This window comes from Paenibacillus puerhi (genome assembly GCF_009846885.1).
In the GTDB taxonomy this organism is placed as follows: Bacteria; Bacillota; Bacilli; order Paenibacillales; family NBRC-103111; genus Paenibacillus_G; species Paenibacillus_G puerhi.
This window is the reverse complement of sequence record NZ_WUWM01000001.1, coordinates 346,029-403,699: the sequence shown is the minus strand read 5'-3', so window position 1 is coordinate 403,699 and position 57,671 is coordinate 346,029. Positions and strand designations below refer to the sequence as shown.

Genomic DNA, 57,671 nt, shown 5'->3' with positions numbered 1-57,671 from the left:
TCTGGTACAGCAGCTTCTCAACCTCCAAATCCGCTCTTCGTTTCTCTTTCATTTCCACTTCGTTAATAAGTTCATAGATTTGGTTTTTCATATTTTGCAATTGTTTAATCAAAAAATCGAATTCTGGAATCTTCGTAGGAAGAGTTTCCGGCAGCGGCGTATTTTTCTGCGTCATGGATTTAATCTCCAGATTGAAATGATGCAGCGGAACATATACCATTTTCCACAATAGCCATGAAACAAACAGAGTAACCGCAAGGAATAATATGGATAAATAAATCATTAGGGTAACCCAACGATTTTTTTCTTTGTTGTATTCGTCTTTGGGAATAAGCGAAACGATACTCCAACCTTGATTGCTCGTGCTCTTGAACCAATAATATCCGTTTTGCATACCTGAACCATCCGTACCGCGTGAATCGTCAAAGTATTGATTGATAGGAAAATCCGAAGCTGCATCACTATAGGCGATCCTCTTGTCATTGTCCAGGATGAGATAAGAGGAATAATTCCCAAGCTTATTTTCGAATAGGTTCTGAGACGTATGGAAGCCGGACTCGACATACACATATAGGTCTTCATGATCCCCCTGGAAACCCATCTTTCTAAGCGCCGAAATAACATATTCATCGTTGTAACGCTCGTTGCTAATATGGGGCCCGAAATAGGAGATTCTAAAATATTCGGCGAGCAGCGGCAAATCGTTGACCTCATAATCTTCTTTGACGATGTTATTATTAAACATAAAAGAGCCGTCATCATGAGAATAATACATGACGAGCCCTATCGTAGGGTTAGTGAAGGAAATCAGATTGAGCTCTGTATGAATCTCTTCCATCAGAACCCTTCTTTCAAATTGATCTTCGGAGGATAGAAGCAAATCCACTTTCTTGCCGATGCTGCCCTGAAAGGCAAGCTGCTGGGTTACATGGTTTAAATTATGGATTGCGCCTTCAAATGATAATTCCACTTGTTTCAAATTACTGCGGACGCTGTTCTCCAAGTTGCTGGATAGAATGTTCGACATCGTATGATAGGACAACAACACGACGCAAAGAAATGGGACCAATGTAGCCGTTGCGAATATAAACATGATTCTCTTCTTAATCGTGGCCTGCTGAAGATAATTCACAAATAGCCTAATGATACCCATCATGTTGTACTCCTTTTGTTTTATTCTTCCAATTGTAAAGTTCTTCCTACCATTCGACATATTTACGCACGATACCTTCATGTGCGGTTAAGGCAAGTATTAGCCGGAAATAAAAAAGGACGAAGCGGGCACTAGGCATGCCGACATGAAAAAGCCCCCGACGATCACCTGTCGGGGGCGTTGAAGAAGCGGATGTCCTACTGCTCCATGAATCGGTACTGCTGTTCCCAGCCTAGAAGCTCCTTGACCTTCGCATTAGAGAGCAGCGAGTCTCTTCCTTCCAGCGGGCCTCGGATATCCGAAACGCCCGGGAGATACCGCTCGACCAGCTCCCGGGTGGGGCGATCCGAGGAGGTGTCATCGGCGGCCAGTATGAGGTGCCGGGCGCCCAAGCCTTCCTTTTCCAGGGCAAGCCGGCATGCCGACGCAACATCGCGTGCATCGATATACGACCATAAGATGCGCTGCCGGGCCTCGGTCCGGGCGAAGTCGGCTTTGATGGCGGCATAGCTCTCCGGTACCAGAATATTGCCCAGCCTGAAGCTGATGACCTGCATCCCGGTGCGACGATGGAACGCTTCCGCCGTCACTTCATTGACCACCTTGGACAAGCCGTAGCTATCCTCGGGAAGCTGAGGATGCTCTTCATCCACGGGGACATACTGAGGCTCAAAAAACTGATTGGCAAAGCATATGCCGTAGGAAGATTCGCTAGAGGCCAGCACAACCTTGCGGATGTCGAAATTGGCTGCGGCCTCGAGAATATTGTAGGTGCTCATCACATTGTTCCGGAAGCATACCTCATTCGTATGCGTATACGCCTGGGGGATCGCGGCAAAGTGAACGATGCCTATCGCTTCTTTCCGGTCTCTTCCCGCATAAGGAGACAGCGCGATGTGAACCTGCCCCGCATCGTTCAGATCCGCGATGAGGGTGGGACAGATCTCCTCGTTCGGGGGACGAACATCCAGATTCAGCACATCATAGCCCTGCTCGACGAAATGCTTTAAGATCCAAACTCCCGCTTTCCCGCTTCCGCCGGTTACGATCACACGTTGTTTACTCATCACTTACCTCCAAGGTGGAATGATTGACTAGCCTGAACCCTATCTTAACGCTGCCCGGCTGAAGGGGAAAGTACGCACAAATAGGTTAGGTACTCCTAACCGGGTAACTTAGTTACCTCAAGGTAAGGAAGGCTAGGAGAGAAAAGAGTCCCTGGAGCGGCCGACCGTTCCGTGCTTACCTCAAGGTAAGTAAGTGAAGAACTTTTCAGCTCTTTCCCCTTCTGCTTTCTTCGGTTATGATGAACAGGAAAATACGTTCGCATGCTCGCGTACCAGACAGGTACCCAGCATCGAATGAGGAGGAATCGCTATGAAACAACAGCCACTTGCGCACTGGGGAATTGACACAAGCCGTCTTGTACTCGGATGTATGAGTCTAGGCGGGGAATGGAACCACGATCCGTATACCCCGGCCGATGTGAAGAAAGCCGAGGAAGCGATCGATGCGGCTCTCTCCGTAGGCATTACGATGTTCGATCATGCGGATATTTACCGGATGGGGAAGGCGGAAGCCGTCTTCGGCGAGGTGCTGAAGCACAACCCCGGCTTGCGCGACCTCATGGTTATTCAGTCCAAATGCGGGATTCGGTTTGCCGAAGGCAAGATGCCGCACCGCTTTGATTTCTCCAAGGAGCACATCCTCGCATCCGTGGACGGCACCCTGCAGCGGCTCGGGATCGAGACGCTCGACATCCTGCTCCTGCACCGTCCCGACCCCTTGATGGAGCCGGAGGAAGTGGCCGAAGCGATCCGGGTGCTGAGAGCTTCGGGCAAGGTGCGCAGGTTCGGGGTATCCAATATGAACGTCTCGCAAATTCGATTTCTGCAGCAGGCCAGCCCCGAGCCATTCGTCGTCAACCAATTGGAGATGAGCCTGTCCAGACTGGATTGGCTGGACCAGACCATCCACGTGAATCAGAAGGCTGGAGCTGCCGTTCACTTCGGCGAAGGTCTGCTGGAATACTGCCAGACGGAGCATATCCAGCTTCAGGCATGGGGACCGCTCTCCAAGGGCATCTTCTCCGGCAAGCCGGCTGCGGAAGCCGAGGAGCACGTACGGGCGACGGCCGAACTTGTCCGACAGCTGGCGCTGGAGAAGGACACAACGCCGGAAGCCATCGTGCTGGGCTGGCTCATGAGGCATCCCGCGCGGATCCAGCCGGTCATCGGCACGGCCAATGCCGGGCGAATCCGCGCATGCGCCGATGCCGGGCGGCAAGCCGAGCTGATGACGCGCGAAGAATGGTACACGCTGTACATAAGCGCGCGCGGGAAAGCAATGCCCTAGATTCCATCTGGGAAGACCGGCCACTGTCCGTTGACAAGGCCGGTTTTTCGCCATGCATGCACAGCCTTCCGGCCGATCTCTTCCGCCCCTGAACGCCAAAACCCCCGCCTGTTTCCAGGCGGGGATAAGATAGAAGCCAGATTAACCTTGACGCTTTTCAATCTCCAGGCAGGCCAGCACGAATGGAGCAAAGCCTTTCGGATCGTCGCGCCGGGTCGGCTCGCTGATATAATATTCGTAGGAGCCGTCGCGGTAAGGCGTATTGCCAAGGCCGGCCACGCTGCAGATGCCGTTCAGATGCAGGGAGCCATCCTCGTCCTTCTCCACGTAGCGGGCAACCAAGCCTTCATGCCCGCGAAGCGCTGCATCGAGCGCCCAACCCTCGAGATAGCCTTGATTCGCGCCTTTGGCCAGTGCATACGTGAACATGGCCGAGCCGGAGGCCTCCAGATAATTGCCTTCGCGGCTGCCTTGGTCCATCACCTGGTACCACAGACCGCTCTCCTCGTCCTGGACCCGCACGATCGCTTTGGACAGACGATGGAAAATACCGATGATCTGGCCGCGCTGCGAATGATCCTCCGGCAAGAAGTCCAGCACATCCACGATAGCCATCATATACCAGCCGACAGCCCGTCCCCAGAAGTGCGGCGAGCAGCCCGTGACGGGATCGGACCAGCGCTCCTCCCGGCTTTCGTCCCAGCCATGGTACAGCAAGCCCGTATGCGGGCTGCGCGATACGCGCTCCATCAGTAGAATTTCATTGGCGATATCGTCGAACCATTCCGGCTCATCGTACGCCTGCGCATACTGGGCGAGGAACGGCGAGGTCATGTAGACGCCGTCCAGCCACATCTGGAACGGATAAATTTTCTTATGCCACAACCCTCCCTCTCGGGTCCGAGGATGGCCTTTCAGTTGGGTGACCAGCCGTTCCGCCGCCTTCCGGTATTTATCCTGGCCGGTCTGCTCGTACAGCAGGAACAAGGACTTGCCCTGATTAATCATGTCCACGTTGTATTCATTCAAGGAATAGGTGTCGATACTGCCATCCTCGCGCACGAATAAATCCATGTTTTCCTGAATATAGCGGAGATACCGATCGTCCCCCGTTGTCCGCCACATATGCTCGAAGGCCGTCAGAATGCACCCGTTCTCATAATTCCAGCATCTTCGTTTCTGAAACGGCATATCGGAGACAAGCGGATATTGCTGCATAAAGGATTCAGACATTGCGACAGACCAGACTGTGCTCAAGATGTTACCTCCTTCGACGTTTGAGGGATTCCAGCTATCCGGACCTCTCAGGATCGAAGCCGCCGTATAGCTATCGGCCTCTTCCTTTGTCAGCCGCCGGGACCAACCGACACGTCCGTCCGGTTCAGCTCCCGGGCCGGAGCAGCCGCTTTCTGCATAAAAAGCCGTTTGCTCGCTTTCCGGCTTGCTCCAGTTGTCCCAGCCCTCGGCCTTGATATGCCCGCCCATCCAGCAATCCACAAAGACAGTCCTCGCGTGTGCTCTCCACGGCCTGCCCAAGTAAACGCTTCGGGCCGGAGCATCTCCCGTTAACCGGCAGTTCAGGAAAACATAGCCGTACCGGGCACCCTGCGGGGTGGAGGCTGCCGTGATCCAGCCGTGAGTATCTGCACCAGGCTTCCCTTGTCTCGAAAAGATCTCGCACTGCCGGAAAACAGCCGTGGCCGAGCCAAAAATAAAATCGACATTGCCTTCAATATAGCAATGCTCGTAATATTGGCGTCCGTACACGCGCGGGGCCCCCTCCCTCGGTCCGCCGAACGTCGGGCGGTCGAACGGAACCTCGGGGAGCGGACCTGTGAATAGCGTATCCTGCTGGCCGATAAACCGACAGTGTCGGAAGCTGGCCCGGTCTCCGTCTACATACGCGGCAACGGCCTGTCCGACCGACTCGCCGGGGCCGGCGCTGTTCTCGAAGGTCAGATGCTCGGCGGTAAAATCATTCGCTCCAATGAAGGCCGTATACGAATTAAAGGTATGGTACGGCTCCCCGTTGCTGAACGTTTTTCGGGCGTAATCGTCATAGGTCAGGATCGTGCTGGAAGCGCTCTCTCCCCTAAGACTAATATAGGACGCCTCGATATTCAACTTTTCTTTGTAAACCCCCGGCTTGATGTGGATAATGACCCGCTCCCGGTTGTCTGCCGGAACTTGGTCGATCGCATCCTGGATCCGGGTAAAATCCCCGCTGCCGTCCGCTGCCACAATCATGAAGCTTCTTCCTCCAAGTCAAAATATAGTTCACACCGATGGTTCCCGCGCCGCAGCCTTCCTCCGCACGGCATGCCATCGGATCGACTTCTACGATAGCTTGCGCTTGAGCCAGTCGAACGACTTTCTCCCGGATATTTCATGTCCCCCCCGGAACACATCGAAGTCAAACTGAGTCTCCGCCCCGCAGCTGGCGTATTTCGTCTTCAGGCGATAGATCGCCTCTCGCGCAGGCTGTACTGGAAATACGGTATCCTGTTCGCCGGCTTCGATGAACAAGGGCCGTGGGGCCAACAGGCCGATAATCTCCGGCTGCTCCGCCAGATGAAGCATCCCCGGCACATAATTGTCCACGCAGTGCGGCTGTTGTAAAATGCTACCCTTATACGTGCTCGCATAGCCGCATAATACCGCCGCGCGGATGCGCTCATCCACCGCAGCCGTTAATGAAGCAATCAGGCCTCCGCCGGAGAAGCCCAGCGTCCCGATCCGCTCACGGTCGACTTCCTCCCGTTCTTCCAAGTAATCAAGAGCGCGCACGGCCTCGTACACCCGGAAGCCAGCGATCGTCATGCCACACATCAGCAACTGTAGCGCAATCGGCAGACAGCTGTAGGAAGAGGCCTGCGGGTCTGTTTCGACGTGCTCCCGCAACCTGCGGTCGCCGAATCCGATGATCTCCGGAACGAGCACGAACATCCCTCTTCGCGCCAGCTCCACCGCGAACCGGTTATGTATGCCGGGATCAGCAGCGAGCGTACCGTCGGGATTCAAGCCCAGAGCCGCCCGCTGCCCGATACCGTGCCCATGATTGGCCAGCACCGCCGGAAGCTTGCCGGTCCGTTCCCTCGGGTACAGGGCATACGCCGGAACCCTCATGCCTTCGTACGTGGAATAAGCCAGCTTCTCCAGAACAAGCTCTCCGTAGTCGCTGCGCTCCAGCAGCTCCGGCTGCAGAGGCTCCCGCTTGGTGGGGAAGGAGCCCATAGCCGCCATGAGCCCCTCTTTCAGCTTCTGCTGCCTGGTGGAGAAGGGATCTGCTTTATTCGTCTGACTCAGGCTGCCTGCCAGCGTTGCCGTATACAGCTTGTCCAAATAATCGTCAGGACTCCACATCCTTATTCACACTCCCCGGTATGCTTGCGCGGGCGGCAGGTGCATAGGAAGGGCCGGCTAGCCCTTCACGGCTCCGGCCGCGACTCCGCTGATGATATATTTCTGCAAAGCTATATAGAGCAGTACAATGGGAAGAGAGGATAGAATCAAGCTCGCTGTGATGATATCCCAGTCGCTTCCGAATTTGCCGAAGAGCTTATAGACATTGATCGTAATCGTGGCAGACTCTTTGTCCGTGAGCACGAGGAAGGGCAGAAGAAAATCGTTCCAGGTCCAGAGCGCATACAGAATCGCAACGCTGCTGATAGCCGGCTTGAGCAAGGGGAAGATAATTTTGAAAAACAAGCCTGCTTCGGAGCAGCCGTCCATGTAAGCCGATTCGTCAATTTCACGAGGGATGCTTTTGACAAAGGCATGAAAGAGGAATACCGCGAAGCTGCCTGTCGACATATAGATCAGAGAGAGCCCTAACGGATTGTTCGTGATGTGCAAGGTTTTGGACAACTGTACGAGCGGAATCATATACGTATAGAACGGAATCAGGAACGGAAAGGTAAACAGCAAGTAAAAAAACCAGCTTATCCTGCTTTTGTCCCTGGAAAGCTTATAGCCCGCCAAAGCGGCCACCAGAATGACGCCGGCCACCGATGCAGCCGTGATGATCAAGTTATTTTTAAAAGCCGTCGCAAAGTTGGCTGATGCCCACGCCTTAACGTAATTGTCGAAGTAAAGGGCTTTCGGAAAAGCCAAAAAGGATTCAAAAATATCCCGGAACGGCTTGAAGGAATTCAATGCGATCAAATACACCGGGAACAGGTATAGCACCAGCAGCAGGAGCAGTAAAATCCCCAGTACGGGGCTCAGCGTCGACTTTCGCACTAAGCTTCCACCTCCCTGGACTTGAAAAATCTCAGTTGAAAATACGAAATGATCAGCACGATGACGCCCAGCACCACAGACTTGGCCATGCCATAGCCAAACCGGTTCGCCGTACCGAAGGCTTCATAATAAATATTGAGCGCTATCGACTCCGTTGAGTAGCCAGGACCCCCGCCGGTCAAGACGAAGATCGCATCGAAAATTTTCAGCGAGCTGGTAATGCTGGTAAAAACACAGATCGAAATGGAAGGCATGAGCAAGGGTACGGTAATCGCCGTAAACCTTCTCCAGCCCGTAGCCCCGTCGATCGAAGCCGCTTCCATCACACTGCTGTCGATCGTCTGCATACCCGCCAGATAGATGATCAGATAGTAGCCGATCCCGAACCAGATATTCATGATAATGACCGAATATAGCGCCAGATGCGGATTACCGATATAATCGAGATTTAAAAACTTCAGCAGACTGCTAAGTTTAGCAATATCGGGAATGATCTCGATATACATGATTTTCCATGTGAATCCCACCACCACGAGACTGAACACATAAGGCAGAAAAAATAAGGTGCGCAGTGTGTTTTTGAACCTGGCTCCGCTTTCGATCATAACCGCGAGGAGCAGGGAAACGAAGTTGGATGCCACGACGGTGCAGGCCGTGAAGATAAAGGTGATCCAGAGCGAGTGAAGAAACCGATTATCATCCGTGAATAGTTCTACGTAATTTTGCAGACCGTTAAAAACAGCGGTTCGTTCGATACCGTTCCAATCGGTGAAGGACAGCACCACTCCCCTTGCGAGCGGGTACAGGAAGAACATCGTGAACACTAGCAAAAAAGGTGCGATGAACAGCAATAAGGATCTGAATTGTTTTCCATTCCGGCTCAAGCTGCTTTCCATAGGCTTTTCTCCTCAACTATGCGACCCTGGAGGTCCGATGAATTTGGTCGCCATAGGCTCCACCGGACCTTCAGAGAAAGCTTCGTCCTCTATAATTATTTAGAAAGCTTCTTCCATGACGCATCCAGGTTCTCGAACAGTTGATCTCTCGTTTTTCCTTTGACGATATAATCCTGAATTTCTTTGCCAATAATATCCGCAAGACCGCTTGGCCAGAAGTTGATCACGAAGCCTCGGGTCTTCTTGCCTTCGGCAATGTGCTTGGCCACATCGGCGCTGAGTGCGTTCAGCTCGGTCTTCGGATTGGACGCCGAAGTGGATTGCTGCTTTAGAATATTGCCTACGGTAGCCTCGGCGCCTTCCTTGGATACCATCCACCTCAGGAAATTTTTAGCTTCTTCCGGGTGCTTGGTGTCCTTTGAAATGAAGATAAATCCGTCGCCGTCGGCCAGCATCGTCGCATCCTGCGGATCCTCAGAGACCGGGATCGGGGCAAGTCCCAGCTCCACATTCTGATCCAGTTTGGTCGCTTCGTCGTAGGACCATACGCCCTGGATCGCCATCGCAGCCTTTTTCGTCCCGACCAGGTGGCTCATGTTGGCAAAGTCGCTGGACAGCGGGTTCTCGCCGTCATTCGCGTTATAAATATCGAGCAATTCGAAGGCCTTCACCAGTCTGTCCGTCTTCATGGACGCCTTGCCCGCATTCATATCCTCATAAAACTGCGGGAAGTTGTCCAAGGTTGCCCCCTGCATCGCCCAGAACATGTGATAGCTTAGCCAAACATCCTTAAATCCGGAGGCAAACGGGGTAATCCCGACCTTCTTCAGCTTCTCGACATCCTCCTTCAGCTCGGACAGAGTGAGCGGAGGCGCGCTGATCCCGGCTTCTTTGAAAGCCTGCTTGTTATAGATCAGTCCATACCCGAGCACCTGCGTGGATACCGCATAGGTTTTGCCGTTGTATTTGCCGCCTTCGCGGAAACCCGGCAAGATATTCTCCTCGATCTTGTCGTTCGTTAGGTCCAGCAGCTGATCCGCATCAACGAACGGTTTCATCGCCAGATAGCCTGCATAGTTGAACAGATCCGGCGCATCCTTTACGGCGATCTTCGTCTTTAAGACCGAGTCGTAGTTGTCAAACACATGATCGAATTCCACCGTGATATTCGGATACGTCTTGTGCAGCGCCTCGTTAATCTGATCTTGGTACTTCGGGTAATCGACCACCTGGGTCAGAAATTTCAGCTTGACCGGCTTGGCTGCCTGGGCCTCGCCACCGCTATTCTCCTTGGCTTTTTGGGTGGTGGTGCAAGCTGATAGCATGAGACATGCGGCCGAGGCCAGCACGAGCATTTTGAAACTCTTTTTCATCGTAAAACCCCTCTCTGAAGATCGATTGTGATGCAGGACATCCTTAAGTGATAGTGTAGAAGGAATCCGAGTAAATAAACATGTACGCCATTGGCCTCGACTTGTACAGAATTGAACAAATACATACAGCAATAGCCCAATCCAGGTCATGGATCGGGCCTTTCATACATCCCTTTACTCGTTATTCAGCTGATTCGCCCCCCATTGATCCCGATATGCGCGAGGCGAGTGCCCGGTATACTTTTTGAACGCCTTGCTAAAGTGACTTTCATCGTTAAACCCGAGCGCATCCACGATTTCCCGGAGCTTCCGATCGTCCGAGCTTAGCATCTGCTTAGCCTTCTCCATCTTCAGCATGGCGATAAACTCAAACAAATTCATACCGAATTCTTCCTTGAACATCTTGGAAATATATTCTTTGCTAAGAAAGAACATATCGGACAGTTCCTTGAGGGAATGCTTCTTTGCATAGTTATGAACCAGGAAGTCGCGGATGTCGTAGATTACTTTACGTTCCTTTCTCTGCTTCAGCGCATACTTGGTGAGGGATTCGATAAACTGCAGCACGCAGTCCAGGACGAAGTGCAAATTCAACTCGTGCAAGATCTTATGCCGCAGAGAGGTAAGCTCGCTGATGAAGGCGGGCTTGTCCTCCACGGTATCCACCAGCCTTTCCAACTGATACAGCATATCGGCATTGAGCTTGCGGATGTTGGTAATACTCATGTAATCCGATTGCGCCAGCTCCATGTACACCTGCGTAACGGTTTGCTTGATAAATCCGATATTGGCGGTATCAATCGCAGCGCCGAGCTGCCTTTCGCTGCTGCCGATTTGAATCTGCGGGGAGCGGACGTGCAGCTTCATTTTATCGTAGAAGGAGATACGGAACTGCCCTTCCTTCGCATTCAACTGCGATAGAGCTGCTCTGGCTTCATTCATCGAATGCTTGACGTCCGTGGGACTCGTGTAAGAGCCGCCTACCCCGCTCAGTATGGATACATCCAGAAATTCCTTAAGTTTTCCGCTTATGTTGACTAACAGCAGGGCGAACTCGTCTTGGGTTAGTGGCTTGAAGAAGTTCATCAGGAGCTCATTGTCCTGATGCCGGCTTCGGAAGGACTTTCCCTGGCCGGCGATCAGTTCATCGACCATGTTGACCATCGCGAACAACAGCAGGTCCGGGTTGGATTTATATCGACGGTCAGCCACCTCTTGGAAATTTTCGATCATCAGCACAACCGCTGTGAAGCGGAGCTCCTGAGCGGATAAGCCGGGGATGTCCAGGCAGCGGATAAATTCCTCTTCGCTATCTTTCGAGCCGGTTAAAAATTGATAGAAAATACTCTCGTTCAACAAAGGCTGACTTTCGTTCAATCTCCGTTGCACGTCTAGACTCGCTTCCTGCGTATCCTTTCTGGCGTCGATTTCCTTCACCGCGTTTTTCAGAGCTTCGTTCAGAGCTTCCTTATGGACGGGCTTTAAGATATAATCGACCACCCGAGATGATATGGCCTGCTTCATATATGCAAAATCGTCATAGCCGCTGACCACGATAATCCTCACAGGAGCGTGCGCCTCACTCAGTTTTTTGATCAGCTCGGCCCCGCTAAGACCCGGCATACGCATATCAGTCAGAATGAGATCGGGCCGCTCGGCCAGCATGGCCTCCCACAGCTCGTCTCCGTCCTGAACCTCTCTCACGATCTCAATGCCTAAAGCCTCCCAGTCACCCAGCTTACGGATCGCGCTGCGGGTCCTTCTCTCATCATCTGCCAGTATCGCTCTATGCATAGCCGACATACCCTCGCTTCGCTAGTTTATTCCCACTGGTATTGCGATTTCGATCCTCGTCCCCTCCTGCGGCCGGCTATGAATCCTCATGCAACACTCGCCGCCAAACATCAGCTGCAGCCTCTGCCTGACATTGACGATACCGATGCTGTCCCGTTTGTCGAGTGTGAGCACATCGGGAGCATCCATACTTGCCTGAAGCTCCGCCAGCTTGCCGGGCATGATGCCTATTCCATTATCGCTGATGCTTATCCGCAGATATCCCTGATCAAGCGAACATTCCAGCACGATCTTCCCCCTGTGCTTCGCAGGCTCGAGACCATGGATGATGGCGTTCTCCACCAGCGGCTGGAGCAGCAGCTTAGGTACCTGCAAGTGACGGACCGCTGCAGGTGCCTCGATCCGGTACTCAAGCTTTTCCTCAAACCTGCAGGCTTGAATAAACAGATAATCCGTCACATTTCCGATTTCGTCCTGAAGGGTCGCTCTCTCCCCCGGTTTAATGCTGTAGCGCAGCATGTCGGAGAGCGCCTGCGTCATCCTGACCAGCTCGTCGATGCCTTCATCCAGGGCCACGCTGCAGATCGTCTGCAGGGTATTGTACATAAAGTGGGGATTAATCTGGGCCTGCAGGGCCTTCCATTGCGATTCCTGATTCGCCAGCTTCATCTTGTATTTTTCCGTGATAAGCGTATCAATCTGCTGAATCATCCGATTGTACGCATGCGAGATCTGTCCGATCTCATCCGTCTGGGTAACGGCAATCGGCGCCTGAAAGTCCCCTTCTCCCGCCTTGACCATAAGGCGCTTCAGTTGAAGCAGAGACCTCGTCAGTCTGAACGAAATATACATCGTGGTCACAATCAGGATGAGGATAATCGTCAGGGCAAGTAACACATTGATTGTTCTCGTCTTTTCCGCTTGGGCGAGGATGATAGGCAGCGGAATTAGCTTGAGCAGCAGATTGCCGTTATGTCCGGACTTGGAGTAGAGCATAAGCTTGGCTTCTTGGCTATCAGGCTCCATGTAATGAAAGGAGCCGTCCATCTCCGGGCCGCTCTGAATCCGGGCTAACAGCGCATCGTCAAGTTTGCTGAATAGAGGGTTGGAGCTGTAGATCATCACCCCCTGATTATCCAGCAAGGTTATTTCTTCTTCCGGACTTAGAATACCCGTGCCGCTTATTCGTTGCAGCTGATCCATTCCATAATTGATCGTAAGCACGCCGATTTCGGAGGAGTATCCTCTGATCATCCGGCTGAGCGAAAATACCTGCGACGACTCCTGAATCCGGTATTCGGGCGGATAGCCCTGTAATAGATGAGAGGGCTTTAGCACCAGCGTGTTGGGAGAGGAGACAGCAGCCCTGTACCAGCCCTTACTTTCCACAGCCGACGCCTTCGGAAAGGAGGTATTCAAGGCCTTATTAATCACGTAGAGCTCTTGTTTTAAGGGGGTATAGAACAAGACGGAATTGGTTTCCTTGTTCGCCAGATACAGGCTCATCAGCTTTTTCAGCTTCAGATTATGCTGGCTGAAATCATGATCCGCCATCTGGTACTCCTGGGAGAACAGCAGGTCCGAATAATAGGTCAGCCCTGTATTCTCCAGTTGGATAAAGTAATCATCGAACCGGTTGTTCAACTGCTTTAATATGACGGTATTGTTGACAATATAGCTCTGTTCAAGCTCGTGTGCGAAGTTCCGGTAAGAAATATAAATGGACAGCAGGAGAGGCAGCAGGATAACGCTAATAAAGCTGATGATCAACTTGGTCCGTATGCTTCGCATGATCCATTTCATTATGATCTCCTCCCTCCCTTGGACGCAGCAGGCGTGAACCGCTTGCATAGTTGCTCCAAGTATACGAGCGGAAGCCAGAATTGACAAGACCGGACGGATATCCTAGCTGCGCGAGGATTCTCCCGAGACTGAACTTTCACCGGTTAGAAGAGCCGCGTGCTTGGGGGCACTGCGCATAAAAAAAAGCGCCCCCAATACCAAAGGGGCGCTACTCTTATCTCCTTGGCGTAGACATACGCCTAGCTACTCACTAACAGCCGCCGTCGAGCCGCGGATGATCAGTTCAGGTTCAAGAACGGACCGGGCCGGACCGGCTGATGTCGAGTTGAGTTTACCGACCAGCACCTCCACAGCCAGCTTGCCCATCGCTTCGATAGGCTGAGCGACTGTCGTGAGCGGCGGGTCGGTAACCGAGGCCAGGATCGTATTGTCGAACCCGACGATCGACACATCCTCCGGCACTCGCAGCCCCAGCTCCTTGGCCGCCTGCAGCGCCCCGATGGCAAGCAGATCGTTGCAGCAGAACAGCGCCGTCGGACGTTCCGGCTGCGACTGCGGCTGCAGCAGCTCCAGCGCCTTGCGCTTGCCGTCGCGGAGCAGATCGCTCCCGCTTGCCTTCACCCGAGCATCGGGCAGCTCCAGGCCGCTTCCGGCTAAAGCCTCCCGGAAGCCGCCGATCCGCTCCCGGCTGCTGCTGACCTTCAGCTGCTCGGCAATGATGCCTATCCGGGTGTGACCAAGCGCGAGCAGATGCCGTCCGGCCAGTTGCCCCCCCAACCGGTCGCCCACAAGCACCGTCTGCACATGCGGGCTCGTCGTCTCCCGCGCGATCGATACGATCGGGATCGACTTCTCCAATAAGGGATCCAGCAGCTCCGCATGATCCATCCCGGTCCCGATGATGATCCCGTCCACGCTCTTCTGCTGAAGCAGCGTCAAGTATCGCTCCAGCCGGTCATCCTCATTGTGCGTACTGCAGATGACTACGCTATATCCCAAGCTATCCGCCTGATCTTCCACCGCATGAGCAATCTCCGCAAAAAACGGATTGGAGATATCCGGTACAAGCAGACCTAGCGTGTACGTTTTTTTGCCGGTTAGGGCAGCCGCGATCAGACTGGGCTTGTAGTTCAATCGTTCCATGACTAGGAAAATCTCCTGACGCCGTTCCTCGCTGATCTTCCCTTTTCCATTGATCACCTGCGACACCGCCGCGATCGATACGCCCGCTTCGCGCGCCACATCATAGATGGTTGCTTTCATCGTTGCCCCCCGCCGATCTTCCTTCCTTGCCTGAGAAGGGTATCCCTTCTATTATGCGGAGAAGACGTTCCGGTTGCAACCCGCCTGCCGTGAGGCTACTTATCAGACGGCTTCGTCATCAGCCAGGCATGCTCGGGGTCGTTATGGAACTTCCACGTCCGGGTCGGGCCCGCCATCACATTCAGATAGTACACCTCGTAGCCGGGAGGCGCACAGACCGGGTGATAGCCCTTCGGCACCAAGACCGTCTGGCCGTCTCCAACAACGAGCGTCTCATCCAACGACCGGTCGTCCGTATATACCCTCTGGAGCGCAAAGCCATGCGCGGGCTGAACGTGATAGTAATACGTTTCCTCCAGGAAGGATTCCTCGGGAAGCGCGTCCCGGTCATGCTTGTGGGGCGGATAGCTGGACCAGTGGCCGTTCGGGGTGAAGACCTCAACCACCAGCAGGCTGTCAGCCGCTTCCTGCTCCGGCAGGATGTTATGAATGCGTCGCTCGATGTTCCCGTAGCCCCGCATCTCCACGCCGACCCGATCCGGCGCAATGAGTCTCGCCGGGTAAGTGCCGCGTCCCGGAGCGGCGCAGACCGCAAGCTCGACCTCGGTTAGCGCCTTGACCTTCCAGCGGTCGTCGGACGGTACATAGACCGAATACGGCGGAATTTTCTCGAACACGCTCATCCGCCCGCCGATTCCCTCCCAAGCCTCATGCTTGGTCGCGACGTCCGCTCTGCCGCTCAACAGAACGAGACAATTCTCTTGATCGCCGGTGTCGCGGATCAGCTCCTGGCCTTCCTCCAGCCTTATCACTTGAAAGCCGACATAGGTCCAGCCTGCGGATTCGGGGGTGACGCTTAGAACGACGCCTTCCCGATCCGGAGTCGCCTCCGGTTTGACGATTAGCTTCGACATGGATGAGCCTCCTAAAGTTATGCTTGGAAGATAAAGTGAAGTGCGGGTAGTCCAGCTTTCTGACATTCTCGCTCTGTAGTCGCTTGTAACGGCTACAGCAGCTCCGGCAGCTCGCTCAGCTTCACCGGACGCCGCAGGCGGCTGGACAGCTTCGCCGCCAAGGCGATGCGCTCCGCCTGCAGAGCATCGTTGCCCTCTACGGGAAGGGGCTTGCCTTGCGCCAGGCAATCGATGAACAGCTGTGTTTCCTCCACATAAGCCGCCTGGTAGCGCTCCAAGAAGAAATGCAGCGGCTTATCCTTCCGGATTCCCTCGGACGTGCTGATCTCAGCCGTATTCGGATGATCGTTGGTTACCGCGACACTGCCTTTGGAGCCGAAGACTTCGACGCGCTGATCGTAGCCGTATACCGCTTGCCGGCTGTTATCGATCACGCCGAGCGCACCATTCGCGAAGCGCAGCGTAACAATCGCCGTATCCACATCGCCATGCTCGGCAAATACGGGATCGACCAGCACATTCCCCTGCGCGTAAACCTCCTCGACTTCGCTGCCGGATACGAACCGGGCCATATCGAAGTCATGGATCATCATGTCCATGAAGATTCCGCCCGACACCTTGATATAGTCGGCAGGCGGCGGCCCCGGGTCGCGGGAGGTGATCTTCACGATATGCGTTTCGCCGATAGCGCCCTCCCCGACAATCTCCCGCACTCTTTTGAAATTATGGTCGAACCGCCGGTTGAATCCGATCTGCAGCTTCACGCCCGCTTCGCGAACCGCCTCCAGCGCTTCCTCGGTCTGCGCGATGGACATGCTGACCGGCTTCTCGCAGAAAATATGCTTGCCCGCCTTCGCCGCCTGCTTGATCAACGGCACATGCGTGTCGGTCGACGAGCAGATGAAGACGGCGTCAATATCAGGTCTTGCGATCAGCTCGGCGCTGTCCGTCAGCACCGTCCCGATCCCCCGCTCCGCCGCCCAAGCCTCCAGCTCTGGTCCGGCGAACAGATCGCTGACCGCGACGACCTTGGCCTGCGGCAGCCGCAGCAGATTGTCCGCATGGATCTTGCCGATGCGTCCTGCTCCGATAATTCCGATTTTTATTTGATTCATAGTGCGCTTCCTCCCGCTTTGCCCGAGCTGCCGAACAAACGAATTTTGGCCTGCACGGAAGCTTTGATCGCTTCACGTGCCGGTACTAAGTAATGCCGCGGATCGTAGGTCTGCGGATGCTCATTCAGATAGCTGCGGATCGCTGCGGTGCAGGCCGCCTGATTGTCCGTATTGACGTTGATCTTGCAGGTTCCTAGCTGGATCGCCTGCTGGATCTCCTCATCCGGAAGACCGCTGCCCCCGTGAAGCACCAGCGGCAGGCCGGTCAGCCGCTGAATCTCGCCCATCCGTTCGAAGCCCAGCTTCGGCTGGCCCCGGTAGGGGCCATGAACCGAGCCCAGCGCCGGAGCCAGGCAGTCGATACCGGTTTCGCGCACTAGGCGGACGCACTCCTCCGGTACGGCGTACATCCCTTCCGCTTCATCGACGACCAGATCATCCTCGCGTCCGGTGATCCGTCCGAGCTCCGCCTCCACCGTGGCGCCCAGCACATGCGCGATCTGCGTTACTCGCTGTGTGATGTCGATATTCCGCTCCAGCGTATGATGCGAAGCGTCGATCATGACGGAGGTGAACCCGGCATGCAGCGCCTGCACGCAAACCTCGAACGTAGACCCATGATCGAGATGCAGCGCGACGGGCACCGTAATGCCGTAGTGCTCGATCAGCGCCTTGACCATCCCGGCGATGCAGGGAAGCCCGCCCATATAAGGAATATAGGCTTCGCTGACGCCCAAAATGACGGGCGCCTGCTCCTCCTGCGCCGCTTGGAGAATTGCCTGCGTGAACTCCAGATTATTCAGATTAAGTTGCCCGACGGCGTACCGCTCCTCCAGCGCCTTCGTGAGCATGCTTTTCATGGAAACGAGCGTCATGTTCTCTACTCCTTCATTCTGCCATCCCTGTTGACAGCTTGACCTCTGGCCTGATCTCTTGCCTGATCTCTTAGCGGCCTGACCGCTGCCTGCCGTTACCAGCGGGCCGTTACCATTTTCTTGCGCGTATAGAACTCTACGCCGTCTGTGCCGTTCGCATGGAGATCGCCGTAGAACGACTTTTTCCATCCGGAGAAAGGAAAGAATGCCATCGGCGCGGGTACGCCCAGGTTGACGCCAAGCATACCGGCATCGATCGTCTCGCGGAATTGCCGGACGTGGCTTCCGCTGTCCGTGAAGATGCAGGCCCCGTTGGCAAAGTCCGAACGGTTCGCCAGCGCCACCGCTTCCTCCAGCGTCTCCACCCTGACGATCGAGAGCACCGGAGCGAAGATTTCATCCTGCCAAATTTTCATGCTGTCCTTCACCTGATCGAAGATGGTGGGACCGACAAAGTAGCCCGCTCCGCTGGCGGCCGCATCGTTACGACCGTCGCGCAGCAACAGCGCACCCTCCTTCTCGCCGCTCTCAATGTACGTCAGCGTCCGCTCCTTATGCCCGCCGCGGATGACCGGGCCGAGGAAGACGCCGTCGTCCTTGCCGTTGCCGATGGTCAGCTTGTCGGCGGCCTCGACCAGCTTCTCCACCAGCGCATCGCCGATGCCGCCGACGGCCACGACGACGGAGCATGCCATGCACCGCTCGCCGGCAGAGCCGAAGGACGCGTTGATCAGTTCCTTGACCGTCAGCTCCAGGTCCGCATCCGGCATGACGATCGAGTGATTTTTGGCGCCAGCCAGCGCCTGCACCCGTTTTCCATGGGCTGATGCGGTGGTGTACACATATTCGGCGACCGGCTGAGAGCCGACGAAGGAAACAGCCTTGATGCCCGGATGCTCGAGGATGCCGTTCACCACGTCATGGGCGCCATGTACGACATTCAATACGCCGTCCGGCAGACCCGCTTCGCTGAACAGTTCGGCCAGCCGGTTTGCCAGCAGCGGCGTGCGCTCCGACGGCTTCAAGACGAACGTATTGCCGCAGGCGATCGCCAGCGGGAACATCCAGCAAGGCACCATCATCGGGAAGTTGAACGGCGTAATGCCGCCAACTACGCCTACCGGGTAGCGGTACATCCCGGATTCCAGGCCAGTCGCGATATCCGGAAGCTGCTTGCCCATCATGAGCGTCGGAGCGCCCGCCGCGAACTCGACACACTCGATGCCGCGAAGCACTTCGCCGTACGCTTCCGTATAGCTCTTGCCATTCTCAAGAGTAACGAGGCGGGCCAGCTCCTCCCAATGCTCGACCAGCAGCTGCTGGTATCTGAACAGGATGCGCGCGCGGCGCGGAACCGGCGTGCGGCTCCAGGTCTGGAAGCTTTGAGCGGCGGCCTGAACGGCGCGGTCCACATCCTCCTTCGTGGATATCGGCACATAAGCGATGATTTCTTCCGTAGCCGGATTAACGACCGCTTCGGTTTGCGTGGAGGCCGAGTCGATCCAGGCGCCTCCGACCCAATTTTTCAATACTTGCGTCATGGTAATTGTCCCCTCTCAATCGGTTCATAGCTCTGCAGATTCGCGTCAGGCGAATCGTCTAGGATGCTGTAATCTCTCCGCGGTTGCAGCGGTCGATGTAATCATGGACCTGAGCGGCTGTAGGCATCGCGTCGGAGCAGCTGTGGCTGGAGATGACGATGCAGGCGGCCGCGCTGCCGAATTCCATGCTTTTCTCAAGAGTCCAGCCCTGCATCACTCCATAGAGGAAGCCCGCCGCATAGGAATCTCCCGCTCCGAACGTCTTCACGACCTTGGCCGGGAAGCTCTTCGCCCGGTGTCCCTCGCCGTCCCGGGTATACGCGATAGAGCCGTCCTTGCCATGCTTGATAATGACGATCTTGGCCGCGTAGTCGAACCATTTGGCCGCCGTAATCTGATCGCTGTGCTCCGGATTATGCTCGAAGCATTCCATCATATCGAATTCCTCGCGCGTGCCAAGGAGGATGTCGCATTTCTCGGCGGCCAGGTTGTAATAGACCGCCGTCTCTTCCGGAGACGTCCAGGTGTAGGGACGGTAATCCAGATCGAAGACGATGACGGCTCCATGCTTCTTGGCGTAGTTCAGCGCCTGGAACACCGCTTCCCGGGAAGGGCTTTTCGCCAGCGCCGTGCCGGAGATCAGCAGCACCTTCGCGCGTGCGATCAGCTCCTCGGAAACCTCGCCGGGCGTCAGCAGCAGATCGGCCGCATTGTCGCGGTACATGAGAATACTGCAATCGGTCGGACTTTTAATCTCCGTAAAGGCCAGCCCCGTTACCGCGCCGGTCGTATCGGTCACGACATTGGTCGTGCCGATGCGGTTGCGCTGCAAGTAATCGGCGATGAACCGCCCCATCTGATCGTCTGCGATCTTGCCGATGAAGGCCGTCTCCAGCCCGAGACGCGACATTCCGATCGTAATATTGGCAGGCGAGCCGCCGACATACTTGGTGAAGGTCATCGTTTCTTCCATCGGCCGGTGAATTTCATTGGCGTTCAAGTCGATGCACAACCGGCCGATCGCGACGAAATCAAGCGGCTTGCCTTGCGGAAAGGATACATAGGTCATAGTTTCTCTACCTGCTTTCTTGAGGAATTAGGGAATCTAGATAAGCCAGCGCGTTCTTGGCATAGACGTAGGCCGGATGCTCGGCCGGGTCCTGCTCGCCTTCAAGCATGGCCCATCCGTCATAGCCCCGGGCGATCAGCTCGCCGAAGATCGGAGCAAAGTCGAGGCAGCCGTCGCCGGGCACCGTGAAGACGCCACGGCGGATGCAGGTAACAAAGTCCGCACCGTCCGCTCTCGCCTGATCCAGTACCTCCTGCCGGATGTCCTTCAGGTGAATGTACGCGATCCGGTCGTAATGCCGACGCAGCAGGTCAAGCGGATCATCGCCGCCGTAGTAGGCGTGGCCCGTATCGAACAGCAGAGACACGAGCGCCGGATCGGTAAGCTCCATCAGCCGGTCAATCTCCTCCGGACGCTCCACAGCCGTTCCTCCGTGATGATGGTAGGTCAGCTTAAGCCCGTATTCCCGGGCAATCGCCCCAGCCGCATTCAGTCCCTCCGCCAGCGCCTGCCACTGCGCTTCATCGAAGCGCAGCACCTCCTTCTCGTTCGGCGAACGGCGCGGGTCGAAATGCAGCGAGCCGCCCACCTCGCATGTGCTGATCACCTTGCTCCCCATCTCGCTTAAGAACTGTGCATGCAGGCGATAGGCCGCCAGCTCCTCTCTGTGATAAGCCGGATCGGAGAACAGCACCGACTTCCACTGCGACACAAGGGCGATGCCGCGTTTGCCCAGCTCCGCCTTGAGGATCGCGGGCTCGGTCGGGTATTTACAGCCCATCTCCGTTCCCGTCAGACCCAGAGCTTGAATCTCATCGACGATCTGCTCGAAGCCCGTATCCGCTCCGTGCTCCTTCACGTCTTCTCCGACCCAGTTAATGGGATGAATCCCTAGCTTAAATGGCAGCTTTCTCATCGTCCGTCTTCCCTCCGCTTATATGAGCTTAATGGCCTGCGTACGCGCCTTCATCTGCCGGTGCGCCTCCACAACCTTGCCGCTTGCCGATACCTCCGGCACGCCTACGTTCCACCATGACTCGTAGCCGTCCGTGTTCGTTCCCGGCACGACGGGAATCTCGATAAGCGTCGTCACCGTCTCCCGCTTCGCCTGCAGCAGAGCTTCCCTCAGCTCCTCGGCCGTACCGGCTTTGTAAGCCTTGGCGCCGAGGCTGCGGGCATGCGCCGCAAAGTCGATCGGCATATAGCTGCCGGTCAAGCGCCCCGTGTCCCCCGAGCGATATCGGAACTCATTGCCGAAGCCGTCGCTGCCCTGGCTTCTTTGCAGATTGTGAATGCATTGAAACCCGTGATTGTCGAAGAGCAGTACGGTGATCTTGCGTCCTTCCTGCAGGCTCGTGACCAGCTCGGCATGCATCATGAGGTAGCTGCCGTCCCCGACCAGCGCATACACCTCGCGCTGCGGCTCGGCCAGAGCCGCGCCGAACGCGCCCGCGACCTCATAGCCCATGCAGGAGAAGCCGTATTCCATGTGATACGTCTTGGGCGCCGCCGACCTCCACAGCCGGTGCAGGTCTCCAGGCAAACTGCCCGCTGCGCAAACAATGACCGACGAAGGATCGATCGTCTCGTTGATGACGCCCAGAGCCCGCGTCTGCGCCAGTCCCGCTTCATGCCGGGCCGCATACAGACGGTCGACCTCCGTGTCCCACTCCCGCTTCAGTTCGTCGATCTCACCCGGCCCATAGCCGGAGCGGTACCCGCTCGCAGCGAGCGCCTCGTGCAAGGCCTGCAGTCCCAGTCTCGCGTCCGCAGTAAGGGCAGCTCCGCTTAGCTTCGATGAATCAAAGCCGCTAATATTGAGATTAACGAACTGGACATCGGGATGGGTAAAGGCGGATTTCGACGCTGTCGTAAAGTCGGAATAGCGGGTGCCGACGCCGATGATCACATCCGCCTCCCGGGCCAGACGGTTCGCCGCGAGCGAGCCCGTAACGCCGATCGCTCCGACCTGAAGCGGATGATTCCACGGCAGCGAGCTTTTGCCGGCCTGCGTCTCCGCTACGGGAATGCCGAACGCTTCGGCGAAGGCCGCAAGCTCAGTGCCGGCCGAAGCGTACAGAACGCCCCCGCCCGCGATCAGAAGCGGCCTGCTCTTTCCGCGCACTAGCTCCGCCGCGCGGCTCATTGCATCGGGAGCCGCCGGACGGCGGTCGATATAGTGAATCTTTTTATCAAAGAAGGACAGCGGATAATCGTAGGCCTCCGCCTGAACATCCTGAGGCAGCGCCAGCGTGACCGCGCCGGTCTCGGCCGGATCGGTCAATACGCGCATGGCCGACACGGCTGCCGTCATCAGCTGCTCCGGACGGACGATCCGGTCCCAGTACCGGCTGACCGGCTTGAAGGGGTCGGTCGCGGAGATCGTATAATCCCCGGGGACCTCCAGCTGCTGAAGCACGGGATCGGGCTGCCGGGAAGCAAAGTTGTCGCCGGGCAGCAGCAGGACGGGAATCCGGTTCACGGTCGCCGTTGCGGCTGCCGTGACCATATTCAGAGCGCCCGGGCCGATCGAGGTCGTGCAGGCATAGATCTGATGCCTGTTTTTCTGCTTCGCGAAAGCGGTTGCAGCATGAACCATGCCCTGCTCGTTTTTCCCTTGTATATAGGTTAATGCTCCGGGGCTGCGCTCCAGCGCTTCCCCCATCCCGGTCACATTGCCGTGTCCGAAGATGCCCATCACGCCCTGCACGAACTTCTGCTCCTGGCCGTCGACCGACACATACTGGTGATCCAGAAATCGCAGCAAGGCTTGTGCCATCGTTAATCGGATTGTACTCATCGGATGTTCGCTGCTCCTTTTCTTTTAAGTAGGTTAAGCGCTTAATCTGCCATTCGTCAAGCGCTCACCTTTTCAACCAGGTTAAGCGCTTAATTGGATCATACTACAGGTATGCATTTCCAACAACCCTTTTTTTTCTTGACCGACTCTTGCCGCCAAAAAAAGCAGAGCCCCCGATGAGAGCCCTGCTTCTGCCAAACCTGTGATCGTCCTTACTCCCTTACTTGATGACCCGTCTTGCGGTCACGAACGTCTTGTCCCAGGTGCTGCCTTTAAACTTCGAGATCGTGACGCCGACGCCGACTTTATACGTATGAAGCAGCTTGCCGTTGCCGATGTAGATGCTCACATGGTTGATTTTGCCGTCACGGTTCGTATCCGAAAAAACCAGATCCCCCGCCTTCAGGTTGCTCTTGCTTACCTTGGTCCCTACCTTGGCTTGGTCCTTTGAGGCGCGCGGGAGGTTGATGCCGTACTTTTTATACACATATTGAGTGAACGAGGAGCAATCGAAAGCGCTTGTAATCCCCGATTTCGCGCCAAACTTGTAAGGGACTCCGAGATATTGCTTACCCTTTGCTATGATTTTATTGGCCGTCGTCGTGCTGGACGAAGCCGCGTATGCGGTTTGAGGGGCCGTCAGCAAGTTGCCTGAGAAAGCTACCGATAAGCTGAGACAAACTCCAAGCAGCGTTTTTCCGATCAGGCTTTTCTTCGTTTTGTTCATGACTTCCTCCTAAGTATGTGATGGATGGGCTTGGGTAAACTCCCCATGAACACCTTACCATAAACCACATCGCCCACCATTTACCAAGGGAAGCGCGATCCCTTTTCATCCTTAGGAAAAATTGCGATTATTAAAAATTCATGAGAATTTCTTACAACCTGAACGCTTGACAAATCATTTGAGGGCTAGCTGCCGCCCTTCTGGCTGAAAATCAGCGCGGAGCCGCTTTTCATCACCACGCAATAATAGGAGGCTCCGAGCTCGGAAGGCAGCGCTTTCGCTTCCTTGATCGCAGTGATGCCGGGCGTGCGCCCCTCCTCGGGCAGCCTAACGGTCAGCTCGGTATCCGACTCCGCGATGAACTCGGCCCGCCATGACCCGTCATCCAGGTTCCACTCTACAGACACCCGGCCCGTGTGGAAGCGCCAATCGCCGAACCGTCCGCGTCTCCACCGTTCAGGCCGGGCAGGCAGCAGCTTCACGAGTCCCGGAGAGACCTGCAGCAGCATCTCCTGAACAGCGTTGACCCAGCCCAGATTGGCATCCAGCTGCACCGGAGCGGTAGGCATTTTCATCGATATCCCCATGCCCCGCCAGTCATTGTGAAGCGTGAAAAAATTGGGAAGCAGGCAGGAGCGTGTCAAGAGATCGAGACTTTCGAGGGAGCTGTCCCCGTCTCCAAGACGGGCGTAGACGGATGCCATATGGGCCAGCGACCACCCGCTCTGTGCGCCGATCTCCCTCAGCCGGACTGCCTGGGCGAACGCCTCGAACAGCTCCGGGTCGCTCTCCTGGGTCACCTCATACCCGGGGAAAACCGGGTACAGATGCGAAAGATGACGATGGGCGTACCGATCCTCGAAGCCGGGATGTATCCATTCGCTGACCGCACCGTCGCTATTGATCCGATAGGCGGGCAGCTTCTCCAGCATCTGCTGCCAGCGCCGCTCCTCTGCGGGGTCGCCGCCGGCCGCCCGGTTGGCTTCGATCAGATGATGCAGCAGCTCCTTCACAATCGCAACATCCATCGTCGCATTGACTGCCGTCGGCATCGGATGGGCAAGCTGCTTGCCGTCGGGCGGCATGAAGTTGAGCGGCGTATTTTCCGGCGATACCGAGGGATACATCCGGTAGCGCCCCTCTTCGTCCTCCACCAGAAAATCCTCATAGAACATCAGCGCTTCCCGTAGAAAAGGAATGGCCGTATGCCGAAGAAATTCCATATCTTGTGTAAACCGGAAATGCTCCGCATAATGTCTGGCCAGCCATCCTGCCGCCCCGGTCCAATTCAGGATGACCGGCACGATCTGATTGGGCACGCCGATGCCTGGCGTGGTGCCTGCCGGGATATAGATGCCTCTGCAGCCGTACAGCATGCGCGCATTGTTCCGGAAGTCGTCCATCATCTCGTTATAATAGCGGAACAAGGAAGGCACCAGCGACCCCATACCGCCGACATGGGCATGCCAGTACATCATTTGAATATTCTCATTGGCCATGTTATGGCTCCAGACGAGCCGATAATCGCCGCCCCATAACCCGTATAAGCCGAAGGGAGCGGCATCCTCCCGATCTGCTGTCCCGCTGAGGAACAAATACCGGCCGTATGCCCACATTTTGCGTATTAGCTCGGCGGAAGCTTGCCCTTCGTATGCATCCAGAAGCAGCCTTTCATTGGACCGGTTGCCCTGCCCGCAGGTCTCCGGCTCCAGCTCTGGCTCCAGCTCCAGGGAAGCGGAACGATACAGCGGACCATGCAGCGCCGCATGCCGTTCCATCAGGCGGTCGTACGACGCTTCCGCCGCCAGCAGGGCCAGTTCCTGCTTGAGCCTTGCCCAGTCCCGCTCCCTCTCTCCTTCTACGAATACCTTGACCAGCACCAGAAGGTCGCGAACCCCTTCGAATCGGACGGCGCCTTCCCCTGGCTCCGCCCGCCCGGCTTCTCTCCTGACGAGCATGACGGCTCCGAAGTCCGTGCCGTCATCATTCCGCCCTGCGTACCAGACATAGCTATCATCGGAGCCGGTCTCGATGGAGCTTTCCAGCTCCTTGAACTCCGGCGTGTCCGCCCATCGGTCGCTCGGATGCAGCACAAGGCCGATTTCGCCGGACACGCTGCCGGGAGACTTCTCCCCGTTCCTGCCCCCGTCTCCGACTTCGGCTCCGTGCAGAGCCCCCGCTTCGGCGTCCTCCCCGCCGATCGCATAGACAACGGCATCGTCGGCGCGGGAAACGAACAGCCTCCGCCGGAAGCTGCGCGCCCCGTCCCTCCAGCTGACCTCGACCTCACCGGTCGCCATATCCAACGAGCGGCTGTACTGCTGAAAGGCGTTGCCGCACGGCATCTCCAGCCGGATCGCGGCGAGCGGAAACCGGGATGCCAGCCGCGTGCCGTATCCATTTTCCTTCAAAGCATCGGCCAGTTTCCAGCTTGCTTCGGCATACCGTTCCTCGTCCATCAGCTTCCGGGTAAGCTTCAGCGTGCCGCTCACGTCCGGCAGCTCGTCCCTGCGGCCCCAATGCCACAGCTTCGCATGGCCCAGCAGTACCGTCTCCTCGTGAACGCCGCCGAAGACGGAGGCCCCCAGCACACCGTTGCCGGAGGGCAGCGCTTCGCGCCACATATTCCGCCACCAGGAGGCGGGGTAGCTCATCACAAGCCTATCTTTTCCACACGTCCTTGCTTCCATGTGCTTCTGCATCGTTTCACGCTCCTTCCATGTAGTTGACATTCATCGACGCTCAGCCAAGCCTAGCCCATGCCGCGGACGGCGGCTGCAACGCCATCAGCCCGCCCTGGAGCCAGGGCGGGCTGTCGGCTTGCACGGCGGCGCGGAATGTTCAGTTCGCTTCCCACAGCCGCTCCATCTCGATGCTGGCCAGCAGCAGCGGAGCAACGCCCATCAGCACATCGCTGACGACCGCCTCGCTAAGGTAATAGGCATAGGAGCCGTCGCGGTATTTGCGCCCTCCGAGTCCAGCCCCGTGACAGATTCCGTGCAGATGAACACCCTGCGCATCTTCGGTAACGAAACGGCTCAGGATGCCCTCATAAGCCTTCTCGACAACCCGGCGGTCGATCTCGGCCAAGTACTTAAGCCGAATGCCCCGGGCCAGCGCGTAGGTGAGCATGCAGCTCCCGGATGCTTCCAGATAGTTGCCTTCCCTGCCGTTGCAATCCATCACCTGATACCATAGGCCCGTCTCCTGATCCTGAACCCGTACGACGGCGTTCGCCATCCGCTCGAATATGCCCATCAGCTGCCCGCGCTTCGGATGCGCGAACGGAATATGCTCCAGAGCGTCGACAAGCGCCATCGCATACCAGCCCATCGCACGGCCCCATACGTGCCGGGAACGTCCCGTGACGCCGTCGCACCAACGCTGCTCCCGGCTTTCATCCCAGGCGTGATGCAGCAATCCCGTCTCCGGGTTGCGCGTATGGCGCTCTACCAGCAGCAGCTGATGCGCGGCTTCGTCAAACCAGGCCGGCTCGCCGAACGTCCGGGCGAACTCCGCCATGAACGGCGACGACATATACAAGCCGTCCAGCCACATCTGGTACGGATATATTTTCTTGTGCCAGAAGCCGCCTTCCTCCGTTCGCGGCTGGCCGGTCAGCTGAGCGGCGAGCAAACGGGCAGCCTGCTCATACTTCGCCTCCCCGGTGTCCCTCCATAGCTTCATCAGATGCTTGCCTTTATTGATATGATCGAGATTGTAGTCCTCCAGCGTATAGCCCTGAACCGAGCCGTCCTCCTGAACGAATACATCCATATGCCGTTTCACAAATTCCTGATACTTGCCTTCTCCGCTCCATTCGCCGAGCCGTCCGAGCGCCGTCAGCGCCATCCCTGCGACATATCCCCATATATTCGCGATTTTCGGATGATAGCCGTCCACACTCTGGGAGAGGATCGACTCCCCGACCTTGACGGACATGTACCCGGATTTGGGTGTCGCTATTTCGGCCGTCTGCATGCTAATCAAGCTCCTTTCGCCTCAAATTCCAGGTGTAAATAGCGGAAGCGTCGTGAAATCCTCCGGCATGTTGACCAGATACACATTCCCGTAGCCGTCCTTATCGCTGGTGAACAGCAGTCTCTTGCCATCGGCATCGAAGCGCGGGTGAGCATGCACCTTCTGCGAATGAAAGCTGCAGCGAAGCTCGCACAGCATGCGCGGCCCCTCATAACCCCCTTCGATCCGGCGCCATACGCTTAGCGTCTTTACACTGTCCTTGCCATCGACAACCGCCTGACCGAGGCCGTCCGCGTAGCCGTGCCATGTATCGAAGCCGAACTCGGTTTCTTCCATCCCGGTGTTATCGTATCGTGTGCTTCCAAAGAAATTGGTTCCGTCCTCGCGGAAGCCATGATAACCGACGGTTACGCCGTCCGGGTAGAAAAACTCATGCCCGACCTTCTCTCTCGGCTCCAGCCGCTCACGGATCTTCCAGGCTTCCCCGGTCCGCAGATCCAATCCCCAGATCCGGTGGTCAACCAGGTGCCAGGGGCCCTCATGGCAGAAGGTCAGCAGCCACGGCTGCGTCGGGGACGCGTTGATATGCGTAATGAAGCGGTTCGCTTCATAGATCGTCTCCGCCCCTCCCTTCCGGGCGTCGATCCGTACGATCATGCTGTGAGGAGCAGCCTCCATCAGCTCCCGGTGGCCGACATAGCCGTTGCCGAGATCAAGCCGGATGCGGTGCGACAAGTCCTCCTGCACGCAGGTCAGCACGGACAGCCCGTCTGCCGCCGCGCTTGCATTGCCCAGATGATACCCCTCGGGCGCTTCGTAACGAAGCTCCTCCTGGAGCGTTCTGAGATCCAACCGGACGAGCCGTCGCCCAACCTTGACGAAGGCTGCGCTTCCATCCGGCAGCAAGCAGGCATCCAGGTGATCATTTCCCGGGTAATCCGTAAGCTGGGTTAGCAGCCCGCTCTCCACGTGAAGACTGAACAGATTCGTGCTGTTGCCCCGGTCGGAGATCAGCAGCAGGCGCTGGCCTCCGTCATACCAGCCGCTTTCCGTAAAATACAAATGATGGCTATGTGCCTTATAATTCGTCAACTGCACGACCTCGATCCCGGTCAGACGGTCGATGACCGTCTTCCGTTCCGAGGGCCAGACTGTACCTTTAGCCATCTGTTTTGCCTCCTTAGGCAGCCATTTGTTTATGGCTTTCCGCTATGGCCTGCGCGCTTCCTCTGCAAAGGGCTTGTGCAGGCCGTCTTTTACAGCCAGGGCTTTAGCCCTTCCCAGTTCACCGACCAGCTTCCATCCTGGGGAAATCCCGGATTCGCCTTGCCGTCTCCGCCTTCCCAGCCTGCAGCCATCATCGCCACAGCCGTGAGCAGTCCCCCATTGCCGGGCAAGTAGGCGGACAGTCCCGGGCGCTGATAATTATGTCCATTGGTCAAATACGTATTTTTCGCCGCATCCATCAGCAGAAAATCGACAGCCAGATCCGGCTCTCCCAGCCTGGCGGCCGTCATCGCGCACATCGGGAAATCCCAGCCCCAGGCGGACCCCCATCTCCATACCTCTTTTACCTTCAGCAGCGTATTGAGCATCACGCCGCGATCGATGGCCGCCCCGGGCAATATGCCGAGCGCGCCCAGCATGGACGGATGATCGTGATTTTTAGCCGCAAAGGTATCCGGGCACAGCTCATGAGCCAAATAAACGCCGTCGGCTTGCGGAGAAGGGGCCATGGCCGCGGCAACCTCGGCCCAGCGCGGATTCGGCTCGGTCTGCAGACGCTCGGCCCAGCGGACAGCGATGTCTAATCCGTACTTCCAGTATTCCAGCTCGTACGGAGGATTTTTACTGCCGTCCAGCGGATGGCACTCCTGGGCGGGGATCAGCGGCGGCCCCAAGTCATAGACGCGCTTCTCTTCGTTCCAGTGGGCAAAAGAAACCATAAAGTCGGCTCCTTCAAATACCACGTCGCGGAAGCGCTCAAGCGTAGCTGTTGACGGGTCCGCCTGATAGCAGAGCTCGGCGAGCGCCATCGGATGGGGCTGCTGCCAGATCAAGCCCGGAGCGACCGGAGACGGGCAGGGCTTGCCGTCGAACCCGACCATTTTGGGCCAGCGGGCTCCTTCATACCCCTGAGAGCTGGCCAGATCGCGGGCGACGGGCAAAATCTCCGTATACCAATCCATGCTGCGCAGCAGCTTTTCTTCTCTGCCCCATAACGGAAAATGCGCCCCATGCCACCAATGCATCTCCAGATGGGATTTGCCGAACCAGCTGTTGTACATCAGTCCGGTCTCCTGCGGCGGCATCGTCCCCGCGCTATGCAAAGCGCACAGGAACTGCGACAGCACCACGCGCCGCTCCAGCTCGTATGCCCGCGGATCGGAGCTGCCGGAGAAATCGATCGCCGCGCCGCTCAGCCAGAACGCCTCCCAATGGTCCGCGCTGGCTGCCGCGATCTCATCAAAGGCAGCGGTCTGCGGATCGCGCGGCGCGAAGCCGACGGAGCATTCCAGCAGCCGATCCTGCGACTTAGGATGCAGTGTGAATTCATGAGCTCCCGTCTGCTCGAGCCCGCCATCCGTATTCCACGACCAGTTGACAGCATAGCTGTCTTCATCCATGCTTCTGTCCAGTATGGCGTGCCGGCTCCCGGTTTCACGCAGCTCCGTCCTGTGCCTGTCGTCGTGCTCCCAGTCGGGAAAAACCGACTTCGCCCATGCCGTATTCGTCATATCCGGCGACGGGAAGCGGACGAATACCTGCAGCCGCCCCTGGGCGATAAGCTCGGATTCCGCTCGGACTCCGATGGTATCCAAGGTTGGATGGCAGGCGGTGGTCACACGGACCGGTATGCCTTCCACCGCAAACTCACTGATCAGCAGCCCTCTCCATAAGTCAAGACGCTGCCGGATGCGCGTAATATCGGCTGCCTCCGCTTCGGCTCCGGATTCCAGCAGGAAGCGGAACGCAATGCGGCCCAGCTGAAGGCGGTGCGGATTTTGGCGAAGCCAATGATACGCTTCCGCCTTATCGCCGGGCTTCATCGGATAGCCGACGGGACGGCCATAGGTATCGAAAGTTTGATAGGCGGCATCCCGTTCGGTGAAACGCCCCTTCCCGCCCGTGTAATGCCAGCCCCAGCCTGCCTGGGTGCCCAGCGGAACCTCATATTGGCCGGGAAAGGACTGCAACCCGGTCACGTCCGCCGTGAAAGCGAACTCTCCGTTGCCGACGGAGAACGGGGACAACGGGTCCCATTTGGTTAGCTCCGGTTGGTGCCGGTCTACAATCTTTCGTCTGTCCATAAGCGCCTCCTTGGGCAATATTCCGCATGAAGCTCCCTCCTGATTATTCCAGCAGGGAGTCCATCCGGGTTCTCATCATATCCCGGTACTTGCCCGGGGTAATATCCTTGAATTTGCGGAAGCTTCGGATAAAGCTGTTCTCATGCTGATATCCGACCATCAGCGCAATGTCCGAGATGCGATGTTCCGTCTTCATCAGCAGCTCTCCCGCACGCTCCATGCGCAGCCGGGTCAAGTAATTGTAGATCGTCTCGCCGGTTTCCTGCTTGAACACCTGACTGGCCAAACTGCTGCTGATCCCGATCGCTTCCGCGATCTCCGGGATCCCGATCGGCTCGCCCAGATGCTGTTTCATATAGTCAATCATGCGGTGGCACATAATAAAATCCTTACTCCCGATCAGCTTGTAAAATTGCCGGGCGAGCGGTGCCGCAAGCCGCTTCAGCTCGCTGCCGATATCGTCCAGGCAGAGCGTATCGAACCGTTCATAGACGATCGAGGCTTCCTCCTCGCCTCCCGGCCGAATCTGCGCGATCCGCTCAACGGCCATTTGCAGAAAGGACACCGCTGCCGAAGGATAGCCATAGTCCTCGCGGATATGCCTGATGATTCGTTCCACGGCTACATGGGTCCCGGCCTCGTCGCCGGCCTCGATCATCCGCGTCAGCTCTTCGAGCGACCCATCGCCGGGCAGCGGCTCCTTCACTTCATGCCCGGATACCGTCTGGAACGGGATCGCCTGTCCATAGCCCCGGTACAAGCGGTAAGTAAGCGCATTCTCCGCCTCCAGCATGGCCTGCTTCAGCTTGGTAATATCCGTCTGGGCCGTACTCAGCCCGGCGGATACGCTAAATTTCAGCAGATGCGCCGCCACCTCCAGCGCTTCCGCCATCTTGCTCTCCGGCGGCTCCGCCGCTTCCCCGCGGGACTGCAGCAGAATCGCCGTCTTGTCCTTGCCGAAATCGGCGCACACAATGCGCCATTGCGGCTCAAACAGCTCGGCTACGATGTTAGCCAGCGCAAACTTCAGCAGCGACTGATCGCCGCCCGTGAAGGAGCGCGACCAGGCCTCGTAGCGGTCGATAGACAGGATGGCCACGCTTACCGGCGCCGCCGTCCAGTCCCTGAAGTATCGGTTCCACTTCTCTTCCATATCCCGTCTCCCTGTGAGGCTGCCGGTGTGGATATCCTGGAGCAGCTTGGAGGATGCCTCGGACATCGTCTCCCTGACGAGCTGGGATAAATGCGCGTGATTGCTCAGCAGCTCCCCGGCCAGCTTCTCCAGATCCAGGCCCTCCGGGCCTCCGTCCGTTTGGCGGTCATAGGCGCTGAACAGCTGCTTCAGCCGCCGGACCGGGCGGAAGGCGGCGGCGTTGATGTAGAAGATCGTCGCCCCGCCCAGGGCCAGGGCGGCTACAGAGACGGCCAGCACCACGTTGCGTACTTTTTTTGATTTGGCCAGCAGGCTGTCCTGTACGACGAGCGATACATACTTCCACCCCGTTACAGGGGATTCGAGCTGGTTGACCAGCAGCTTGCGGCCCTGATACATCAGATCCCCGCCTCCGCGGCCTTCCTGCCTCAGTTCGCTCAGCGCCTGCCTGACCACGTCTTCGTCGAACACGTAGTTTGAGAAGGCATACAGCACTTCATCGCGTTCGTTGATGATGAACCGCATCCGGTCCAGGTTGTTCAGAGCAGGCGGATTGAGCTTGGCGAAGAGCTCCTCATCCTTCAGATTGACGGCGACGATGCCCTTGAACTCGCCCTGAATCATGATTTTACGGAACAAGGTCACGTCCGAGCCCTTTCCGCCTGCGCCTTCCGGCACCTGGCGCTTCTTGATGACCGTCATCCTGTCGCCGAATTCATCGGCCACGCTGACCCATTCGGAGTCGACGAAAGTCAGCTTGCTGGAGCTGTATCCTTGCGGCAGCGCTACGAAGCTGCTGCGTTCGATATCATAAACGTAGATGCTCTTGACATATTTCGAATTGCCGATCAACGTCGATAGAAACTGGTACAGCTCCGAGATGGTCGTATAGGAATTTTGTACCTTATCGTTCAAAAATTTGTAGATGTTTGCGTTCAAGGCCACTTGAATAGCGACCTGATCGCTTTCCTTGATGGAATCGTCGATCACGCTCATATTCAGCTGCAGCATTTGCCTCTGGGGCTCGCTGAGCTCTTCCTGCAGCACCGACTTGGACGTATAGTACGAGGTCAGGCTGACGGCCAAGATGATCAGAAATACGGAGACAGTCAAAATGAGCACGAATCGGGTTTGCGTATGGGCTAGGTGCAGCTTCAGCCACTTGTTGAGGGATTGCGTCACGTTAATGTCCCACCTTATGCCGAGAATCTCTTCATTATAGCCTGAACCGGCCCCCTTGGCACGTCCTCGCCGGATTAGGCCTGGGAGCCGCGTTCGATTTCATGCACGCGGCTTGCCCATGCCGCACGCCGCCCCGGTCACCTTACTTCTCCTTGCCTTCTCGTCCTAACCCTCCGTCTCAAGCCGTTCCTTCATCCGCTGCACTTCGATCCCCGCCAGCAGTACGATGCCGATCCCGTGAGTATCGTTCAGATTCCAACCGAGATCATGCTTATAGTAGGAATGGGAATACGACCAGTTGGAGCCTTTGCACACGCCGTACAGGTTGCCGCGCTTGTCGATGGCACGCTCGCATAGACCTTGCCACCCGCCTAGCGCAGCCTCCGCGTAAGGTCCGGGCTGCTCGAGCCAGCCGTGCCGGACGCCGAGAGCGAAGCCGTACATGAACATCGAGGTGCAGGAAGACTCCTCGTAAGACTCCGGATCGGTCAGCACCTGATGCCACAGCCCATGGCTGCCCTGCAGACGTCGATAGCCCTCGGCCAGCTCCCGATAGAAGTCCAGCACGGCCGCGCGGCTCGGATGCTCCTGAGGCAGCACGCCCAGCAGCACGGCCAGGGAGAAGAACACCCAGCCGTTGCCCCGTCCCCAGGCGGTCAGCGAAGGCTTCCCGGCCGCCACGTCATACACATGGGACATGATCTGCTTCTCCGGCATATACAGATAGGCTTTATACAGCAGCAGTTGTCGGGCCGCCTCATCCATATAGCGGGATTCTCCCGTCATCTCCGCATACCGGCATAAGAAAGGCACGCTCATATACATGTCGTCGCACCACATCGTATTGTGCATGCTCGGCGATACGCCCACGCGGCGGTACAGCGCTCCGTCCGGCATCCGGTCCTGCGTCTCCATGATGTAGCGGGCGATATCGTCCGAAGCTTCGCGTACGCCCTTGAGGGGGCGGAAACGGTCGGCCATTATCGCCAAGGCGCCGAACGAGCCGCAATCGTCCAGACTGTCGATATGCGACAGCTGGTTGTTCAACCCGGCAGCGCCGAACCGGTGCCGATCCCACAGCGAGTACGCATAGGTCGAGGTAGCGAACTCGACATGGCTGGCTGCATAGTCGGCCAGATCGCTGCGCTGCAGCAGCCGGCTTGTTTCCAGAAGCCCGTTCAGCGTGACGCCCAGCGGGTAATTCCAACGGCCGAACAGTTCATTCTCCAGAAAAGGCCGGACATGCGCTCTCGGCTCGTCGGTCGTCCAGTAGACGAGTTCCCCTTCGCCGCTCTCGGCCACCCTGTCCATCCCCGTATACTCAGCCGGGTTCACGGATGTCCCGGGAGGGAACGGTCCAAGACAGAGCCACGGTCTGTCATACCCATGGATCAGGCGCGGAGCACACAGCTCCGTTCCGTCCGGCAGCCGGTCTATGCTTAGCCCCCAGCCAGGCTCTGCACCATCTTCGGCGCAAACCGCTTGGACAAACAGGTCGGTCCTGCCCGGCAACACCTCGAGCTCAACCGAGAACTCGCCCGGCTGGGAAGCTGCATGGATCACTTGGCCGTTTCCTAACAGCCGCAGCGGGCCGTAAGCCGTGCCCTTCAAGCACACGCGCCTCGCTGCTGTCGTCCGGTTGACGACCGATGACCAGGCATAGGCGGACCAGCCCGGCCGATGCCCGTACAGTCTCTCCATACGACCCGGCGAGCCATCTTCCGGAGGAGAAATCTCCGGCTTCCACGCAACCCCCGTGGATGCTTCGGTATGCCCCGCTCCCGGAATATGCGCCAAAGGGCTGTCCAGCGGCCCGGTATAGATCCACCCTTCTTCCCCTTCCCGCTCGGGAGAAGGAGCGAGGAAGTGAAACGGCTTGTTCTTTCGGTTGCCGGTGCCGAACTCAGCTCCGCAGCCTCCACCAGGCCGCTTGCCCAGCTCCAGCACCACATGATTCCAGCCTTGAGTCAGGGCAAGCTTCAGCTTCAGCGGCGCCTGCTCAGCCCCTTCCTCTTCCGGCGACGACCCGAACCTCAGCTGCCCGTTATGGTACAGCCGGGCCGGACCGCAGCAGCGCAGCAGGAAGATGAATTCCTGCGGCTGCTCGATCCACAGCTTCGCCCAGGCGTAGACCCGCTGTCCCTCCGTCATACCGGGGAACAAGCGGCTCAAGGGAAAGACGTAACGATGATCGTCCTGTTTGCAGGTCGCGCTCGTTCGCGTCACCCGGTATACCGGAGGATGCGGCGGATGCTCCCCGACATACCGCTGTGCGACGGCTGCCAGCACATGCGGGATATCGGTGCCGTTTGTCTGGGCGGCCATGCTGTCCGCATAATCAAAATATGCCCCCGCGCTCCTTCTCATCAGCGATGCCCTCCTTGGCCTTGGCCGCTTAGGCGCATAGACGAGCCTTCGGCTCCCGCTCCTACTTCGACAGACGGCTCCCCGGCTCGCGAACGGATGGGCGGCGCGTCATCGCCAGATACCTGGCGCTCTGAAGCTCCGAGCACTTCAGCGATCGTGACGGGCCGATGCTCCTGCACGGAGCGCCACACCGCTTCTCCGGTCGCAACCGAGTAGGCGCCGTCCTCCGACCCCGATAGGATGCGGTACGGACGCGTCGGGTCCTCGCCCATAAACAAATCCTCCAGCAGCAGCGGATCGCCCCCGCCGTGACCGCCCTCGCGATGCACGACATGGATCGTCTCCTTGGAGCCGAACAGCGGGAAGTAATCGATCGTCTGGACCGGCGTAGGGAACGGCGTCCGTCCAGGCATATGATATTCCACCGTCTCCAGGCGTCCCTTCGTCCCGTTGATGGCGAGACGATAGCCCTCGTAGGGCAGCGAGAAATTAACCGAGTAGCTGAGCAGAGCCCCGCCGCTATAGCGAACGGTTGCCGTATACGTATCTTCGATATCGATCTGCGAATCGAAGATGCATTGATCCGGCCGGTAATCCGAGTAAGGGAATCCGCTCTTCCCGGCTTGCCCCGTCTTGGCCGCGTCCAGCGAGCCCAGGTGATCGTCAGGCACGCGGATATTTTTGCTTCTGGCGTTCCAGCGCGCATAGTAAGCACAGTCCCGCGTATAGTCGCAGGTGCTGCAGAACCGGCCGTCCTCCTTCTTCGGATTCGCCTCCCCTTCGGCGCCGTAATAATTCAGGGCGCCGTAGGCGAACGCTTCGACCGGCTTTTGGCCGATCCACCAGTTGACCAGATCGAAGTGATGCGTGCTTTTGTGAACAGACAAGCCGCCCGAAAGCTCGCGGACCCGGTTCCACCGCTTGAAATAGCTGGATCCGTGATACGTATCCAGGTACCAGTTCAGATCAATCGAGGTAATCCGCCCCAGCTTGCCCTCCAGCACCAGTTCCTTAATCCGCGTATGAATCGGCGCATACCGGTAATTGAAGGTCACGATGACAGACCCCTTGCTGGCCCGCTCGGCCTCCATCACGCGCCGGCTGTCCTCGCCGGTCGTAACCATCGGCTTCTCCGTGATGGCATCGAGATCGCGCCGCAGCGCGGCGATCAGATACCGCGCATGCGTATCGTCGCGGCCGGCTACTATGATGACGTCCGGGCGCGTCTCGTCGACCATCCGGTCGAACTCCTGCTCTCCGTACGTCGGTACTCCGGCATGCTCCGGGTAACGCGTCCGGTACAGCTCGAAACGCGCCGGGTCGCGATCCAGCAGCCCGACCAGCTCACAGCTGCCGGCGAACGTCGTGAGGATCGGCTTGGCAAACATACCGAGCGCTCGTCCGCTCACTCCGCAGATCGCATATCGCTTTTTCATGAGAAACCATCCCTTCCGCTCTTTTACTTCTTGACCTTACCGTACCATTCTTGAACACGCTTCGTGACAGCTTCGCCGCCGGCTTTATTCCAGCGGTCTACGAACTCGTCGAACTTCTCGATCGGCCAGTCGCCGATGACGATCTTTGTCAAATATTCCTGGAACAGCTTATGCGACTGGATATCGGGATATCCTTCATATACCGTGTTCGGCAGCCCGTCTCCGGCAATCCGGCGCGCATCGGCGGTGCTGACCGCGAATATATCCTGAACCATCTTCTGCATATTTTCCGGGATCGTTTCCTTGATGCGGATATCCATGTCGTTCTTGGTCGTCAGATTGCGCATGCCGAGCGCGAGCGGCTTGCTGTCCTCCGGCGGAAGCAGGACCTTCTTGCCGTCGACGAGCTGATGCTGCAGCCCTTCGATACCGAAGCGGACGAATTCATCATGGTTTTGATCATAGAAGAAGTCGAGCAGCTTCAGCGAGGCCTCCGCTTTGTTTTTGGCAGCGGCCGGAATAATCCACTCAGGCTCGCCCATGCTTTTTTGCGTAACGAAGCCCTCGAAGCCGTCCACCTTAGGAACCGGCATACCGACGATATAAGCGTCCGGAGCGCCCTTCAGCATCGCATTGTAGCGGTCGCGGACGTTGGCGGGAAGATGGTACCAGCTGCCGACCAGGTTATTGTTGATTTTGGCCTGCCAAACATCGCCCTTGTTGAGGAAAGTCTCATTGTCCAGCAGCTTCTCGACATACAGCTCACGGATAAAGGCGATGGCCGCCTTCATGTTCTTCGTGACGCCGGCGTATTGAATCTGGCCCTCGTAAATATCCCACTCCGGACTGCCTTCCCACATCGCTATGCCGTACATGCCGAACAGATGGTCCATCCATTTCCCGAACTCGCGGCCCGAAGTCGGCAGCTCATCCTTGGCTCCGTTGCCGTTCGGATCCTTGTCGCGGAACGCTTTCAGCACTTCCTTGTACTCCTCCGCCGTCTTCGGCATCGGCAGCCCGACCTTGTCAAGCCAATCCTTGCGGATCATAGGCGCCCGCTCCGGGACGAGGAACACCTTCGGGATATAGTAGATATGACCGTCCGGAGAGGCCGAACGGACGATGTCCCAGGCTTCCTGCGGAATGTTCTTCCACACATTCGGCGCATGCTTCGGCAGCAGATCATCAAGCGGAAGCGCTCCTCCCTGCTTGATCAGCGTCTGCTCGATCCCCCCGATCGGGCGGAGGATATCAGGCAGGTCATTCGAAGCGATCATCAGATTAAGAAACTCTGTGGGCTCCGATCCCGGCGGCGTCGTGATGAGCTTGTATTCTACGCCCGTCTTCTCCGCGACATACTTCACATGCGCATTGTTGCTGTCAGGTATCGTGCCGACGCCCATATGGCTTTTGAACACCTTGACCGGCACGGCCTTGCCGTCTTCTCCGCCATTGCCTGAAGCTGACGGAGCTTCTCCTGTCGAAGCACAGCCTGCGAGCGTGGTTACCGCGAGGAGCGATGCCAGCGCGGATAGCGCGGCCGGTTTACCGAATAATCGTTTCGTCATGCGTAAATCCTCCCTTTTTATATGCATGCTATATATCAAACCGGCGGACCGGTTTCATATCTACCCGCCTGTCGGCCTAGCAGCTGAGTGACCGCCGAACTTATTCCTTAAGCGATCCCAGCATCGAGCCTTTGACAAAGTATTTCTGCAAATACGGATATACCAAAATGATCGGAATGGTGGCAAACAGAATGGTCGCCGCTTTCAACGTAGTCGTATTAAAATCGTAGTCGCCCAGCACCAGATTAACGGCGGCCAGCTCTTCCGGCGATTGCAGATACCCGCGCAGCTTCATTTGCAGCGGCCACTTGGACGGATCGCGGATAAACAGCACGGCCCGCTGGAACGTATTCCAATAGCCGACGGCATAGAATAAGCTGACGGTAGCCAGCACCGGCTTCGATAAGGGTAAATAGATGCGGAACAGAATCCCCGCGTCGCTGCAGCCGTCGATACGAGCCGAGTCGTCCAGCTCCGGCGGAATGCCCATAAAGAAGGTTCGGATGATGATCATATTAAACGTACCGATCAACCCCGGTATGATCAGCGCCCACAGCGAATTCATCAGCCCCAGCTCGCGGACCGTCAGGAAGAAAGGAATCATCGGCGCGTTGAAGATCATCGTGATGATAATCCCGAACATGATCGGCTTGCGTATGATAAACTCCTTGCGGGACAGCGGGTAGGCCGTGAGCACCGAGAACAGCATGCTCATAAGCGTGCCTGCCACCGTAATATAGACCGTGATGCCGAACGAAGTCCAGAGCCCCTTATTCTTCAGCACATGGACCCATGAGGCTGTGGTGAACTCCACGGGAAGGAGAAACACCTGCTTGGAATCAGCCGCGATGGGCGAGCTGAACGACACGGCCAACAGATGCACGAGCGGAATCAGCATGGTGGCTGCCGCGGCCGCCAGAAATACATAGTTCACGGCTTGGAATAGTTTATCTCCTTTGGTCAGCTTCATCTACCACAGCCCCTGTTCTGTTTTTCTGGCTAACCGGTTGAATATCCAGAGCAGTGTGAAACCGATTACCGACTGGAACAGCCCGATAGCGGTCGTCACGCTGTACTGCCCCTGCAGGACCCCGGCCCGGTATACATAGGTTTCGATGATATCGCCAACGGAATACGTCATCGGAGTCAGCAGGTTATACATCTGATCGAAGCCGAGCTCCAGGAAATTGCCGATATTCAAGAGGAAGAGTACCAGGATCGTAGGCAGCATCGTCGGCAGGGTGATATGAATCGTCTGCTTCCACCTGTTGGCGCCATCCATCACAGCCGCTTCGTATAGATTCGGATTAATCCCGGCGATTGCTGCCAGATAAATGATCGTTCCCCAGCCGACCTCTTTCCAGATGCCGGACAGTACGACGATCGTGCGGAAGTACCGCTGCTCCTGCATAAACAGGATCGGCTCAAGCCCCATCCAGCCGCGGACCATATTGGCTACGCCTTGGCTCGACAGCAGCTCGAACACAATCCCTCCCACGACGACCCACGACAGAAAGTGCGGGAGGTAAAACAAGCTTTGGACGACCCGCTTGGCCAGAAGCAGCCTCACTTCATTGAAGAGAAGCGCGAGGATGATCGGCGCCGGGAACCCGAACAAGAGCTGATAGAAGGCGATCGTCGCCGTGTTTCTCAGCACCAGATAAAAATCCTGATACGAAAAAATAAATTTGAAATTGTCCAGTCCTACCCAGGGGCTGCCTGTCATCCCCTTAAAGATCTGATAGTTCTGAAAAGCAATCAAGCTGCCGGCCAGCGGCACATATTTAAAAATCAGATAGAACAGCAGGCCCGGAACAATCATCACGTACAGCATCCAGTGCTTGCGGATGTTGGCAAGATATCGATTCTCCGCCTTCATCCTGACCGCCTGCGCTTCCGTGGAGCCGGGCGTCGATGGGGTATATAAGTTTGCCACCGCCTCGAACCTCCTTCGCTTTATGTATCGTCATCTTACCCGCTGACGCCCGGCTTGTTCAATCGTTCAATCCTCCAGAGCATGCGCAAATACGCGAACCCGCCCGGTCTGGACGATTCGCGTGCAAGGTTGATAATACGGTGATTCTACAAGCAAGTCCGGCATAAACAGGTCGCTCCTGGACAAACAGACCGGCCTATCCGCGGATTGGACGATCTGGAGGAATCGTTGATGGCTTGGCGTATCGGTTAGCTAAGGGGTATCGTGTGAGGCTTGCCCGGGACTTCCGGCGGCATACAAAAAATCGCCCTGCACATGAGCACGCTCATGTGAGGACGACACCAGGACTCTATTCGATTTAGAAGGAAAGGCTCGGGCGGTACAACGAGGCGTCCTTCCACTTCATCACCTCGCGGCCGGCTTGCACATAGGGGGCGTCAGTCGTGATATCCATCGTCGCCCAGCCTTTTCCTTCCATATAAACTTCGTTCCATGCATGCAGCCCCTGTACATCCGGGGCATATCCCTTCACCAGCTTCGCAGGGACATCGACGCTCCGGAGCATCGCTGCGAACAGAGCCGAAGCATCATAACAAATACCGGCATTCTCCGCAAACGTCGCTTCGATATCGGGCGTATATTCCGGCGTCAAGCTGCTTCGGGCTTTGTCATAATCGTAAGCAAAGCGCTCTGCGATATAGGCATAGATCAGCTCGATCTTCTCGGAGGGCGTCGATGCCTGCTCTGCCAGTTCCCTCGCCTTGCGTATCGCATCCATCTGTTCGGTCCAATGAATGGGCTGGATGGATTGCAAATAAACGGCATTCGGATTTTTCAGCTGCAGCTTAATAACCTGGCTCGAGAGCTTCTTGTATTCGTTGCCGCGCGCATTTTCATATAACGTAACGGTATAAGTGCCGTCCCCATCCTTCAGTGGAAATTCTCCCGACTGGAACGAGGCGGGGAGCGGATAAAATTGCTGGCCTGCGCCGGACTGGATCAAAACCCTCTTCCTCGCCGCAGGAGCGGCATGCTCCGGCACACGGACAACTACAGCGCCGTCGTCGGAAAAGGCTTGTCCTACTTGATGGGACACGGAAGCGAGGGACATGGGAGCAGGTACGGGCGTGCCTAGAAGAAGGAAGCCGGAGAGGGTGAGCAGCGTCAAGATGTTGCTCATACGGAGAACTCCTTTAAACACCGTTCTATCGGTTATCGACAGCCCTTATTATATCCTCATATTTCCAATACAGTCAATAAAAACTTACCTTCTCTTGTCGAAACAAGGGAGAATCTAGGCATTCACGACACCTCTGTCATCTTGGCGCGGACGATAAAGCGATGGGTCCCTGTGTCGATGGGCTCGCAGGTGATCAAGGTCAAATATACTCCGGAGGCGGGCTGCTTCAGAACGGAAACATCGCTCGGTTCGACGATTTCGGTAGCCGTGACCGTAAATTCCTTCTTCTCCCCTCCTGTGCGGACAATGATCGTATCGCCGCTTTTCAGCTCGACAAGCCGATTGAACAAACGGCCGTAGCTAAGGCTGCGATGAGCGGCTATCACCGCATTCCCCTTGTGGCCAGGGACTGCGGTCCCTTTGAAGTGAACGGCGCCAAGCTTCATATTGACATCGGTCACCCCGGCCAACACCGGCAGCTTGGATTCGATTTTCGGAATTTCAAGGATGCCCATTGCAGCAGGCTTGGCCGCTGCAGCTAGAGGCTTTGCAACTGGGCTAGGCGCAGGCGTCGGCGACGCCGGCTCGGAGGGAGCGGTGGAAGCCGGATCTGGAGCTTCGACGCTTGCATCGCCCGCCGGCCGATGCGCTCCCTCCTCGAAAGGCACGCCCTGCGGCGGCACCTCAGCCCCTGCATAGTTCTCGCTGGCCTGTCCTTCTGCAGCTTCCGCAAATACCTGCAGCTCCGCAAGCAGCTCGCGCTGCTGCTTGTCTTCCCGGGCCTGCTGAATATGCGGAAAAGCGATCGTGCACAGCCCAGCCAGAACCAAACCTATTGCCCATTTTCGCATCTGTATCCCCCCTGTCACTCGTAAGCTGGTCCTCTATTCAAGGTTATTCTTCTCGCGCAAATGCGAAAAGGGGACCAAGGTCCCCTTTTCTGCTCCTTACAGACCGGCACGACGCTTCCTCAAGCCGGTTACAAGTCCTGCTGCGATCAATAAAGCTCCTAAGCCGTAAAACGTCCATGGCGTTTTTTCGCCCGTTTGCGGCAGCTTCGAATAGCCGAGCGGAATTTCGCCGTCCGCTATCTCCTCAGTCTGCTCTCCGGCTGGCTGCTCCGCCGTAGGTTGACCGGTTCCCCGGGGAACATCCGAATCCTCCGGAAGAATGATGTCGGTATCAGGCACCGCAGGACCAGGAACGGCAGGTACCGGTGTTCCTGGAGTCTGCCCCCCGGGAGTCGGAGTCGACGGTGTCGGCGTCACAGGAGGACCTGTCGGAACCGGATCATCATCGACCTCTGTTGTATCACCGTCATCACTGCCACCGCCGTTGTCTCCGCCGCCATCGCCACCGCCCGGATTGCTGCATAGCGTAGCGCTGGCCTGGACGGTATCCTTGCTTTCACCGCCAACACCGACCTTCAGCAGCTCTCCGTCAGCGGCCGTCGCAAGCTGAATGACTGCCCCGCCATTAGCCGGAAGCGTTACTTGGCCGTTTAATCCATTCAGGCTGTAGGTGACTTCAGTCACCGTGGAGTTCCGGTTCGTCAGCTGGAAGCGGACGATACCGGTCTCGTTGACGCAAAGCGCCGCCGCATCGACCAGCTCTACCGTAGAGATAGGACCGGGATTGCAATTCCCGGTACTGGCCGCTACCGTGTCCTTGCTAACTCCGTTAACTGTAACGTTCAGCAAGTCCGTGCTTGTGGATGCAAGCTCCACGATTTCGCTCTGGCCGGCTGCCAGCGTCACCTCGCCGGTTGCGTTCCCCAGCGAATAGACCACTTCGGCTGCCGTCGCATTGCGGTTCGTCAGCTGGAAGCGGGCAATACCGCTCTCGTTGAAGCAAAGCGCTGCCGCATCGACCAGCTCTACCGTAGAGACAGGGCCGGGATTGCAATCCTCGGTACTTGCGGCCACCGTATCCTTGCTGACTCCGTTAACCGTGACCTTCAACAATTCCTTGCTTGCGGAAGCAAGCTCCACGATGCGGCTCTCGCCGGCCGCCAGCGTTATTTTCCCGCTCACGCCCTCCAGCGAGTAGGCCACTTCGGCTGCCGCTGCATTGCGGTTCGTCAGCTGAAAGCGGACGATGCCGCTCTCATTGAAGCAGAGCGCAGCCGCATCGATCAACTGCACGGAGGTGGCAGGGCCGGGATTGCAGCTCTGCGGATTGGCAGCCACCGTATCCTTGCTGACTCCGTTAAGGGAAAGCTGTAGAACCGCCGTGCTGTTGGAAACGATTTCAATCACTTTGGTTTCGTTAGCTCCCAGCGTCACCTGCCCGTTCTGATCGGCTAACGTGTATCCGATCGTAGCGCTGGTACTGTTGCGATTCGTCAGTTCAAACCGCAGCTGGCCCGTCGTGTTTACACACATAGCCGTCACATCGATCAGATCGAGCGTAGGCGTAGTCGGTTCAGGCTCGCATCCGTTGACTTGATGATTGACAAGCGCCTTAATCAATAAAGCGGCCGGATGGCCGTAAGGGACGGAGGGAATCACAGGACCCGAATACAGATCAATCTGCCAGTACCCGCAAGGCATATCGATCTCGACGGTGTGAGTACCCGGACCGTATACGGCGGTCTTATTGTCGTGCACATACTGCTTGTTGTAGGGAGCCCCCATATGGTCGGGCTTCACATTGTCCTTAAACGCATAGCTCGTAAAGGACAGCTCAATGCTGCAGTATTCCTCTGGGATCGTGAACGTTACTTTCCCCGCCGTCATGACAGGGCTCAGGATGCTCTGCCATACCTTCTGAGTAGTCGCAATGATCGGCTTGCAGGTCCCTCCGTAAACATCTCCTCCTACAGTAGCCGAACCCCCGGCTTGGATCGTTACAGCAGGCAGTGTCTGGTCATCCGATGCCCAGACCTTGCGATCGGCAACTCCAAGGACTGGAAATACCAAGCCCAATACGAGGAGAAGCGACAACCACAGGGAAAACTTACGCTTGATTAGTGCTCTCATGACTCTGCTCCTTTTTGTATACTTATCTAGGAAATATGTACTGCTTCTGTTACTAGTTACACCAGGAAAGGGCCGGTTAAACATCGTTTTATTCAATTTTCAAAACTTTTCTCATAGTAGTCCCCCTTCGTAATACCCAACCGTTGATACATATTGTATCACAGTCATGAGTAAATCTCCACCATTACCGAGAAAAAGACCCCGAGCTGACCTGATGCTCTCCATGACAGCCCCTTTCCGCAGGTAAAGTTTCCGTGCCGCTCATCCGTATTCGCTTTCCCCAATCGTTTCGTTTCCTAATCTAAGATATGCGCCATTAGGCAAGAATCGAATCGATTTTTGAAAATTTTCGATCGCGCCTCCCCCTCCTTCAAGTGCGCCGATTCCGGAGGGGAAGAGGAGAAGACTAGCCGATAGGGGCCGGGAAACGCCCCTCTATAGAGCCGTCACAATGATCGGATGCTCGTTGGTAATGATAATCGTATGCTCATGCTGGGCTACGAAGCTGTTGTCGGGCAGGCGAAGCGTCCAGCCGTCGCCGGCTTCGACTGCGTACCGGGCGCCCGTGGACAGAAAGGGCTCTATCGTAATGACCTGCCCGTCGCAAAGCTTCCTCTTGTCATGCGGATCGTACACCGGCAGAATCTGCCTCGGCTCTTCGTGCAAGGAACGCCCTATCCCATGGCTGCACAAATTCCGCACGACAAACAGTCCGCCTGCGCGGGCCTGTTCCTCGATCAGGCGCCCGACTGTATTCAATTTTACGCCCGCCTTGAGCTGCGAGATGACCCTCATCATGGTCAGGTACGTATATTCGCACAAGTGAAGCAAAGGTCCGTCCTCCGCAGGCGAGAGCACGAAGGACTGGCCGGCATCCGCATAATAGCCGTCTAGCTCGGCCGAGACGTCGATATTCACCACGTCCCCCGCCTTCAGCCTTCTGCGTCCGGGGATACCGTGCGCCGCCTCCTGATTGACGCTGATACAAGTCGCACCGGGAAATCCAACAACCAGACGAGGAGCCGGCCTTGCGCGATGCTCCTCCATATAACGCAGGCCGATGTCATCCAGCTCTTGCGTCGTCATGCCGGGTCGCGCCCGCCGTTTCATTTCGGCGATCGTGGCTGCTACTACACGCCCGACCCGCCGCAGCGCTTCAATATCTTCCTGGGATTCAACCGTCATCCTTGCACACCTCCTTTTTCTTGCCGGTTATCCGGCGATACGGCCGCCGAACCGGTCAACGGCATTCGAAACTCGCGTTTCCTAATAAACGCCCGTTGTATACCGAACAGGGGCATCTATCCAGACGCCGGGGGGACAAATGACATACGTTGTAACATGAATCTAAGCCAGACTTCGGGATCAGAAAGGAACGAACCGACCATGGGAAGAGACATCGTCGATCTATCGGTTACCAAACATCAGGCGAGCGGCGAGATCACCCTCGTCCTGGAATCCTACAGCCAGGCTGCCCTCGGACTGAACGACCTGCCGAACGGGGCCACCGTCACCTTGAAGAACGGCCGCTCGGAGCAAAAAGTCCGCGTTATTCGCGGGGATGGCGATGAATGCGCATTTCCATATCTGGAGATCGACCCTGCGATGGCCAAGTCGCTGGGCTTGCGCGATCAGTGCCGGTATCTGGTCGATTATAACCCTATGCAGGATACCGTAGACTTGACACAGGTCATCGTCAGCCGCAGTCAGGCTTTGCTCGAGCCGGACCGCTACCGGAGGAGCGTTCCGCATATTACGATCGGGGGAGCTTTAGCCGCTGCGCTCGGAATCCCTCGGGCTGCGTACCCTATCCTCACCGTGAGAAACGGCAAGAGCAGCGCCAAGGTACGGCTTCATGTTCCTGAGAACGAGATCAGCGAGGAGCTCCGGCTCTCCGCCTCCCTCTGCCGTAAGCTTGGGCTCGTTCCCGGCCATATCCAGCAGCTAGCCTATAATCAAAGGTCAAAGACCTTGGCGATCGGCAATTCTGCGGCTGTGGAAGCGCCGATCGTTGCCGAACCGGCCGGCCGCCCGGAGGACGGTCCCTCCTCCGGCCTTGAACCGCAAAAGTCCGATGCCGCCAGCCGTTCCGGCAAAGCCAACCGTCCGGGCCAAGCGACTCTCTCTCATAAAATCCGCTCTTCCTCGGGCGTCTCCCCGAATGATTCCTCAGCTGTGCGCAGCATCAGACAAGCAAAGTCATTCCCCCGGGCCAATCATCCCGCTCGGCAAGCTTGGAGCCGGTACCAGGCAGCCGGAAGCCGGCAGCCCCGCAAGCTTGCGCCGACCGTCTCCAAGCAGCGACCGAAGAGCCCCAGCATCTGGCTGAGTCCTCAAGTGACGCCTTCCGCAAGAGCTGCCCGGTAGAGGACGCGGGACTCCCCTTGGCCGTCTTAAAGACATGGAGCGACAGGAAGCGCGGCTCATTCCGTCCTCGATGATATCCCCGATCATAACATGCCTCCGGCGTCCATGCACCTTTCGCCCGGAAAGGCTGGCATGACGAATGCAAAAAAAGGCAGAGTCGGCCTTTCCTTCCTGGAAGGAGACCTGCTCTGCCTTGATGAGTATTCGGATGTCGGACATAGGACGACCGCTGCCTAGAATAGGCCGATGCCCCCGTCTTCACTCGCTGCGCTTCAGCCAATCTGCCAAATTACCGCTCGCGAGCCCAGGTCCTCTCCCGTCGTCGTATGCAGCCGGTTAAGGAACTCGACTTGGAACGTACCCGGATGGTTGGGCCCTGAAATTTCTACGGCAAGCTCAGCCGCGACGCCGTAGAAGGCGAGTGCCGTCGCAGCTGCCGTCATAAGGTCCTTTTCCACCGCGGCGAAGGCCCCGATCACACTCGTCAGCAGGCAGCCCGTACCGGTAACAGCCGTCAGCAGCGGCGTGCCGTTGCTGATCCGGTGAGTGATCTTCCCGTCGCTTACATAATCATCCGCTCCCGTAACGACGACGACCGCGTTCAGCAGGCTTGCCGCCTGACGAGCCAGTAAGGATCCATCGGCCCCGGCTGACTCCCCGGCATCCACGCCCTTGATCTCACTGGTCCCCCCAATCACGTTGGCGACCTCCGCCGCATTGCCGCGCAGCACGGAGACGCGAATGCCTTCGAGTATGCGTTTGGCCGCGGCCGTCCGGTAAGGAGTAGCTCCCGCGCCGACCGGGTCGAAAATGACCGGAACGCCATGCTCGTTGGCCGAACGCCCGGCGATCAGAATGGATTCGATCAGCTGCTCGTCGAGCGTTCCCATATTGACGACCAGCGCGCCCGCTATTTTCGCCATGTCGGCTACTTCTTCATGCGCATACGCCATGACCGGGGAAGCCCCTAAGGCCAGCAGCCCGTTGGCCGTGAAATTCGTGACAACGACATTCGTAATGTTGTGGACGAGCGGCTTCTGTTCGCGTACCCGGTTCAACAGCTCGATACTTGTTTCGATGTTCATTTGCATAGCCCTCCCTAATCGTTTCATAATGAGGCTTTGCCCCATGCCGTACCTTTTATTTCACCTTACTTCAGGCAGTTCGCCTCTGGAGGTAGCCTCTAACGCATCACTAGCCCGCCGTCTACATGGAGACACTGCCCCGTTACAAATGAAGCCCAGTCGGAAGCGAAGAAAAGCACCGCTCCCGCGATATCCGCCGGAGATGCCAGTCTGCCGAGCGGCGTCAATCCGATGATGGCATTCTTCGTATCCTCCTTCGTATCCCGGCTGGAATCCGTCGGAGAGGTCAAGCCCGGAGCTACGCAATTGACCGTGATGCCAAACGCCCCCAGCTCTGCCGCCAGGTTACGGCTGTAGCCGAGCAGCGCCGCCTTCGCCGTCGTATAATCATGGTACGGCACCACCGGAAAGTCGATCAGGTTGGTCACCAGATTGACGATCCTTCCCTTTCCTCGCTCCTTCATCAACGGGATAGCGGCCTGCACGACGTGGAAGGCTCCGCCCAAGCTGCCCTCCAGCTGTTCCCGGTAATCCTCCCAGCGAAGCTCCCAGGCGGTTTTGCGCCGCTTCGGATCGAAGCTGTACGGACTGAGCGCGTTGTTGACCACAACATCCAGCGATCCGAAAGCCTCTGCCGACTCGTCGATCATCGCTTGTACCGCCGCGGGGTCGGTCACATCGGCCTTCATCGCGACAGCCTCTCCGCCCTGTGCGCGGATACGGCCGACTACCGCTTCCGCAGCCGCTTCATTGCGGATATAATTGACGATCACCAGCGCTCCTTGCGCACCGAATGCCTCGGCGATCGCGGCTCCGATGCCGCGGCTTGAGCCGGTGACCAGTACGGTTTTCCCGGTAAAATTCATGATGCTTCCTCCAGTCCTTTGCTTAAGGGGACGCCATCGGGCTTGCCCTTGCCGATCTATGACCCCCGCGTGGCAGATTACTCCGCATCCGGATCATAACGATCGGCTTCCAGCTCCGCGCTCCGCTCGAGATCCACCCAGCGCACCAGATCGAGGAGATTCAGCCGCCCGTCATGATGCCAGCCCGCCGGCGTTCTCGCCATCTGGCCGACGGCGCATATCCGCGTCACTCCGCAGCTCCCCAGACGCGCCGCCACCCGCTCCAGACGGTCCGGTCCGACTGCAAGTCCAGCCGTCTGCACATAATCGCGGAAAGGCCGAAGCTGCGCTGCCGCCTGCTCCAAGCCGCTGCAGGCATAGACATGCAGCGTGCGGTTCAGCGGCGATGCTTCAAAGCCTGTCACGTCGTGATAGATCACCGTCCACGCCGTTCCCTGAGCGCTCGCGTACACCTGGACCGGCTCGCCCTGCAGCCCGCGCAGCTCCATCCGCTGGCGGACCGCACGGATGGCCATCGCCTCTTCGTCCGAGAGCTCGGCGCGCGGCTTCTTCTCCTGATAGCGCTCCATCTCGGAAGCGACCAGCTGCGCGAACTGCCGCGCGGATACCGCGCCGCCTTCCTCCACGAAGGCGGCATGTGGAGCCAGACACCCCTGCTGATCGTACACCGATGCGTCCTCCGCCAGCCTTCTCGCCGTCTCCCTGTACCGGTCCGCGGTCAGCGCCTCGCGCCCGATCATGGCGAGGCTGATCTTATGCCCGTAGCTGAGAAACCTGCGGGTCGCGGGCGTACGACTGCGAAGATGCTCTACGGTCTGCTGCGAGCCGTATACGATCACCGCGTCCGCAGCCTCCAGCAGCGGGCGCTCCAGCTCCTCGCTGCCGCCCTTCCATGGCAGGATAGCCAGGCAATCGGCAAGCTCCTCATCGATCTCGGCCAGCGTTCTGGCGAACAACACCGCCATCAACGGCTCGGAGGAGGAGGTCTTGCCAATCCCCGCAGCCTTGACCAGCAGACCCATGATCAGACTCCAAACCGGAAGCCCCGGCACGTTGCCGGAAAACACGTGGAAGATAAGCTCGGGTCCGTAGGCGCGGCTCATGCCGCCATGCTTGCGGGGACGAAACTCGTCCAGTACGGCAGCCGCGTCAAATTCTTCATCCAGAAAGCGCAGCAGCTCCTTCTTGCGGAACGTGCGGAAGAGCCGCTTCAGCTCCAGCCGGATCATCCCGGCGTCATAGCCGGTAATGACCGGCAGCCACGTCTCTGCGAGCTTCCTAAGCTCATAGTCCGGGTCCAGCCAGCGGGCGACGGCGCGGTCAAGGAGCTCGACAATACGCTCCGTGCGCAGAGTCTCCAGATAGGCCGCCCGGCAGGCGGTTACCTCCCGCGCGATCCTCTCCAGCAGCTCCGGGTCGAGGACGGGCAGCTTCAGCGCCAGCGTCCCTGCCGGTCCCTCGAATCTCCGTTCGGTCCACCGCTCAGGCTCTATGCCTCGCGGCAAGCGGCAGGCGGCGAGCGTAAGAACCGGCGCTTCGACTCCGTTTTCCGTGTCGCTGCCCGTCCGCAGCGGCGGCTTCTCTTCACGAAGCGGAAGATGATCGTCCTGATATGCAGCTATGAGGGTCACCTACTTTCGACTGGCGTTCATCAATTGGTCTACGGCGATCGAGCTGCCTCTTGCCTCCGAGCCCTGGACCCGGCCAAGCAGCACAAGCCCATGCTCCGTCCGGTAGCCGAGATCCTCCGTAAGCGTAGCGAACGCCGAGTTCCAGCTGGCCAGATCGTAATGGGCAAGCACGCCCCTTTTCCCGTCAGCGACGGGCTCCAGCGTGTCCGGATCAAGCACGAGCGTGCGAATCCAAGGGCCGCTTGTCTTCTCGTATATTGTCTCCCCCGTAAGAAAGCGGCTGCGGATATGACGGTCGTAGAGCTGGGAGCTCAGCTCCGTCATCCCGTACATGTTCACGCAGTCATCCCGCTCTAGGCCAAGAATCCGCTTAATCTGACTGTACAGCTCTTCTTGAGATATTTCCCTCGCTTGTCCCTTCAGCCCTCCGGTATCGAAAAGCCGGCTTCCTTCCGGCAGCCGGATGTCGATCCCCCGCTCTGCACAAGCATCGAGCAGATGCACGTAGGCGAACGTCGCTCCCATCAGCAGCACGGGGCCGCCTGACGCCTCTCGCTCCTGCAGCGCAGTCCAAACCTCAGACAGGTCGATACCGTGCTCCGGCGAGTAAAACAGACGGCTGTCCGGTTCACCGAACAGCTCGACTGCTCGGGACAAATACCGGGACAAAGAGCTGTTGCGGTTCACATCCTCCGCCGGGGACAGCACGAAGATGGTCATCCGTTCCCGATCGGGCAGCACATACCGCTTGAACGGCGGGGCCATCGAAGCGTCCCATACCTCCAGAGTCGGGTGGTAATGCTTGCCGCGGCTGTCCGCCCGGGTCGTGCCGCTCGTCATGAAGACGGCCTGTGCCTCTTCCGCCGGCTCGCAGGACAAAGTCAGCTCCTTGAAGGCCTGAATCGGCAGCGGAGGAATCTCCTGCCAGCTGCGTACGGTCAGTGGCGATTTGCGCCTCGCCTGGCAATATTTGCGATAAGCGGGAATATGCTTCACCTGGTAGGCGAACACCTCCAGCGCCAATCTATTGAATTCGGCCTCCGTTTCGGCACTGCCTTCCGCCGACCAGTCCGGCGAGCCTTCGGCCGCTTGCTGTCCTATATATACAAGTATCCGATCTACGATTTCTCTCGACTCCGGTCTCATCGCTTGCCTTCACTTCCTTTCCTCTCAGCAGCTATACCGTGTTTTCAACGTTACTTCTTCGCAGGCTCGGCTGGAAGCAGCTCATTCGTAACCATGTCCTTCAGGCTCAGCTCCTTCTGAATCAGCCCAAGCTTCTTGTACAAGTCGGCCCCCTGCTGAAGCACCGCTTCATCCAACGTGCCGAGCGGCTGCCCGTCCTGCGTCAGCGCCGATGCATTCCGCAGCCCGATAATCCGCTTATTGCGGCTCTTATCCTGCCCGTCGATTGCCTCGGCCACAGCTACCTCCGCTGCCGCCTCCGGGTTTTCGATCATCCATTCGGCGCTGCGCTTGTATACCTCCAGGAAGCTTTTCAACAGCTCCTTCTTCTGGGCCAGCGTCTCTTCCGTAACGACGAACAGGTCACTAGGCACATTCAGCGCATCCGCCACGCGCAGCTCGTTCACCTCGCCAAGCCCCTTCAGCGTCGCATCGGCCAATCCGGTGTCCGTGGCGGCCGTGGCATCGACCTGTCCCTGAATTAACGGAGCGAAGTTCGAGACGCCGGTCTCGATGATCGTTACGTCCTTCTCCGTCAGTCCCGCTTGATGCAGCAGCACGAGCAGGTTATGCCGCGTTCCGCTGGCCAGGCTGTAGACGCCGATCTTCTTCCCTTTCAAATCCTTGGCCTCGCGAATGCCCTTCTCCTTCAGCGACACGACGTTGAACACATTCTGCGGATAGATGTTGTAGATGACGCGCAGCTTCTCGCCCCTCTCCAGCGCGAAATACAAGGACCCCGGGTCTGTAAAGGCGATATCCGCCTGCTTGGTCAAAATATTCTTGATCGCATCCCCACCCCCGGCTCCCGGCACAAAGGCAAAGTCGATGCCTTTCTCCTTGAACCAGCCCTGCGACTGGGCCTGGAACAGATTCGTCTGCTCGGCAATCGGTTTGCTCCAGCTAGCCATGACCAGCTTCTGAGCCTGCGCAGCCGGCGCGGCGGCGCCTCCCGTCCCGCTCTTCACCGGATCGGATACAGCCGGGCCGGATCCGCAGGCCGATAGCAGCAGTCCCCCGGCCAGCAGCAAAATGACAGGCATCGTCCATGTTGTCTTCTTCATTGGTCGCTCTCCTTTTTATAGGGTCTAAGCTTGATCCTCTCGATCACTAACACCACTTGATACAGCGCCATGCCGAGCACGGTCAGCAGCAGCACCACCGCGAACATCAGCGGAGTATCCATCATGCCCTGCGAAGCGATCAGCAGGGCGCCCAGTCCCTTGCTTCCTCCGATAAATTCCCCCACAACCGCTCCTACGACTGCCAGCACGACCGCCACCCGAACGCCGGCAAGCATCCCCGGCAATCCGGCGGGCAGCTTCAGGCGAAGCAGCGTCTGCCAGCGGGAAGCCCCCAACACGCGGAACAGCTCTTGCTTAAGCGGATCGACATACTGGATAGCCGTTACCGTGCTTTCAAGCAGCGGAAAGAAAGCGATCAGCGCCGTGATGACGACCTTGGGCGTCGTACCGAAGCCGAACCAGATCATGAACAGCGGCGCCAGGGCCAGCTTGGGCACCGCCTGGCTGGCGATCACATACGGGGAGAGCAGCCTTCTCAGCCAGCGCCATTCCCCCATGCCGATCCCGATCAGCAGTCCGAGCGCTCCTCCCAGCAGCAGCCCGAGTATAATCTCCAGCAGCGTCTGCCCAATATGCGGAATAAAGTAGCCGCTGGACAATCCCTTCCACAGCGCGGCGGCGACTACCGTCGGCGCCGGCAGCACAAGGGCGGACACCCCGCTGGACTGCACGCCCAGCTCCCAGAGCAGCAGCAGCGCCGCGAGCAGTCCGGCGTTCAGCCAACCGCTCCGGCTTTGTCGTACTACTCTTTGCGGCTGGCCTCCGTTCGCTTTGCCGCGCCTCATACGCGCCCACCGCCTTCCATCGTTTGCCGCAGCGACAGACATAGCTTATTAAAAGGCTCCTCATAGCGGAGCTTGTACTCGCGCTGTTCCGGCAGAGGAACCGCCGTATCCGCCGCGATCCGGCCATCCTGCAGCATTACGACACGATCCGACACATAGACTGCCTCGGCAATATCATGCGTAATGAACAGCACCGTCATCGTCTGGGCCGCGCACAGCCGCAGCAGATCCTCCTGCAGCTCCTCCCGCGTCAGCGCATCGAGCGCGGCGAACGGCTCGTCCAGCAGCAGAAGCGATGGCTCGCGCATCAGCGCGCGGGCTAGCGCAACGCGGCTCTGCTGGCCGCCAGACAGCTGGCCGGGGAATTTGTCCTCGTGGCCGGCCAGGCCCATGCGCGCAAGCCGCGCATCCGCCGCTTCGCGGTCGGCCCCCGTCGGCTTGCGTTGCAGCGCGACGGGCAGCAGCACATTATCCCGCACCGTCAGCCACTCCAGCAGGGTCGGGGATTGAAAGACCATGCCGATCTGCTCGTGCGGCTTCGTCACCGGCTGGCCCGCGATACTTACCCGCCCTTCGGTGGGGGTTATCAGTCCCGCGGCCATTTTCAATAACGTCGTTTTGCCGCAGCCGCTCCGTCCGAGCAAGGACACGAATTCGCCTTCCGCCACCTGCAGGCTCAGATCCTGCAGCACGGGCTGTCCGTCTTGAATATACCGATGTGTGATCCTCTCAAAGCCCAAATAGGACACCTTGCTTCTCTCCTTGTCCCAACCTGCAAAAAAACACACCCCGCCCTAAGCAAAGTGTGTTTGAATGCACCTCTCCCTACGCTGGCATGACCCAACAGGTTCAAATGGTTAACGACGGTTAAGCCGTACTCTCAGCCCGGTTCCCCCCGGACTCCCATGGTCATATTTAGTTTGACATCCCTACATGTGCAACGCATGATCTAGCCCTCTAGCCTGAAGACTTATTATAACATTGTCCGTTATCTTTGGGTAGCTCGACACGGAAGAGCTCTTGTACTTCCTCCCGATATTCGGCATGATAGAGAGAACACGAACACAACGATTCGGGGTGACGGATCATGACGGCATACGCCTTGTTTCAAGCCGGACTGCTTGAGGGCGATTACCATCCTCGCGTAACGGCTTACTATTTCAAGCAATGGGAATCGTTCGAGATGGCTTTTCATCGACATTCCGATACCGAAATCATGTACATCATCTCGGGGCATTGCCGGGTCGATCTGCAGGCCAGAGGTCGGATTGAGAGCGTTCTTCTCAAAAAAGGGGAGTTCATTATGCTGAACGCCGATATCCCCCACAGGCTGATCGTCGAGGAAGGCACTCCCTGCCGCATGCTCAATGTCGAGTTCCGCTTCGGGCGATGCGGTCGAGACGAGCGCTTCCCCTCGGTCCGGACGCTAGCGGACGAAGATGCGATGCTCCGCCGGCTGCTCGGCTTAGCGCGTACCCATTTGATCCTGCGCGATCCCGATGAAGTGTATCAGATTTTGAAAAGTTTGGTGCTGGAGCTGGATGGGAAAGAACAGCGCAGCCTGCTCCTCATTCGTTTGCAGATGATGCAGCTGCTGATCCGTATCGCCCGGCTGCAGCGCAGCGCGGAGGAGAGCCGTCAGCCGCACGCCGACCACTACGTGAGACAATGCATCGAATACATGCATCACCATTACGACTGCGACATCAAAGTCAAGGATATCGCGGCTGCCGTCAGCCTTCACCCCGGTTACCTGCATCGGATCTTCAGAGCGCACACGGGCAGCACGCTGACCGAATACTTAACTGCTCTGCGGATCGAGAAGGCCAAAATGCTGCTCCACACCGATATTCCGATTCTGGACGTGGCTGATTATGTCGGCGTGGGGAGCAGGCAATATTTTCATTCGCTGTTCAAGAAGCAGACGGGCCTGACCCCGACGGCCTTTCGCAAATCGATCCTCGCTCAAGCGCTTCGCGGGGAACAAAGTGATGATTTCTGACAGTTAAGCCTTCGTCTAGTCACGATCTTAGTAACCTCGACCCTTCCATCCCTGATACAATCGGGCTAGAACGTTACCACCACCTATTGTTCAGAATGGAGGACTTTCTTATGTCGTTCAAGATCGCTTTTATCGGGGCGGGCAGCATCGGATTTACTCGCGGCATCCTGCGGGACATGCTGTCCGTACCGGAGTTTCGGGATATCGAGGTTTCATTTACGGACATCAATGAGCATAATCTGGACATGGTCACCCAGCTATGCCGGAGGGATATTGCCGAGAACGGGTTAAACGTCCCCATCCATGCTACGACCGATCGGCGCGAAGCTTTGGCAGGAGCCAAATATATCCTGTGTACGATACGGGTAGGCGGGCTAGAGGCGTTCGCGGGCGACGTGGACATTCCATTGAAATACGGAGTCGATCAGTGCGTAGGCGATACGCTTAGCGCCGGGGGCATCATGTACGGTCAGCGCGGCATCGCCGCCATGCTCGACATCTGCCGGGACATCCGCGAGGTTGCCTCTCCGGATGCGCTGCTGCTCAACTATGCCAACCCGATGGCGATGCTGACCTGGGCCTGCAACAAATACGGCGGCGTACGCACCATTGGTCTATGTCACGGCGTTCAGCACGGCCACCGGCAAATTGCCGAGGTTTACGGCTTGAAGCAAGAAGAAGTCGATATCATCTGCGCGGGCATCAACCATCAGACCTGGTACATTCAGGCCCGCCATCAGGGCAAGGACTTGACCGGCGGTCTGCTGGAGGCATTCGAGCGGCATCCCGACTTCGCCCGTACGGAGAAGGTCCGCATCGACATGCTGCGCCGCTTCGGCTACTACAGCACGGAATCCAACGGCCATCTGAGCGAGTACGTGCCATGGTACCGCAAGCGGCCGGACGAGATCCAGGACTGGATCGATCTGGGCAGCTGGATCAACGGGGAGACCGGAGGCTACTTGCGGGTGTGTACGGAAGGGCGAAGCTGGTTCGAGACGGATTTCCCGAACTGGATGAAAGAACCTGCGTTTGTCTACACGGCGGAGAAGCGCAGTCATGAGCATGGCTCGTATATCATCGAAGCGCTGGAGACGGGCCGCGTGTATCGGGGCCACTTCAATGTGGTGAACAAGGGCGTCATCTCCAATCTGCCGGCCGATGCCATCATCGAAGCTCCCGGCTACGTAGACCGCAACGGCATCTCCATGCCGCTGGTCGGCGATCTGCCGATTGGACCTGCAGCGGTGTGCAATGTAAGCATCTCCGTGCAGCGTCTCTCGGTCGAAGCAGCCGTCCACGGCGACGACGCCTTGCTGCGTCAGGCTTTCATGATGGACCCGCTGGTCGGCGCCGTCTGCAATCCGAAGGAAATCTGGCAGCTCGTCGACGAAATGCTGGTCGCGGGAGAGCCCTGGCTGCCTCAGTATAAGGAGGCTATCGCGCAAGCCAAGCACCGGCTCGCGACTGAGCCCCGGCTGAAGACCCGCGAAGGCTACGAGGGAGCGGCCCGCCTGCCGGTGAAGTCCGTCGAGGAGATGCAGAAAAACCGGGCGGCTGCCAATCAAAACGCCGGTGAGTCCGATAAAGGAAAGGAGCGGGCATCCGCAGCCAAGTAGGTAAGCACGCCCCGCCCCCTTACTAATCGAT

43 protein-coding genes, 1 pseudogene and 1 riboswitch (1 of these 45 only partly in view) are annotated in these 57,671 nt (G+C 57.6%); of the genes and pseudogenes, 4 read left to right on the top strand and 40 right to left on the bottom strand.

The window, feature by feature from the left end:
- Both GSF01_RS01715 and GSF01_RS01710 read right to left on the bottom strand, forming a co-directional pair.
- A protein-coding gene (locus tag GSF01_RS01715) for a sensor histidine kinase (protein WP_328803627.1) crosses the window boundary here: on the bottom strand, positions 1-1,156 show its 5' portion. 617 nt of this gene lie to the left of the window's left edge; the window shows 1,156 of its 1,773 coding nt (coding positions 1-1,156); it begins with the start codon at positions 1,154-1,156; the stop codon falls past the left edge of the window.
- A 194-nt stretch (positions 1,157-1,350) separates the two neighbouring features.
- Positions 1,351-2,220 carry an NAD-dependent epimerase/dehydratase family protein gene (locus GSF01_RS01710; RefSeq protein WP_159881273.1) on the bottom strand — a complete coding sequence of 290 codons (870 nt, stop codon included), beginning with the start codon at positions 2,218-2,220 and terminating at the stop codon, positions 1,351-1,353.
- A 310-nt stretch (positions 2,221-2,530) separates the two neighbouring features.
- Between GSF01_RS01710 and GSF01_RS01705 the strand changes: the two genes are divergently transcribed.
- Positions 2,531-3,508, top strand: coding sequence for an aldo/keto reductase (locus tag GSF01_RS01705; protein WP_159881272.1), 978 nt, complete (start codon positions 2,531-2,533; stop codon positions 3,506-3,508).
- Between the two features lie 141 nt (positions 3,509-3,649).
- Here the strand turns inward: GSF01_RS01705 and GSF01_RS30280 are convergent, their stop codons facing one another.
- The 31 genes and pseudogenes from GSF01_RS30280 to map all read right to left on the bottom strand — a co-directional run bounded on the left by GSF01_RS30280 (position 3,650) and on the right by map (position 46,200).
- Positions 3,650-4,765 carry a glycoside hydrolase family 88/105 protein gene (locus GSF01_RS30280; protein ID WP_159881310.1) on the bottom strand — a complete coding sequence of 372 codons (1,116 nt, stop codon included), beginning with the start codon at positions 4,763-4,765 and terminating at the stop codon, positions 3,650-3,652.
- Positions 4,766-4,819: 54 nt separating this feature from the next.
- Positions 4,820-5,755: pseudogene (locus GSF01_RS30275) on the bottom strand (pectinesterase family protein); the annotation flags it as partial.
- A gap of 90 nt (positions 5,756-5,845) precedes the next feature.
- Entirely contained in the window at positions 5,846-6,871 is a 1,026-nt protein-coding gene (locus GSF01_RS01690; RefSeq protein ID WP_159881271.1) for an alpha/beta hydrolase family protein, read from the bottom strand.
- 57 nt (positions 6,872-6,928) lie between these two features.
- Positions 6,929-7,750, bottom strand: a complete 822-nt coding sequence (locus GSF01_RS01685; RefSeq protein ID WP_159881270.1) for a carbohydrate ABC transporter permease — start codon at positions 7,748-7,750, stop codon at positions 6,929-6,931.
- Complete coding sequence (locus GSF01_RS01680) at positions 7,750-8,646, bottom strand: carbohydrate ABC transporter permease (protein WP_159881269.1); 897 nt, start codon at positions 8,644-8,646, stop codon at positions 7,750-7,752. Before GSF01_RS01680 ends, GSF01_RS01685 begins: the two co-directional genes overlap by 1 nt.
- 95 nt (positions 8,647-8,741) lie before the next feature.
- Positions 8,742-10,019, bottom strand: coding sequence for an ABC transporter substrate-binding protein (locus GSF01_RS01675; protein ID WP_159881268.1), 1,278 nt, complete (start codon positions 10,017-10,019; stop codon positions 8,742-8,744).
- 174 nt (positions 10,020-10,193) lie between these two features.
- Positions 10,194-11,813: a response regulator gene (locus tag GSF01_RS01670; RefSeq protein WP_159881267.1), complete on the bottom strand. Its 1,620-nt coding sequence runs from the start codon at positions 11,811-11,813 to the stop codon at positions 10,194-10,196.
- A 21-nt stretch (positions 11,814-11,834) separates the two neighbouring features.
- Complete coding sequence (locus tag GSF01_RS01665; RefSeq protein ID WP_159881266.1) at positions 11,835-13,616, bottom strand: cache domain-containing sensor histidine kinase; 1,782 nt, start codon at positions 13,614-13,616, stop codon at positions 11,835-11,837.
- Positions 13,617-13,859: 243 nt separating this feature from the next.
- Complete coding sequence (locus tag GSF01_RS01660; protein ID WP_159881265.1) at positions 13,860-14,879, bottom strand: LacI family DNA-binding transcriptional regulator; 1,020 nt, start codon at positions 14,877-14,879, stop codon at positions 13,860-13,862.
- A 95-nt stretch (positions 14,880-14,974) separates the two neighbouring features.
- Positions 14,975-15,793 (bottom strand): 5-deoxy-glucuronate isomerase, encoded by an 819-nt coding sequence (iolB, locus tag GSF01_RS01655; RefSeq protein WP_159881264.1) that lies wholly within the window; start codon positions 15,791-15,793, stop codon positions 14,975-14,977.
- A gap of 92 nt (positions 15,794-15,885) precedes the next feature.
- A complete protein-coding gene (gene iolG, locus GSF01_RS01650; protein ID WP_159881263.1) occupies positions 15,886-16,908 on the bottom strand; it encodes an inositol 2-dehydrogenase in 1,023 nt (340 codons plus the stop codon).
- Positions 16,905-17,783, bottom strand: coding sequence for a class II fructose-1,6-bisphosphate aldolase (gene fba / locus GSF01_RS01645; protein WP_159881262.1), 879 nt, complete (start codon positions 17,781-17,783; stop codon positions 16,905-16,907). The genes iolG and fba overlap by 4 nt, the downstream gene beginning before the upstream one ends.
- Before the next feature lie 95 nt (positions 17,784-17,878).
- A complete protein-coding gene (locus tag GSF01_RS01640; RefSeq protein WP_159881261.1) occupies positions 17,879-19,324 on the bottom strand; it encodes a CoA-acylating methylmalonate-semialdehyde dehydrogenase in 1,446 nt (481 codons plus the stop codon).
- A gap of 58 nt (positions 19,325-19,382) precedes the next feature.
- The gene (gene iolC / locus GSF01_RS01635) at positions 19,383-20,393 is read right to left on the bottom strand and encodes a 5-dehydro-2-deoxygluconokinase (RefSeq protein WP_159881260.1); all 1,011 of its coding nucleotides are present in this window, start codon (positions 20,391-20,393) and stop codon (positions 19,383-19,385) included.
- A gap of 7 nt (positions 20,394-20,400) precedes the next feature.
- On the bottom strand, positions 20,401-21,309 hold the full coding sequence (iolE, locus tag GSF01_RS01630; RefSeq protein ID WP_159881259.1) for a myo-inosose-2 dehydratase: 909 nt from the start codon (positions 21,307-21,309) through the stop codon (positions 20,401-20,403).
- 18 nt (positions 21,310-21,327) lie between these two features.
- A complete protein-coding gene (iolD, locus tag GSF01_RS01625) occupies positions 21,328-23,193 on the bottom strand; it encodes a 3D-(3,5/4)-trihydroxycyclohexane-1,2-dione acylhydrolase (decyclizing) (protein ID WP_159881258.1) in 1,866 nt (621 codons plus the stop codon).
- 220 nt (positions 23,194-23,413) lie between these two features.
- Entirely contained in the window at positions 23,414-23,920 is a 507-nt protein-coding gene (locus GSF01_RS01620) for a C40 family peptidase (protein ID WP_159881257.1), read from the bottom strand.
- Between the two features lie 185 nt (positions 23,921-24,105).
- Positions 24,106-26,622 (bottom strand): glycosyl hydrolase family 95 catalytic domain-containing protein, encoded by a 2,517-nt coding sequence (locus GSF01_RS01615; protein ID WP_235941211.1) that lies wholly within the window; start codon positions 26,620-26,622, stop codon positions 24,106-24,108.
- A 139-nt stretch (positions 26,623-26,761) separates the two neighbouring features.
- The gene (locus GSF01_RS01610; RefSeq protein ID WP_235941209.1) at positions 26,762-27,901 is read right to left on the bottom strand and encodes a glycoside hydrolase family 88/105 protein; all 1,140 of its coding nucleotides are present in this window, start codon (positions 27,899-27,901) and stop codon (positions 26,762-26,764) included.
- A gap of 21 nt (positions 27,902-27,922) precedes the next feature.
- Positions 27,923-29,068 carry an oligogalacturonate lyase family protein gene (locus GSF01_RS01605; protein ID WP_159881256.1) on the bottom strand — a complete coding sequence of 382 codons (1,146 nt, stop codon included), beginning with the start codon at positions 29,066-29,068 and terminating at the stop codon, positions 27,923-27,925.
- An 89-nt stretch (positions 29,069-29,157) separates the two neighbouring features.
- Positions 29,158-31,212: a glycoside hydrolase family 65 gene (locus tag GSF01_RS01600; protein ID WP_159881255.1), complete on the bottom strand. Its 2,055-nt coding sequence runs from the start codon at positions 31,210-31,212 to the stop codon at positions 29,158-29,160.
- A gap of 43 nt (positions 31,213-31,255) precedes the next feature.
- Positions 31,256-33,547, bottom strand: a complete 2,292-nt coding sequence (locus GSF01_RS01595) for an AraC family transcriptional regulator (protein WP_159881254.1) — start codon at positions 33,545-33,547, stop codon at positions 31,256-31,258.
- 165 nt (positions 33,548-33,712) lie between these two features.
- A complete protein-coding gene (locus GSF01_RS01590; protein WP_159881253.1) occupies positions 33,713-35,914 on the bottom strand; it encodes a glycoside hydrolase family 88/105 protein in 2,202 nt (733 codons plus the stop codon).
- Positions 35,914-37,350, bottom strand: a complete 1,437-nt coding sequence (locus GSF01_RS01585; RefSeq protein WP_159881252.1) for a Gfo/Idh/MocA family protein — start codon at positions 37,348-37,350, stop codon at positions 35,914-35,916. Before GSF01_RS01585 ends, GSF01_RS01590 begins: the two co-directional genes overlap by 1 nt.
- 23 nt (positions 37,351-37,373) lie before the next feature.
- Positions 37,374-38,918, bottom strand: a complete 1,545-nt coding sequence (locus GSF01_RS01580; protein WP_159881251.1) for an extracellular solute-binding protein — start codon at positions 38,916-38,918, stop codon at positions 37,374-37,376.
- 100 nt (positions 38,919-39,018) lie between these two features.
- A complete protein-coding gene (locus GSF01_RS01575; RefSeq protein ID WP_159881250.1) occupies positions 39,019-39,888 on the bottom strand; it encodes a carbohydrate ABC transporter permease in 870 nt (289 codons plus the stop codon).
- A complete protein-coding gene (locus GSF01_RS01570) occupies positions 39,889-40,797 on the bottom strand; it encodes an ABC transporter permease (RefSeq protein ID WP_159881307.1) in 909 nt (302 codons plus the stop codon).
- A 415-nt stretch (positions 40,798-41,212) separates the two neighbouring features.
- Positions 41,213-42,034 carry a transglutaminase-like domain-containing protein gene (locus tag GSF01_RS01565; protein WP_159881249.1) on the bottom strand — a complete coding sequence of 274 codons (822 nt, stop codon included), beginning with the start codon at positions 42,032-42,034 and terminating at the stop codon, positions 41,213-41,215.
- 122 nt (positions 42,035-42,156) lie between these two features.
- Positions 42,157-42,885, bottom strand: a complete 729-nt coding sequence (locus GSF01_RS01560) for a class D sortase (RefSeq protein WP_159881248.1) — start codon at positions 42,883-42,885, stop codon at positions 42,157-42,159.
- Between the two features lie 96 nt (positions 42,886-42,981).
- On the bottom strand, positions 42,982-45,015 hold the full coding sequence (locus GSF01_RS01555; RefSeq protein WP_159881247.1) for an LPXTG cell wall anchor domain-containing protein: 2,034 nt from the start codon (positions 45,013-45,015) through the stop codon (positions 42,982-42,984).
- Between the two features lie 435 nt (positions 45,016-45,450).
- Positions 45,451-46,200, bottom strand: a complete 750-nt coding sequence (gene map, locus GSF01_RS01550; protein ID WP_159881246.1) for a type I methionyl aminopeptidase — start codon at positions 46,198-46,200, stop codon at positions 45,451-45,453.
- Positions 46,201-46,401: 201 nt separating this feature from the next.
- On the opposite strand from map, the gene GSF01_RS01545 reads away from it, so the two are divergent.
- Positions 46,402-47,382 (top strand): hypothetical protein, encoded by a 981-nt coding sequence (locus GSF01_RS01545; protein WP_159881245.1) that lies wholly within the window; start codon positions 46,402-46,404, stop codon positions 47,380-47,382.
- 272 nt (positions 47,383-47,654) lie between these two features.
- Here GSF01_RS01545 and thiM read toward each other — a convergent pair whose 3' ends face one another.
- From thiM to GSF01_RS01510, 7 genes are all read right to left on the bottom strand, one after another.
- On the bottom strand, positions 47,655-48,467 hold the full coding sequence (thiM, locus tag GSF01_RS01540; protein WP_159881244.1) for a hydroxyethylthiazole kinase: 813 nt from the start codon (positions 48,465-48,467) through the stop codon (positions 47,655-47,657).
- Positions 48,468-48,565: 98 nt separating this feature from the next.
- On the bottom strand, positions 48,566-49,333 hold the full coding sequence (locus GSF01_RS01535; RefSeq protein ID WP_159881243.1) for a 3-oxoacyl-ACP reductase: 768 nt from the start codon (positions 49,331-49,333) through the stop codon (positions 48,566-48,568).
- 77 nt (positions 49,334-49,410) lie between these two features.
- Complete coding sequence (locus GSF01_RS01530) at positions 49,411-50,964, bottom strand: acyl-CoA reductase (RefSeq protein ID WP_201305293.1); 1,554 nt, start codon at positions 50,962-50,964, stop codon at positions 49,411-49,413.
- A complete protein-coding gene (locus GSF01_RS01525) occupies positions 50,965-52,110 on the bottom strand; it encodes a LuxE/PaaK family acyltransferase (RefSeq protein ID WP_159881242.1) in 1,146 nt (381 codons plus the stop codon). It abuts the gene before it with no gap.
- A gap of 50 nt (positions 52,111-52,160) precedes the next feature.
- The gene (locus GSF01_RS01520; protein ID WP_159881241.1) at positions 52,161-53,213 is read right to left on the bottom strand and encodes an ABC transporter substrate-binding protein; all 1,053 of its coding nucleotides are present in this window, start codon (positions 53,211-53,213) and stop codon (positions 52,161-52,163) included.
- Positions 53,210-54,019, bottom strand: a complete 810-nt coding sequence (locus GSF01_RS01515; RefSeq protein WP_159881240.1) for an ABC transporter permease — start codon at positions 54,017-54,019, stop codon at positions 53,210-53,212. Before GSF01_RS01515 ends, GSF01_RS01520 begins: the two co-directional genes overlap by 4 nt.
- Entirely contained in the window at positions 54,016-54,768 is a 753-nt protein-coding gene (locus tag GSF01_RS01510) for an ABC transporter ATP-binding protein (protein ID WP_159881239.1), read from the bottom strand. Before GSF01_RS01510 ends, GSF01_RS01515 begins: the two co-directional genes overlap by 4 nt.
- 54 nt (positions 54,769-54,822) lie before the next feature.
- Positions 54,823-54,936: riboswitch (TPP riboswitch) on the bottom strand.
- 170 nt (positions 54,937-55,106) lie between these two features.
- On the opposite strand from GSF01_RS01510, the gene GSF01_RS01505 reads away from it, so the two are divergent.
- Both GSF01_RS01505 and melA read left to right on the top strand, forming a co-directional pair.
- Positions 55,107-56,021, top strand: coding sequence for an AraC family transcriptional regulator (locus tag GSF01_RS01505; protein ID WP_159881238.1), 915 nt, complete (start codon positions 55,107-55,109; stop codon positions 56,019-56,021).
- A 110-nt stretch (positions 56,022-56,131) separates the two neighbouring features.
- Positions 56,132-57,640, top strand: coding sequence for an alpha-glucosidase/alpha-galactosidase (gene melA, locus GSF01_RS01500; protein ID WP_159881237.1), 1,509 nt, complete (start codon positions 56,132-56,134; stop codon positions 57,638-57,640).
- Positions 57,641-57,671 lie beyond the last annotated feature (31 nt).

Coding starts and splice junctions, on each gene's coding strand:
- iolB (WP_159881264.1), bottom strand. CDS start 15,793: ATGTCGAAGCTAATCGTCAAACCGGAGGCGACTCCGGATCGGGAAGGC.
- GSF01_RS01615 (WP_235941211.1), bottom strand. CDS start 26,622: ATGCAGAAGCACATGGAAGCAAGGACGTGTGGAAAAGATAGGCTTGTG.
- GSF01_RS01580 (WP_159881251.1), bottom strand. CDS start 38,918: ATGACGAAACGATTATTCGGTAAACCGGCCGCGCTATCCGCGCTGGCA.
- GSF01_RS01570 (WP_159881307.1), bottom strand. CDS start 40,797: ATGAAGGCGGAGAATCGATATCTTGCCAACATCCGCAAGCACTGGATG.
- GSF01_RS01515 (WP_159881240.1), bottom strand. CDS start 54,019: ATGAGGCGCGGCAAAGCGAACGGAGGCCAGCCGCAAAGAGTAGTACGA.
- GSF01_RS01675 (WP_159881268.1), bottom strand. CDS start 10,019: ATGAAAAAGAGTTTCAAAATGCTCGTGCTGGCCTCGGCCGCATGTCTC.
- GSF01_RS01620 (WP_159881257.1), bottom strand. CDS start 23,920: ATGAACAAAACGAAGAAAAGCCTGATCGGAAAAACGCTGCTTGGAGTT.
- iolD (WP_159881258.1), bottom strand. CDS start 23,193: ATGAGTACAATCCGATTAACGATGGCACAAGCCTTGCTGCGATTTCTG.
- GSF01_RS01710 (WP_159881273.1), bottom strand. CDS start 2,220: ATGAGTAAACAACGTGTGATCGTAACCGGCGGAAGCGGGAAAGCGGGA.
- map (WP_159881246.1), bottom strand. CDS start 46,200: ATGACGGTTGAATCCCAGGAAGATATTGAAGCGCTGCGGCGGGTCGGG.
- GSF01_RS01560 (WP_159881248.1), bottom strand. CDS start 42,885: ATGCGAAAATGGGCAATAGGTTTGGTTCTGGCTGGGCTGTGCACGATC.
- thiM (WP_159881244.1), bottom strand. CDS start 48,467: ATGAACATCGAAACAAGTATCGAGCTGTTGAACCGGGTACGCGAACAG.
- GSF01_RS01565 (WP_159881249.1), bottom strand. CDS start 42,034: ATGAGCAACATCTTGACGCTGCTCACCCTCTCCGGCTTCCTTCTTCTA.
- GSF01_RS01690 (WP_159881271.1), bottom strand. CDS start 6,871: ATGTGGAGTCCTGACGATTATTTGGACAAGCTGTATACGGCAACGCTG.
- GSF01_RS01670 (WP_159881267.1), bottom strand. CDS start 11,813: ATGCATAGAGCGATACTGGCAGATGATGAGAGAAGGACCCGCAGCGCG.
- GSF01_RS01610 (WP_235941209.1), bottom strand. CDS start 27,901: ATGCAGACGGCCGAAATAGCGACACCCAAATCCGGGTACATGTCCGTC.
- GSF01_RS01545 (WP_159881245.1), top strand. CDS start 46,402: ATGGGAAGAGACATCGTCGATCTATCGGTTACCAAACATCAGGCGAGC.
- GSF01_RS01535 (WP_159881243.1), bottom strand. CDS start 49,333: ATGAATTTTACCGGGAAAACCGTACTGGTCACCGGCTCAAGCCGCGGC.
- iolE (WP_159881259.1), bottom strand. CDS start 21,309: ATGAGAAAGCTGCCATTTAAGCTAGGGATTCATCCCATTAACTGGGTC.
- GSF01_RS01505 (WP_159881238.1), top strand. CDS start 55,107: ATGACGGCATACGCCTTGTTTCAAGCCGGACTGCTTGAGGGCGATTAC.
- GSF01_RS01640 (WP_159881261.1), bottom strand. CDS start 19,324: ATGACGCAAGTATTGAAAAATTGGGTCGGAGGCGCCTGGATCGACTCG.
- melA (WP_159881237.1), top strand. CDS start 56,132: ATGTCGTTCAAGATCGCTTTTATCGGGGCGGGCAGCATCGGATTTACT.
- iolG (WP_159881263.1), bottom strand. CDS start 16,908: ATGAATCAAATAAAAATCGGAATTATCGGAGCAGGACGCATCGGCAAG.
- GSF01_RS01705 (WP_159881272.1), top strand. CDS start 2,531: ATGAAACAACAGCCACTTGCGCACTGGGGAATTGACACAAGCCGTCTT.
- GSF01_RS01600 (WP_159881255.1), bottom strand. CDS start 31,212: ATGGACAGACGAAAGATTGTAGACCGGCACCAACCGGAGCTAACCAAA.
- GSF01_RS01605 (WP_159881256.1), bottom strand. CDS start 29,068: ATGGCTAAAGGTACAGTCTGGCCCTCGGAACGGAAGACGGTCATCGAC.
- fba (WP_159881262.1), bottom strand. CDS start 17,783: ATGACGCTCGTTTCCATGAAAAGCATGCTCACGAAGGCGCTGGAGGAG.
- GSF01_RS01555 (WP_159881247.1), bottom strand. CDS start 45,015: ATGAGAGCACTAATCAAGCGTAAGTTTTCCCTGTGGTTGTCGCTTCTC.
- GSF01_RS01520 (WP_159881241.1), bottom strand. CDS start 53,213: ATGAAGAAGACAACATGGACGATGCCTGTCATTTTGCTGCTGGCCGGG.
- GSF01_RS01590 (WP_159881253.1), bottom strand. CDS start 35,914: ATGAGAAGGAGCGCGGGGGCATATTTTGATTATGCGGACAGCATGGCC.
- GSF01_RS01665 (WP_159881266.1), bottom strand. CDS start 13,616: ATGAAATGGATCATGCGAAGCATACGGACCAAGTTGATCATCAGCTTT.
- GSF01_RS01680 (WP_159881269.1), bottom strand. CDS start 8,646: ATGGAAAGCAGCTTGAGCCGGAATGGAAAACAATTCAGATCCTTATTG.
- GSF01_RS01575 (WP_159881250.1), bottom strand. CDS start 39,888: ATGAAGCTGACCAAAGGAGATAAACTATTCCAAGCCGTGAACTATGTA.
- GSF01_RS01585 (WP_159881252.1), bottom strand. CDS start 37,350: ATGAAAAAGCGATATGCGATCTGCGGAGTGAGCGGACGAGCGCTCGGT.
- iolC (WP_159881260.1), bottom strand. CDS start 20,393: ATGACCTATGTATCCTTTCCGCAAGGCAAGCCGCTTGATTTCGTCGCG.
- GSF01_RS01660 (WP_159881265.1), bottom strand. CDS start 14,879: ATGAAAGCAACCATCTATGATGTGGCGCGCGAAGCGGGCGTATCGATC.
- GSF01_RS01525 (WP_159881242.1), bottom strand. CDS start 52,110: ATGAGACCGGAGTCGAGAGAAATCGTAGATCGGATACTTGTATATATA.